Origin of the sequence: Pedobacter psychrodurus (assembly GCF_032678585.1) — a bacterium.
Classification (GTDB): domain Bacteria; phylum Bacteroidota; class Bacteroidia; order Sphingobacteriales; family Sphingobacteriaceae; genus Pedobacter; species Pedobacter psychrodurus_A.
On record NZ_JAVTSN010000046.1, the window covers coordinates 1 to 55,984 of the forward strand.

52 protein-coding genes are annotated in these 55,984 nt (G+C 37.6%); 32 read left to right on the forward strand and 20 right to left on the reverse strand.

The genetic code is table 11. The annotated features are described in order from the left end of the window. Positions 1-248 precede the first annotated feature (248 nt). The 8 genes from R2S57_RS24135 (at position 249) to R2S57_RS24170 (ending at position 12,747) form a co-directional block, all read left to right on the forward strand. Complete coding sequence (locus R2S57_RS24135; RefSeq protein ID WP_316847485.1) at positions 249-809, forward strand: RNA polymerase sigma-70 factor; 561 nt, start codon at positions 249-251, stop codon at positions 807-809. Positions 810-931: 122 nt separating this feature from the next. Beyond that, entirely contained in the window at positions 932-2,089 is a 1,158-nt protein-coding gene (locus R2S57_RS24140) for a FecR family protein (RefSeq protein ID WP_316847486.1), read from the forward strand. Positions 2,090-2,147: 58 nt separating this feature from the next. After that, complete coding sequence (locus R2S57_RS24145) at positions 2,148-5,771, forward strand: SusC/RagA family TonB-linked outer membrane protein (protein ID WP_316847487.1); 3,624 nt, start codon at positions 2,148-2,150, stop codon at positions 5,769-5,771. 10 nt (positions 5,772-5,781) lie between these two features. Then, positions 5,782-7,260 carry a RagB/SusD family nutrient uptake outer membrane protein gene (locus tag R2S57_RS24150; RefSeq protein ID WP_316847488.1) on the forward strand — a complete coding sequence of 493 codons (1,479 nt, stop codon included), beginning with the start codon at positions 5,782-5,784 and terminating at the stop codon, positions 7,258-7,260. Positions 7,261-7,279: 19 nt separating this feature from the next. Further along, entirely contained in the window at positions 7,280-8,137 is an 858-nt protein-coding gene (locus R2S57_RS24155) for a putative zinc-binding metallopeptidase (RefSeq protein ID WP_316847489.1), read from the forward strand. Positions 8,138-8,143: 6 nt separating this feature from the next. Continuing rightward, positions 8,144-9,562: a TlpA disulfide reductase family protein gene (locus R2S57_RS24160; RefSeq protein WP_316847490.1), complete on the forward strand. Its 1,419-nt coding sequence runs from the start codon at positions 8,144-8,146 to the stop codon at positions 9,560-9,562. Between the two features lie 24 nt (positions 9,563-9,586). Next, the gene (locus R2S57_RS24165; RefSeq protein WP_316847491.1) at positions 9,587-11,212 is read left to right on the forward strand and encodes a S8 family serine peptidase; all 1,626 of its coding nucleotides are present in this window, start codon (positions 9,587-9,589) and stop codon (positions 11,210-11,212) included. A gap of 5 nt (positions 11,213-11,217) precedes the next feature. Next, the gene (locus tag R2S57_RS24170; protein WP_316847492.1) at positions 11,218-12,747 is read left to right on the forward strand and encodes a retroviral-like aspartic protease family protein; all 1,530 of its coding nucleotides are present in this window, start codon (positions 11,218-11,220) and stop codon (positions 12,745-12,747) included. 72 nt (positions 12,748-12,819) lie between these two features. On the opposite strand, the gene R2S57_RS24175 is transcribed toward R2S57_RS24170, so the two are convergent. Then, positions 12,820-13,422, reverse strand: a complete 603-nt coding sequence (locus R2S57_RS24175) for a GIN domain-containing protein (RefSeq protein WP_316847493.1) — start codon at positions 13,420-13,422, stop codon at positions 12,820-12,822. A gap of 268 nt (positions 13,423-13,690) precedes the next feature. Between R2S57_RS24175 and R2S57_RS24180 the strand changes: the two genes are divergently transcribed. Then, positions 13,691-14,047: a two-component system response regulator gene (locus tag R2S57_RS24180; protein WP_316847494.1), complete on the forward strand. Its 357-nt coding sequence runs from the start codon at positions 13,691-13,693 to the stop codon at positions 14,045-14,047. Positions 14,048-14,100: 53 nt separating this feature from the next. Further along, entirely contained in the window at positions 14,101-14,502 is a 402-nt protein-coding gene (locus tag R2S57_RS24185) for a hypothetical protein (RefSeq protein WP_316847495.1), read from the forward strand. Between the two features lie 48 nt (positions 14,503-14,550). Here the strand turns inward: R2S57_RS24185 and R2S57_RS24190 are convergent, their stop codons facing one another. Both R2S57_RS24190 and R2S57_RS24195 read right to left on the reverse strand, forming a co-directional pair. After that, positions 14,551-15,855, reverse strand: a complete 1,305-nt coding sequence (locus R2S57_RS24190; protein ID WP_316847496.1) for an ABC1 kinase family protein — start codon at positions 15,853-15,855, stop codon at positions 14,551-14,553. A gap of 7 nt (positions 15,856-15,862) precedes the next feature. After that, positions 15,863-16,516, reverse strand: coding sequence for a TetR family transcriptional regulator C-terminal domain-containing protein (locus R2S57_RS24195; RefSeq protein ID WP_316847497.1), 654 nt, complete (start codon positions 16,514-16,516; stop codon positions 15,863-15,865). A 224-nt stretch (positions 16,517-16,740) separates the two neighbouring features. Between R2S57_RS24195 and R2S57_RS24200 the strand changes: the two genes are divergently transcribed. The 5 genes from R2S57_RS24200 to R2S57_RS24220 all read left to right on the forward strand — a co-directional run bounded on the left by R2S57_RS24200 (position 16,741) and on the right by R2S57_RS24220 (position 23,232). Next, positions 16,741-17,595, forward strand: a complete 855-nt coding sequence (locus R2S57_RS24200; protein ID WP_316847498.1) for an HD domain-containing protein — start codon at positions 16,741-16,743, stop codon at positions 17,593-17,595. A 388-nt stretch (positions 17,596-17,983) separates the two neighbouring features. Next, on the forward strand, positions 17,984-18,124 hold the full coding sequence (locus R2S57_RS24205; protein ID WP_029280163.1) for a twin-arginine translocase TatA/TatE family subunit: 141 nt from the start codon (positions 17,984-17,986) through the stop codon (positions 18,122-18,124). Positions 18,125-18,181: 57 nt separating this feature from the next. After that, positions 18,182-18,394: a hypothetical protein gene (locus R2S57_RS24210; protein ID WP_316847499.1), complete on the forward strand. Its 213-nt coding sequence runs from the start codon at positions 18,182-18,184 to the stop codon at positions 18,392-18,394. A 267-nt stretch (positions 18,395-18,661) separates the two neighbouring features. After that, entirely contained in the window at positions 18,662-22,219 is a 3,558-nt protein-coding gene (locus R2S57_RS24215; protein ID WP_316847500.1) for a PKD domain-containing protein, read from the forward strand. 2 nt (positions 22,220-22,221) lie between these two features. After that, positions 22,222-23,232 (forward strand): type IX secretion system membrane protein PorP/SprF, encoded by a 1,011-nt coding sequence (locus R2S57_RS24220; protein ID WP_316847501.1) that lies wholly within the window; start codon positions 22,222-22,224, stop codon positions 23,230-23,232. A 548-nt stretch (positions 23,233-23,780) separates the two neighbouring features. On the opposite strand, the gene rpoN is transcribed toward R2S57_RS24220, so the two are convergent. After that, entirely contained in the window at positions 23,781-25,253 is a 1,473-nt protein-coding gene (rpoN, locus tag R2S57_RS24225) for an RNA polymerase factor sigma-54 (RefSeq protein WP_316847502.1), read from the reverse strand. 167 nt (positions 25,254-25,420) lie between these two features. Here rpoN and mscL point away from each other — a divergent pair, with 167 nt between their 5' ends. After that, positions 25,421-25,810, forward strand: a complete 390-nt coding sequence (gene mscL / locus R2S57_RS24230) for a large-conductance mechanosensitive channel protein MscL (RefSeq protein ID WP_316847503.1) — start codon at positions 25,421-25,423, stop codon at positions 25,808-25,810. A gap of 45 nt (positions 25,811-25,855) precedes the next feature. Here the strand turns inward: mscL and R2S57_RS24235 are convergent, their stop codons facing one another. Then, complete coding sequence (locus R2S57_RS24235) at positions 25,856-26,728, reverse strand: ChaN family lipoprotein (RefSeq protein WP_316847504.1); 873 nt, start codon at positions 26,726-26,728, stop codon at positions 25,856-25,858. Positions 26,729-26,860: 132 nt separating this feature from the next. On the opposite strand from R2S57_RS24235, the gene R2S57_RS24240 reads away from it, so the two are divergent. From R2S57_RS24240 to tsaB, 8 genes are all read left to right on the forward strand, one after another. Next, complete coding sequence (locus tag R2S57_RS24240; RefSeq protein WP_316847505.1) at positions 26,861-27,631, forward strand: LiaF transmembrane domain-containing protein; 771 nt, start codon at positions 26,861-26,863, stop codon at positions 27,629-27,631. Between the two features lie 23 nt (positions 27,632-27,654). Then, positions 27,655-28,002: a DUF4288 domain-containing protein gene (locus tag R2S57_RS24245; RefSeq protein WP_316847506.1), complete on the forward strand. Its 348-nt coding sequence runs from the start codon at positions 27,655-27,657 to the stop codon at positions 28,000-28,002. Beyond that, positions 27,992-29,053: a sensor histidine kinase gene (locus R2S57_RS24250; RefSeq protein ID WP_316847507.1), complete on the forward strand. Its 1,062-nt coding sequence runs from the start codon at positions 27,992-27,994 to the stop codon at positions 29,051-29,053. The genes R2S57_RS24245 and R2S57_RS24250 overlap by 11 nt, the downstream gene beginning before the upstream one ends. Then, positions 29,031-29,765: a LytR/AlgR family response regulator transcription factor gene (locus tag R2S57_RS24255; RefSeq protein WP_316847508.1), complete on the forward strand. Its 735-nt coding sequence runs from the start codon at positions 29,031-29,033 to the stop codon at positions 29,763-29,765. Before R2S57_RS24250 ends, R2S57_RS24255 begins: the two co-directional genes overlap by 23 nt. A gap of 904 nt (positions 29,766-30,669) precedes the next feature. After that, positions 30,670-30,828, forward strand: coding sequence for a 50S ribosomal protein L34 (gene rpmH, locus R2S57_RS24260; protein WP_010601723.1), 159 nt, complete (start codon positions 30,670-30,672; stop codon positions 30,826-30,828). Positions 30,829-30,895: 67 nt separating this feature from the next. Continuing rightward, positions 30,896-31,291, forward strand: coding sequence for a ribonuclease P protein component (locus tag R2S57_RS24265; RefSeq protein WP_316847509.1), 396 nt, complete (start codon positions 30,896-30,898; stop codon positions 31,289-31,291). After that, complete coding sequence (gene yidD / locus R2S57_RS24270) at positions 31,278-31,508, forward strand: membrane protein insertion efficiency factor YidD (RefSeq protein ID WP_057934022.1); 231 nt, start codon at positions 31,278-31,280, stop codon at positions 31,506-31,508. Before R2S57_RS24265 ends, yidD begins: the two co-directional genes overlap by 14 nt. Positions 31,509-31,829: 321 nt before the next feature. Further along, on the forward strand, positions 31,830-32,525 hold the full coding sequence (gene tsaB, locus R2S57_RS24275; RefSeq protein ID WP_316847510.1) for a tRNA (adenosine(37)-N6)-threonylcarbamoyltransferase complex dimerization subunit type 1 TsaB: 696 nt from the start codon (positions 31,830-31,832) through the stop codon (positions 32,523-32,525). Position 32,526: 1 nt separating this feature from the next. Here tsaB and R2S57_RS24280 read toward each other — a convergent pair whose 3' ends face one another. Both R2S57_RS24280 and R2S57_RS24285 read right to left on the reverse strand, forming a co-directional pair. Further along, complete coding sequence (locus R2S57_RS24280) at positions 32,527-33,936, reverse strand: DUF5723 family protein (protein WP_316847511.1); 1,410 nt, start codon at positions 33,934-33,936, stop codon at positions 32,527-32,529. 30 nt (positions 33,937-33,966) lie between these two features. Next, positions 33,967-35,535 carry a hypothetical protein gene (locus R2S57_RS24285; protein ID WP_316847512.1) on the reverse strand — a complete coding sequence of 523 codons (1,569 nt, stop codon included), beginning with the start codon at positions 35,533-35,535 and terminating at the stop codon, positions 33,967-33,969. Between the two features lie 90 nt (positions 35,536-35,625). On the opposite strand from R2S57_RS24285, the gene R2S57_RS24290 reads away from it, so the two are divergent. The 3 genes from R2S57_RS24290 (at position 35,626) to R2S57_RS24300 (ending at position 39,366) form a co-directional block, all read left to right on the forward strand. Continuing rightward, positions 35,626-36,012 (forward strand): DUF423 domain-containing protein, encoded by a 387-nt coding sequence (locus R2S57_RS24290; protein ID WP_215128367.1) that lies wholly within the window; start codon positions 35,626-35,628, stop codon positions 36,010-36,012. Next, positions 36,012-38,492 carry a primosomal protein N' gene (gene priA / locus R2S57_RS24295; protein WP_316847513.1) on the forward strand — a complete coding sequence of 827 codons (2,481 nt, stop codon included), beginning with the start codon at positions 36,012-36,014 and terminating at the stop codon, positions 38,490-38,492. Before R2S57_RS24290 ends, priA begins: the two co-directional genes overlap by 1 nt. A 217-nt stretch (positions 38,493-38,709) precedes the next feature. Continuing rightward, entirely contained in the window at positions 38,710-39,366 is a 657-nt protein-coding gene (locus tag R2S57_RS24300; RefSeq protein WP_316847514.1) for a protein-L-isoaspartate(D-aspartate) O-methyltransferase, read from the forward strand. A gap of 143 nt (positions 39,367-39,509) precedes the next feature. On the opposite strand, the gene smpB is transcribed toward R2S57_RS24300, so the two are convergent. Next, positions 39,510-39,959, reverse strand: coding sequence for an SsrA-binding protein (gene smpB, locus R2S57_RS24305; protein ID WP_316847515.1), 450 nt, complete (start codon positions 39,957-39,959; stop codon positions 39,510-39,512). A gap of 588 nt (positions 39,960-40,547) precedes the next feature. On the opposite strand from smpB, the gene R2S57_RS24310 reads away from it, so the two are divergent. Beyond that, positions 40,548-41,027 carry a TlpA family protein disulfide reductase gene (locus tag R2S57_RS24310; RefSeq protein WP_316847516.1) on the forward strand — a complete coding sequence of 160 codons (480 nt, stop codon included), beginning with the start codon at positions 40,548-40,550 and terminating at the stop codon, positions 41,025-41,027. A gap of 132 nt (positions 41,028-41,159) precedes the next feature. Here R2S57_RS24310 and R2S57_RS24315 read toward each other — a convergent pair whose 3' ends face one another. Both R2S57_RS24315 and R2S57_RS24320 read right to left on the reverse strand, forming a co-directional pair. Beyond that, positions 41,160-43,025, reverse strand: a complete 1,866-nt coding sequence (locus R2S57_RS24315; protein ID WP_316847517.1) for an Nramp family divalent metal transporter — start codon at positions 43,023-43,025, stop codon at positions 41,160-41,162. Continuing rightward, positions 43,012-43,674, reverse strand: coding sequence for a metal-dependent transcriptional regulator (locus R2S57_RS24320; RefSeq protein ID WP_316847518.1), 663 nt, complete (start codon positions 43,672-43,674; stop codon positions 43,012-43,014). The genes R2S57_RS24315 and R2S57_RS24320 overlap by 14 nt, the downstream gene beginning before the upstream one ends. 127 nt (positions 43,675-43,801) lie before the next feature. Between R2S57_RS24320 and R2S57_RS24325 the strand changes: the two genes are divergently transcribed. Beyond that, complete coding sequence (locus R2S57_RS24325) at positions 43,802-44,272, forward strand: Lrp/AsnC family transcriptional regulator (protein WP_025142637.1); 471 nt, start codon at positions 43,802-43,804, stop codon at positions 44,270-44,272. Between the two features lie 232 nt (positions 44,273-44,504). On the opposite strand, the gene R2S57_RS24330 is transcribed toward R2S57_RS24325, so the two are convergent. The 3 genes from R2S57_RS24330 to R2S57_RS24340 form a co-directional block, all read right to left on the reverse strand. Beyond that, the gene (locus R2S57_RS24330) at positions 44,505-45,149 is read right to left on the reverse strand and encodes an alpha/beta hydrolase (RefSeq protein ID WP_316847519.1); all 645 of its coding nucleotides are present in this window, start codon (positions 45,147-45,149) and stop codon (positions 44,505-44,507) included. Beyond that, a complete protein-coding gene (ung, locus tag R2S57_RS24335; protein ID WP_316847520.1) occupies positions 45,149-45,829 on the reverse strand; it encodes a uracil-DNA glycosylase in 681 nt (226 codons plus the stop codon). Before ung ends, R2S57_RS24330 begins: the two co-directional genes overlap by 1 nt. 122 nt (positions 45,830-45,951) lie before the next feature. Further along, on the reverse strand, positions 45,952-46,470 hold the full coding sequence (locus R2S57_RS24340; RefSeq protein WP_316847521.1) for a thioredoxin family protein: 519 nt from the start codon (positions 46,468-46,470) through the stop codon (positions 45,952-45,954). A 115-nt stretch (positions 46,471-46,585) separates the two neighbouring features. On the opposite strand from R2S57_RS24340, the gene R2S57_RS24345 reads away from it, so the two are divergent. Further along, on the forward strand, positions 46,586-47,125 hold the full coding sequence (locus R2S57_RS24345; protein WP_316847522.1) for a DUF2892 domain-containing protein: 540 nt from the start codon (positions 46,586-46,588) through the stop codon (positions 47,123-47,125). A 250-nt stretch (positions 47,126-47,375) separates the two neighbouring features. On the opposite strand, the gene R2S57_RS24350 is transcribed toward R2S57_RS24345, so the two are convergent. Further along, positions 47,376-47,867 carry a YdeI/OmpD-associated family protein gene (locus R2S57_RS24350; protein WP_316847523.1) on the reverse strand — a complete coding sequence of 164 codons (492 nt, stop codon included), beginning with the start codon at positions 47,865-47,867 and terminating at the stop codon, positions 47,376-47,378. Between the two features lie 195 nt (positions 47,868-48,062). Between R2S57_RS24350 and R2S57_RS24355 the strand changes: the two genes are divergently transcribed. Continuing rightward, positions 48,063-48,617, forward strand: coding sequence for a pyridoxamine 5'-phosphate oxidase family protein (locus tag R2S57_RS24355; RefSeq protein ID WP_316847524.1), 555 nt, complete (start codon positions 48,063-48,065; stop codon positions 48,615-48,617). Positions 48,618-48,703: 86 nt separating this feature from the next. Here the strand turns inward: R2S57_RS24355 and R2S57_RS24360 are convergent, their stop codons facing one another. The 4 genes from R2S57_RS24360 to R2S57_RS24375 form a co-directional block, all read right to left on the reverse strand. After that, on the reverse strand, positions 48,704-48,916 hold the full coding sequence (locus R2S57_RS24360) for a hypothetical protein (protein ID WP_316847525.1): 213 nt from the start codon (positions 48,914-48,916) through the stop codon (positions 48,704-48,706). Between the two features lie 137 nt (positions 48,917-49,053). After that, positions 49,054-50,763, reverse strand: coding sequence for a lysine--tRNA ligase (lysS, locus tag R2S57_RS24365; protein ID WP_316847526.1), 1,710 nt, complete (start codon positions 50,761-50,763; stop codon positions 49,054-49,056). A 297-nt stretch (positions 50,764-51,060) separates the two neighbouring features. Further along, entirely contained in the window at positions 51,061-51,387 is a 327-nt protein-coding gene (locus tag R2S57_RS24370) for an MGMT family protein (RefSeq protein ID WP_316847527.1), read from the reverse strand. A 74-nt stretch (positions 51,388-51,461) separates the two neighbouring features. After that, the gene (locus R2S57_RS24375) at positions 51,462-54,032 is read right to left on the reverse strand and encodes a TonB-dependent receptor (protein ID WP_316847528.1); all 2,571 of its coding nucleotides are present in this window, start codon (positions 54,030-54,032) and stop codon (positions 51,462-51,464) included. Between the two features lie 370 nt (positions 54,033-54,402). Between R2S57_RS24375 and R2S57_RS24380 the strand changes: the two genes are divergently transcribed. Further along, positions 54,403-54,900, forward strand: coding sequence for a hypothetical protein (locus R2S57_RS24380; RefSeq protein ID WP_316847529.1), 498 nt, complete (start codon positions 54,403-54,405; stop codon positions 54,898-54,900). Positions 54,901-55,091: 191 nt separating this feature from the next. Here R2S57_RS24380 and R2S57_RS24385 read toward each other — a convergent pair whose 3' ends face one another. Then, positions 55,092-55,484 carry a VOC family protein gene (locus R2S57_RS24385; RefSeq protein WP_316847530.1) on the reverse strand — a complete coding sequence of 131 codons (393 nt, stop codon included), beginning with the start codon at positions 55,482-55,484 and terminating at the stop codon, positions 55,092-55,094. A gap of 71 nt (positions 55,485-55,555) precedes the next feature. Further along, on the reverse strand, positions 55,556-55,984 hold a 429-nt coding region (locus tag R2S57_RS24390), incomplete at its 5' end, for a helix-turn-helix domain-containing protein (RefSeq protein WP_316847531.1).

Here is a 55,984-nt window from a genome sequence, read left to right on the forward strand (position 1 = left end):
GACGATAATTTGAGGCGATTTATCTCTATTAATAACTCCTGTCATTGATTTTATAAATAAAATTTTTTTAAGGATGATAAAACTAAAAAGGACTCATAGAATACTCCGTGTTTTCTGTGGTTCCGTGGCTAAATAATAAAAAAAACAAGTATAATTATTCTAAATACCTCACTATATTTCTTTTTGTAAAGTTTTAAATTAATTTTACAACCGATATTCCTTATCAATCATCCTTATTCTTAATTAAATTGGCAGAATACTCCGATATAGCCTCATTCGAAAACTTGTTTAAGAAACATTATAAGTTTTTAGTGCTTGTGGCCTATCAAATTGTTAGAGACGAAGCTGCTGCCGAAGATATTACTCAGGATTTTTTTATCAATTTCTGGAACAGGCGCAATGAAGTAAGTATCGAAACTTCTTTCCAGTCTTATGCTACCCGTGCCGTTAAAAACCTTTCTTTAAGTTTCCTTAAAAAACAACCGCTTTCAGTTGAACTAACCGAACATACACCGTTAAGCATTCAAACCGATTACCTGGAAGAAGAAGAGGCTTTGCTCATAAAAGAAACTGCCGACGAAAAGGTTCTCGGTTTGGTTAACCTCCTGCCTGATGAACGCAGGAAAGTTTTTATGCAATACGTAGTGGACGGCTTAAGTTATGCAGATATTGCAAAAGCCAATAACATTTCCATCAATACCGTTAAAACGCAGATGAAGAGAGCTTATGCCTTCTTAAAAGCCAAAGCTGCCGAAGATCCGCTCGCTGTGATTTTTATTGCCATCCTCTTAGGTAAAGGGAAATTCTAATCAAAATATAAATTTTATTTAATTGATAATCAGTTTGTTGAAAATTATTTAATAATTTTTTAATACTGCTGTCACCCTAAATTAACATCAATTATACTATATATTAATCCGCCGAAGAAAAAATGAACGCATCAGAAAATATCTGGATTAAGGTAATCCAACAGTTAAACAACAATGAGTTGCCCGATGAGCAATTGCTTCAACAGTTAAGTTTGGAAGAAAAAGAATTGATTGATGCCCTGCAGGCCGACCGAATGATTCCTGGTGCCAACCATTTACTTCAGCAATTGGACGAACAGCATGCCTGGGCAAATGTAAACGCTCAATTAGTGGCAAAGCGTTTGCGTTTGATGCCGTCGTTGTTGAAATATGCTGCAGTTTTATTGTTGCCTGTATTGCTTTTGGCCGGAGGTATTTTCTATTACATTAAAAATAACGAGCCTGTGGCTTTAGATCTGGCAAAGTTGACGTCAACAGATCACAATAGAGCTACTTTAGTATTATCCGATGGCCGTTCTGTTGAACTTTCTGAACAAGCCAACCAAAAACTGTCGGAAGTTGCGGGAACAAGCATTACCAATAAAAACAAAACACTTTTAAGCTATAAAGAAGATGGAGTGGCAAAGGGGGAGCAGGTGTTTAATAAACTGATTATCCCCAGAGGTGCGGAATATAAATTGGCTTTAGCAGACGGAACCACGGTAATGATCAATTCGGCATCGGTTCTTCGGTTTCCGGTAAACATCAATGCAACCAATAGCAGGGAGGTATATTTAGAAAAAGGAGAGGCTTACTTTCAGGTCGCTAAGAACCCAAACAAACCTTTTATCGTACACGCAAACGGAATGGATGTAAAAGTTTTGGGTACCACTTTTAACATCAATACATATACCAATACAACACGGACTACTTTGGTAGAGGGAAAAGTTGAGGCGAAAAGTGCAGGCAATCAGACCGCTATTCTGGCGCCAAATCAGCAGGCTGTATTTAATCAGGAAACCAAGGCCTTACGCAAAGCAGATGTAGATGTAATGCCTTTTGTGGCCTGGGCAAATGGAAAAATTGTATTCGAAGAAGCCACACTCGATGAAGTAATGAACCAGTTGAGTTTATGGTATGACTATGATGTTGAATTCCAGTTGGATAAAATTAAACAGGTTCATTTCTCAGGAGAAATTGAAAGATATGGTGACATCAAAACAGTATTAAATATTATCGAACAAACTGGCGGGGTGAAATTCGGTATTAAAAACAGGAGGATATATGTAGATCAACGTTAAACACGACATCTAACCAAACCAAAATCAAAAAAAAATCAACCAAACTATTCAAAATTAAATGAAAAAATATTTACAGGATTATTTTTCGCCTCAACTGTGCTTTTTAACGAAGGTTTTAAGTACAACAATCTGCGCGTTGGTAATCTTCAGTTCATCGCTTCAGGCTCAAAATCAGGCCAACATCAGCATTAACGTTAAAAATGCAAAACTATCTGATGCTGTTAAACAGGTAAGCAGACAAGCCAAAATGCAATTTTTCTACAATGCCGATCAATTGGATAAAAATCCAAAGGTGAGCATCTCTTTAAAAAATAAAAGTTTAAGTGTGGTATTAAACACGCTTTTAAATGGCACAGATATCACTTTTGTGATTGATAAGGACGTTGTGATTTTCAAAACCAAAGCCTTTAGCACATCAGGAAAACCAAGCATCTCACAAAAGAAAATCAGGTTAACAGGTAAAATCACTGATGAAAAGAACATGGCTGTACCAGGGGTTTCGATTCAGGAAATCGGACAGCAAAATGCCACCTCTACCGATGAAAACGGAAACTATGTGCTTTTGGTGAACGATAATAGCACTATACGTTATCAATATATCGGTTACAAAGCTGAAATAAAAACCGTTAATGTAAACGCAACCACAGAAGTCTTGGTTATGAATATCAAATTACAAGAATCTGCTCAAGGGCTTGATGATGTAGTGGTTACGGGTTATCAAAATATAGCCAAAAGAGATTTTGTAGGGTCCATTGCTTCCGTTAAAATGGAAGATATTAAGGTTGCTGGTACAAATCAGGTTGATAAACTGTTACAGGGGCAGTTGCCTGGTGTAGCCGTGACCAATTCGTCGGGTTTAATCGGATCGAAACCGAAGGTAAGGGTGCGTGGTACATCAACTTTACTGGGTAACCAGGAACCGGTTTGGGTAGTAGATGGGATTATCCAGGAAGATGCCATCCCTTTCGATTATCAGCAATTAAATTCAATTACCGGACAATCATCTAACGATGCGATAAAAAACCTGGTGGGTAGTACGGTAGCTTTTTTGAATGTTGAAGATATTCAGGATATTACAGTACTGAAAGATGCTGCGTCTACGGCAATCTATGGTGTTAAGGCTGCTAACGGTGTAATTGTAATCACCACTAAAAAAGGTAAAGTCGGCAAGCCGAGCATCAATTATTCGACAAATTTTACCACTTCTCAAAAACCAAACTACGGCCAGTTTAACTTAATGAACTCGAAAGAGCGGGTAGATGTTTCGAGGGAAATTTATGCCAAAGGTTTGCAGTTTGCCGTAACACCAGATCCTGTTTCTTATGAAGGTTTAGCCACGAGTTTATTTGATAAGAAAATTACACAGGAACAGTTTGTTACTGGCGTAAATAAATTGGAAACTACAAATATGGACTGGTTTGATGCTTTATTTCAGGTGCCTGTAAGTCAGAACCATAGTCTCAGTATTTCTGGCGGATCTGATAAAACAACCTATTATGGTTCGATCGGTTATATGAACGATAAAGGGAATTCGAAGGGAAACGAACAAAACCGTTATACCGCTTCTGCAAACATCAATAGCAGTTTAACCAATAACCTGCGCATCGGTTTAAAGCTCAATGGATCTAAAAGTACAACGGATGGTTTTTATCAGGTTGATCCCTTTAAATATGCATACAATACCAGTAGAACTATATCCGCATTTAATAATGACGGTTCTTACTTTTTCTACACAGCGCCAAATACTACATCGGGTTCATATAATTATAATGCTCTTTACGAGCAATCGCAAACGGGCAATACCAATAGGTTAAGCACCATTAATATGGCAGCAAATCTGGAATATAAATTTTTAAAAGATTTTACCTTCCAATCGCTGTTAGGCTATGGTTATAATCAAACCACTGCCAATACCTTTGCAACCGAAAGTTCAAATTACATTACGGTTATGAGGGGTTATGCATTGGGAACAGCATTACCTGGCTCTGTTGCATACCTTGCTTCTCAATTACCAATAGGCGGTGTATATAACGGTTTTTCAATGAGTAATCAGACTGTAACTGTTCGAAATAACTTAAACTATTCAAGATCACTTCGGCAAAATAAAGATAACCTGAATGTAATGGTAGGGCAAGAGGTGAGGAGCTCAAAGTACGATGGCTTAAGTCAAACCAACTTTGGTTATTTACCCGATCGCGGAAAATCATTTGCACAGGTTCCTTTAACGGTTAACACATCAATCGGGGTACTAATCAACCAGATATATGGTCAAACTATTCCGGTAATTACAGATCGCGTGTCTAATTATGTATCTTATTTTGGAACGGCTACCTACAACTTCAATCAAAAATATGTAATCAACGGGAATATTCGCACCGATGCATCTAACCGTTTCGGTCAGTATTCTAACCATCGTTTCCTACCCGTATGGTCTATTGCCGGTAAATGGAATATTGCAGAGGAGCATTTATTTGATAATCTAAACTGGTTAAATCAATTATCAGCAAGAGTGAGTTATGGTTTTCAGGGTAATGTGGCCGAAAACTTTAGTCCGGATTTAATTGCCAGAATACCATCAGGCGTTTCATCAGTTAGCACAGTGTCAGGAGAACCGTTATTAACCATTAAAAGTTTAGCCTATAAAGACTTAAGGTGGGAGCGAAACAAAACCACTAATTTGGGTTTAGATTTTGCATTTTTAAAAAATAGAGTATCGGGAACTTTTGATTATTATATTAAAAAAGGATACGATATCATTGTTCAAAAAACCATCCCCTTAGAATATGGTCTAACCACCATGCCAATTAATGCAGGGAATGTAGACAACAGGGGTTTCGAGCTTTCTGTAAATATCGCTGCATTCAGAACTCCGGATTTTGATTGGAATATCGGTTTCAATACGTCAAAAGTGACCAATAATGTACAACAGTCGGGCGCAATATCTTTAACAGATTGGCAAACTGCAGTTTCTGGTGGGTTGTATAAAATTGGTTACCCTTCATCAGCAATTTGGTCGTTCGATTTTGCCGGTTTAGATGGCACAAATGGAAATCCAACTTTTAATGGATTAAATATAACTACTAACCCTGCGGCAGTTACCGATGTGACAAAAGCAATGGTTTATTCAGGTCAGCTAGATCCCAAGTTTACTGGTGGTTTAACCAATAATTTCAGGTATAAATCATTTACGCTAAATACTTTTCTTTATATCAGTACCGGTAATGTAAAACGTTTGGCTGCTTTATATCCTACAGCAACTACGGCAAGCTCAGCGCCCTATTCGTTCCAAAATCTTTCGGCTGAACTGGTTGACAGGTGGCGGCAGCCTGGTGATGAGGCCAATACCATTATTCCGTCATTATCTTCAGCAGGCACACCATCTAGTACAGGGGTAATTGTTCCTGGTGGCTCGGCTTATGTTTTTTCGAGAACACTTTATGATTATTCGAATGCAAGGGTAGTAGACGCCAGTTTTTTGCGGTTGAGAAATCTATCACTTGGATACATCGTTCCAAATAAGCAAGTAACCCATTTAGGTTTAAAATCACTTGGATTAATGGCCTCGGTAACGAATTTGTTTTATATCGCTGATAAGCGATTAAACGGACAAGATCCCGAAGTAACCGGAAACAGTTTGCCTATTCCCAGAACCTATTCATTAACACTAAATGTTGGTTTATAATCCGTAGATCATGAGAAAATATTATAAAATACTTACGCTTATCTGTTTAACCATAAGCTTTAGCTCCTGCAAAAAAGACTTCCTGGAAGAAAGTAGTCAGGATTTGGTGCGTCCTACAACAACTACGGCCTTAAATCAGTTATTATCCGGAGAGGGTTATGCACTGAGTGCCGAATCTACGCTAAACGATTATCTGGATTTATTGACAGACGACATCCAGTCTGATTTCAATCCGAATTCGGTTATTGTTGCAGGTTTGAATAAATATGCTCCGGTTTATACCTGGCAACGTAATATGATCGATAAACTCATCGATGTTGCACCAACTTATAGCAATACCTGGTATAATTATTATGCAAGAATAAAAGGCTGCAATGTAATTTTGGACTATGTTGATCAGGTAGACGGGCCTCAAACAGAAAAAGACAACATCCGCGGACAGGCATTGGCATTAAGATCTTACTATTACCTGGTGTTGGTAAATCTTTTTGGTAAACCCTATGTAGGTACCGCTGTTCATCCTGAAACTGATTTGGGTGTTCCACTTATTTTAACAGCCGACGTTTCAGATACGCCTGTAGCCAGATCCACAGTTAAAGAAGTTTATGCCCAAATTGAGAAAGATCTGCTCACTTCGATTCCTTTGCTTGATGCCAATGGTAATGGTAACCATGTTTATAAGTTTAATGGAACGGCAGCAAAATTCCTTTTATCTAGAGTTTACCTTTACATGGGGAATTGGGATGCCAGCATAAAATATGCTGATGCAGTGATATTAAGGAAACCTGCTTTGCAACAATACAACTCAATTACTACACCCTTATTTCCAATCTCTTATGGCGTTTCGTCTCCGGAAGTGATTTGGGGGTATGGAAGTTCAACTGAATTAACGGGGATGCCATTTGGCTTAGCTGTTGGTGTTCCAGCCAAAGCTGCTTTTTCTATCTCAGATAATTTTTTAAGTACTTTTGAAACGGGCGATTTAAGGCCTACCTACAGTTTTAAAACTACCGCTTACCTGACTACTGTAATTGTAGGATACAAATCTGGTTCTGCCAAATACTCCACTGCAAATCCAACCATTAGCAACGGCAAAGCCTTTAGAACAGCTGAGGCCTATCTTAACCGTGCGGAAGCTTATATCCAAAAGGCAATAGGTGGTGATGCATCGGGCGTTACAAAAGCACTGGCCGATATTAACCTGTTACGATCAAACCGGATTAAAACAGCCAATTACTCCCCGATAACGATAACAGAGCCGGAAGCCTTATTTACCTATTACAAAGCCGAGCGTCGCCGCGAACTTTGCATGGAAGATCACCGCTGGTTCGACCTGCGCCGATGGGGAATGCCAGAGATGTCGCACACGATTCAGCTTGTTGCGGGGTCGCCACAAACGGTTACTTTGAGTGAGAACGACAGCCGTTACACCTTAGATGTGCCAACAGAGGCATTAAGACGCAATCCAAATTTGATCCAAAATCCATAGTGCTAAACTCAGATTGAAAATGAAAATCTTTAGATATTTAATGACTATAAGCCTGTTGAGCGCTGTGTTCTTGGGATGTAAAAAAGAAGAAACCTTAACACCTTCAACAATTGAGGTGCAATATAAACTGCCACAAGGCAATCACGATTACGATCCTGCATTGGTAGAACTTAATAAAAAATATGGTACATTTTTTCTTTACAAATGGAGTGCTGTAGATTTTGCTTCCAACCCGGTATATATTGGCAATGGTTTTAATGAGAGTTATACCGCAGATATTGCAGATGAAGCTTATGTTGGGAAAGTATTAACATTTATTCAGAAAAACTGGTTAAACTATTATTCCGACGAATTCTTAAAAAATAATCTTCCATTTAAAGTATTGCTTGGTCAGAATTTAAGAATGAAAGCATCTCCTACGACTAAATACACCATTTTATCCAATTACAATCAGATTACGCTCAGTAATTTTTCGGCTGATTTTGATTTGATGACCGATGCTCAAAAGAAAACTTATGTAAACAATTTACATCTCGAGTTTTTCAATTTTATAAACAGTAGAGGCAAGCTAGATATTCCGGCAGATTTTTTAACCGTAACCAATTACACTCAAACAGGTGTTACAGCAATCAATTATTATACCTATGGTTATGTATCGTACGTAGTCTCCTTGCAGGATAACAAGCCTACAAGAGATCTTCTTTCTTATATCGCTATAATTACTTCTAAGACCAAAGCAGAGCTTGATGCTACAATTTTAAAAGCATCCAATGATACTGCTGGCCTGGTGAAAAAGAAATACGATATCATCATCAATTATTATAAAACAAAATATAACCTCGATCTCCAAGCGATCGGAAACGCTGGTGTAATTTAATTGCTTATGAAAACGAAAATATTAAGTCTGTTTTTAGCATTTCTCTCGCTTTCGGCATTTTCAGCTACGATTACCGGAAGTAGGACAGGTGCAAATGAAAAATCTTCAGGTTTTTTTGTGGAGGCTTTTTCTGCAAAGGGGAGGGTGCTATTTAAATCACTGAAGTTTGATCAGAACGGAAAATTTACTTTGGATTTTCCAACAAATGAAGCTTTGCTGTACTGGATCGATAACTTTCCGGTTTACGTTTTACCAAACCAAAATCTGGATATTATGTTGCCGGCGCGCCAATCGGGGGCATTTGTTATCGGCGGACCAGCAGATCAAAAAGTAGCCACACCTGAGATATTGTTAGAAAGCAATATCAAACTGAATGGAAAATCGCCTATTGACAATTTGTTGATTAATGCGATTCATGTAGACTGGGCAGATTTAATTAAGGCAAAGAAAACGGCATTATCCGTTAAGGATATGGATCAGCAGTATGCCAATGAATTGAAACTGATCAATAAATCTAAAGAACCAGGTTTAGTTTCAATTGCAAATTTCTATAACAATATGCGTTATATGGAAGTGAAACTGCAATATTTGCGTAGCCATCAGTCTATTAAAGTAGATAAAAGTTATTTTAAAATCATTAACAAAATCTCGCTGAATAACCCTGCTGTAAATTCTTTAAAAGCCATTGGACTGAGATCGCTGATTACCAACTATTATACTTTTTTAAGGGTAAGCCAGGGCGAGGATATAAAAGAAGATGATTTAATTGATAATGGTTCTGTTGGGAAAATGGAACTTTTAATTAAGCAAGTGAGTAATGAACGGTTGATTAATGAACAATTGAGTCAAAATATCATTTACCATCTTTCGATAAGTGGCTGGGATATTCAGTTGGACAAAATTATGGTTGCGGCTATCGGAAAAACCACTGATGCAACAGTAAAACAAAACCTGATTGATTTAAGAGAAAAATACAGCAAGGTTTCTAAAAATGCAGTAGCACCTGATTTTTCAATTCCAGATGCCGCGGGTAAATTGGTAAACCTTTCTGATTTTAAAGAAAAGGTGGTAGCCATCGATGTTTGGGCAACCTGGTGTATTCCGTGCATGCACTCATTGCCTTATTTTCTTAAAATTCGCGAGAAATACAAAGACAATCCGGATGTGGTATTCATGTCTATTTCTACCGATAATGCGGCATCCAAAACAAAGTGGCTTGATTTTTTGAAGTCAAAAAACATGAATGGCATAGATTTGCATGCTGGAGATAAAAGCGCATCGGCTTTCGAAAAAGCGTATAATATTACAGGTATACCAAGATATATCTTAATTGGTAAAGACGGTAAAATTATAGAAGATCATGCACCACAGGCCTCTGAGCCTGCTTACGAAACCTTAATTCAAACCGCGCTGCAGGCCAAATAAAAAAGAACCCAAATCAATTTAAAAATGAAAAAAATTAGCAGACTATTCCTGGTCTTATTGCTACCGCTTTGCTTAAATGCACAGCAAAAAGCAGGCTTTTCGGCCACTAAGAAAAAGGATTTGTTTATTCATCATCCTCAAAACTGGCATCTGTTGTCGTTCGGAAAAGATAGTGTATATGGAACCGAAGTAAACAGGGCTTATGCCGAAATTTTAAAGGGTAAAACAGCTAAAAAAGTTGTGGTGGCGGTAATTGACGCTGGCGTTGATATCAATCATGAAGATTTAAAATCTGTAATCTGGACCAACAAGAACGAAATCCCAAATAATGGAATTGATGATGACCATAATGGTTATATCGATGATGTTCATGGATGGAACTTTTTAGGCAGTGCCGACGGAAAAAGAAATATTCAGGTAACAGCTAACGAGAACGACCGCGAATACCTGCGTTTGATGCGTAAATATGAAAATGTAGATACTGCCAAACTGAAGGGAGAGGAAAAAAAATACTTTAACCTGGTTAAACGTAAATCGGATGTTTACAGAACAGCATCTTCAATTGGTTTAGCTGAGAAGATGGCTTCAAAGTTTGATTCTATCGATCGTTATTTCCGTAAAGTTTATCCGAATAAAGTAGTCAACATCCAGACTTTTAACGAAGAAAAGCCAGAGTTTACAAATGATAAAGATTTGATTTTTGCTTTCGAGTTGTTAAAACTAAGGGCACAAGGAGCAAAATACAGTGCAGATCAACCTGCAAATATTTTGTATACCATGGCTGATTATATGATCAGTCAGGCAAAAATTAATTATCAGAATAAATTAGTGGCTGCATCAAAAGATGACCGTGCCTTCGTAATGGAAGATGTTAAGGAAGGACAAAACTGGGGCAATAATCAGTTGAGTTTTCAAAGTTCCGATCATGGAACACATGTAGCCGGAATTATCGGGGCTAATCGGAACAATAGTCTAGGGATCGAAGGCATTGCTGATCAGGTAGAAATTATGCCTGTCCGGGTAGTGGTTCCCAGTGGAGATGAATACGATCAGGATGTAGCTAAAGCCATCCGCTATGCAGTTGATAACGGAGCACAGCTGATTAATATGAGCTTTGGTAAACGCGTTTCGCCGTTAAAACCGCTGGTTGATGAAGCCATTCAATATGCAGAGAAAAAAGATGTCTTGATTGTAAGAGGAGGAGGGAATTTTACTGAGAACACAGACGAAAATGTTTTCTACCCCTCTCAGTTTTACAACAACGGTAAACAGGCTAAAAATGTAATCACAGTTGGTGCAACCAGTCCTTTTGGCGAAATCATGGGATTTTCCAACTACGGCAAAAAATCTGTAGATCTTTTTGCTCCGGGTTTCGATGTGTATTCTACCATGATCGGCAATCAATATTCGGGCATGCACGGTACGAGTATGGCTTCGCCAGTGGTTTGTGGTATTGCTGCACTTTTACGTTCGTATTATCCAAATCTAACAGCACCTGAAATCAGGAATATCTTGATCAAAACTGTAACCATTTTACCGGAAGAATGGCAGGGTAAACAAAAACTGCAGAATATTTCTGTCTCCGGAGGAATTGTAAATGCTTATGAGGCCTTAAAAATGGCTGGTTTATCTGCTAACCTAACAAAATAATCAGGATGAAAAAGATATTATATATTGCGCTATTGTTGGTTAGTCAGCATGGATTTGCACAGCAGGAAGCAAACGATGTCCAGATCAAATATGCCTTGCAACAATTTGGTAAAAACTTGAAGATGCATCATGTTAAAAACATACTTGATGCACTCGATCCATCTTTTCGCATTGCCGAATACAACGATAAGGATGTTTATTCTATAGTTCCCCAACTCGTTAATCCTGTGATTTTGGATACTGTATATTATGAAGCTATTGTTAAAAAGAACGGTAAAATCTATGCCAAACAAGTTGCTGTTCCCACATCAGGTCCTAAAATGGTTTCGTGGTTACGCATGAGCAAATTTTTAACTTTTGAGCGTATTGGCCATTTCGAACAGTTAATGGGTTATGTAGATCCTGTTTTCCAGGAGTTACAACCAGTTAAACTGCTTTCAAAAGTAAATATTAAACGCGCTTCAGGATTAATGTTTGTAGATGTAGCCATTGCCGGTAAAAAGTATAATTTCCTGTTCGACAGTGGAGCAGGTGCAACAACCATTAACGAAAACCTGGCTGCAAGCTTAAATTTAAAAATTAATCAAAAGGCAGTTGATATCAAAACAGCAGGTAAAGGTGGGCAGTTTAAAACCATCGATTCTTTAGCCCTGAACATTGAAGGCGTGAACATCCGTGGAAAACAGGTTGTGGTTGCTGATCTCAATTCTCTTTCAAAAGTTGTTGGTTTGCCAATGGACGGAATTATCGGTTTCGATCTTTTAAAAGACTATCAGGTAGCGGTTGATCTTGATGATAGCCAGATGAATATTTATAATTTCGGTTATTTTGATCAATCAACAGGGACTAAGATCCCTGTAAAACTGAGCGGTAATACAGCAAAATTAGAGGTTAACTTAAAAGTAAACAACATCAATTATCCGAGCACGCTCTTATTTGATACCGGTAATGGCGGTAGTATTTCTGGTAATTATTTCCTAAATACCTATGCAAATGGTTTGGTAGATAAACTGAAAAATAAACGTTCGAGTTCGTCAATGGATTTAACCAATCAGGTTAGTAAAGCACAGATTGGTGGTATAGATGAAATAGACATTGCAGGTTATAGCTTAAAACATCCTGTAGTTACGGTTGATCTTCCAAAAGAACAAAATCCTTATGGATTTAATAGTCATGGTTTACTTGGAATGACATTGATTGGCAGGTTTAATATGTGCTTTAATTATAACTTAAATTACATTCAGTTAAGTCCGAATAAAACTTTCAGTACACCATTAGTACCACTTTATGCCTTGGGTTTAGGTTTTCAAAAAGATGGGGATAAATTTATTGTTCGTAATGCAGACGTTGATGGCTGGGCGTATCAGGCAGGTTTAAGAAAGGGAGATGAATTGTTGAGAATTAACAATGTTGTTCCTGAATCTGTAGATCAGATTACTCAGCAATTAAGAACTTTAGCCAAAAATAAAGTTCCCTTAGAAGTTAACCGCAACCAACAAAAAATAAAGATCGAACTGAAGAAATTCGAAATCTAAAATTAATTGTTAAAAACAAAAGGCTTTCTGATCCGATCAGAAAGCCTTTTGTTTTTAATTTGTGTGTGTATATTATTTGATTGATGCGATCTCTTTTTCTACAGCCACAGTTTCTACTGCGCTGATATTGGTTTTTAAAGCGGCAAATCTATCGATAGTTAATTTTTGTGAGTTACCCATTACCAGGGTATGGTTGTCGGTAGAACCACTTAATTTCAAATCTGCATTATCTGCAATTACAGTATACAGACCTTCAGAACTGGTATTGATTTCAGCATGCGCATTTCCTTTTAAAAAGATCTGAAGATATTTTGTGGTTAATTTTCCTTCAGTTTTAACTACTGCATTTTCCGAAGCTTCAATTCTGTAAAAGTCGTTTACATAAACTGTTAATTTTACTTTATCAATACCGGTTGAAGTGATTTTTAAATTATCACCATCCTGCATCACTTTTGCAGTTCCGGTATTGTCGTCATTATAAGAAATGCCAGATGCACTTCTCTGGATAATAGTCAGCTCTACATTTCCTTTAACAGAAACTCTTTTAAAAGCTGCTATTTTTAAAATGGTTTCCGGACCTTTTTCTGTTGCAGATACACTTGTTGTAAATACAGCGGATGATAAAACGATTGCTGTTAATGAAGTTGCGATTAGGGATTTGATTGAGGTTTTCATAATATTTTTATTTAAAATGGGATATTAATTAATTGTTATCGAGTCGTTTAAGTATTTTCGTTTATGTTTTGTAGATAAGACGCCGTGAATTGAAAAACGTTGCAGACCATGTTGCGTTTTTATACAAGCCATCAGTAATACTCGACGAACAGGCTTTAATTCAAGACGAAAACTTGCAACATTTACTTATCAATTGTAAAATATTTTAAGATTCGTTATTGGATTATTCTTTTTCTTTATCTTTAAAAAGATTTTAGTCTGTTTATTTATGAAGAAAAAGGTTGTACTTGTTCAGGATAATAAAGATATCCTTGATATAATGGACCAGGTATTGGAAGAAGAGGGTTTTGATGTTACGGCATCTTTAACCACGGAACCGATAGACAAGATAGATGAAATTGATCCTGATGTGGTGATCGTGGATGATCACATTAAGGGAAAAGTGAAGGGATCTGAAATAATTAAAGCACTTAAATCTGATCCTGAAACAGAAGATGTATCTGCCGTATTAACTTCAACATCCAATAATCTACCTCAACAAGCGGAAGACTGCAAAGCCGACGATTATATCGAAAAACCATTTGATATTGACCATATGGTTGAAGTGGTAAAGAAAAATGCTTAAATTTAGGTAACCGAATCTTATTTTTTCCGGGTATTAATAAAAAACTAAATTTTATGAAAAAAAGTGTTTTTTACTTATCATGTGTTGTTGTATTTTTTCTGATCACCTCTTGTAAAAAGAATCCGGAAATTGGGAAATGGAGCGATAATATAAAATTATCTCAAAAAAAGGTAAATTTTAATGCTAACGTTAATTCAATTGTGGTAACAACCGAATCAACTGGTTGGTGGTTGGGCGGTATATCCTATAACAAAGCAAACGTTGATTTAACAAATATCAACAAAACGGATCAGGGTTTTGTTGTTACCCATGCTGATTTTCGGGTGGAACGAAAAGATGGGAACAAAATTTTGATTACCATGAACCAGAATACAACACATGCTGATCGGTTATTAACGATAGGTTTACAAAATGGAGATTATTTTGATGGTGTGGAAATCACACAATCAAAGTAAAATAGTCTTTAAGGCTTCATCAAACCACTTAAACTTCCTAAATTATTTTTACTTATTCAACGTTGGCTTAAAGGTGTCTGTTTTAACGGTTGCTTTTAGCTCGTGTAAGATGGTATACAATCCGAAATTGGTTCGGTTAACATATATAAAGTGTTTTACCCCTCGTGCTTGTTTGAATTCTGGCATTTTAGAGATCTTTTCGCCATACATGTACAACTGCTCAAAAAAATCAGGTTTGCTAAAGTCGAATGATGCGCTGATATAAGGTTTGGCAAATAAACTGATCATTTCCTTATACGATTTATGATAAAACTCAATTTGCTCAGGCGTATCATCAGCATGGATCATATCCAGTTTTCTAAACGCATCAATCGTTTTATTTTTATCGTTGATTACATCTGTCGAAATTAAAGCGAAAAATGGATAATAAAAGTCATCTGGCATCTCTTTAATACAGCCAAAATCAATTACACCCAAGTTTTCATCAGGGGTAATCATAAAATTTCCGGGATGCGGATCGGCATGTACAGCCCTGAGTTCGTGCTGTTGGAAATTGTAAAAATCCCACAAAGCCTGACCGATTTTATTCCTTAATTCCTGCGAAGGATTGGTCTGTAAAAATTCTTTCAAGTGTAAGCCCTCAATCCAATCCATGGTAATAATCCGTTTTCCGGATAATTCGGGATAATATTTAGGAAATACCACATGATCGAGGTTTTTGCAGGCTTCAGAAAATTCGATGGAACGTTTAACTTCCAGTTCATAATCTGTTTCTTCTAACAAACGTTCTTCAACTTCTTTGATGTAAATATTCAATTCTCTTTCCGACATGCCCAATAAACGGAATGCGAAAGGTTTTACCAGTTTTAAATCAGAAGAAATACTGTCGCCCACGCCTGGATATTGAATTTTAACGGCAAGTTTTTTGCCATGAAGCGTCGCTTGATGCACCTGTCCAATTGAAGCAGCATTGCTCGAATTCAGGTTAAAGCTATCGAAAATATTTTCGGGCGTTTTACCGAAATTCTTGGTGAAAGTGCGTACAATCAGCGGACCTGAGAGTGGCGGAGCATTATACTGCGATTGGGTAAATTTATCGACATACGATTTTGGCAGGATATTTTTATCCATGCTTAGCATCTGTGCAATTTTTAAAGCACTGCCCTTTAATTCACTTAACGATTTATAGATGTCGGTTGCATTATCTTCGTTTAGTTGTTCACGGTCCATTTCAGGATTGAACAGTTTTTTGGAATAATGTTTAATGTAATTGCCCCCGATCTGAATTCCTGTTTTAACAAATTTTGCAGAACGTTCTACCTTGGTTGTTGGAATACTCTTTTGTGTCTTCATCTGGTGTTTAAAACCTCATCTTATCTGCAAACTTTCCATTTCTAGATAGAAACTTGCCGTATTCTAATAAATTATCAATCGGCGAGTGCTGGAAAAGATCGAAAGTTACATTAATGCCTTTTTCGATGGCTTCATCACTTTTCTCGAAACCTTCGCTATCATCGTTGATCCAGAAATTAACTATAAACGCAAACTGGATCCATAGAGCATCTTTATACCTTTTACTTAAAAAACGGCGTTCGGCAAGCTCTCCGCTATCCAAACCTTCTTCAATAATTTCCTGTGCAAAGTTTTCAAAAATGGGTTTTACACCGGCCAGAACATCAGGAGTAGAAAATTTACCGCGATGGTTCTTTAGGCTGTAAATGACAAAACTGCGTTCGTTCTTCAGGTTTTCCAGGTAACTGTAAAAGAAAGAGAGCATTTTCTCCCTGGCTGTATATTGAAGCCAAACTTCCTGTTCTTTTATTTTGCTAATGGTTTCGAAAGTAAGCTCGAACCAAATGGTTTTTTCAATGCTTTCGAAAGAAGAGAAAAACTGATAAAAATCAGCTTCTGTAATTTTAAGTTTTTTTACAAAAACGTAAACCGATTTTGGTTTTTCGTTGTTTGTTAAAACATAATCTAAATATGCTTTTCTAATTTGTTGAGCGGTTGCCATATAGCTGTTTTTTACAAGTATAACGTTTAATTTATTTGCTTGTTTTTATCATCATTTTTTTATTGATCATGAAATTGTAATAATAGCTTTCAAAATATTTGAAAGTTGGTTTTTAGGCTAATTAATTTAGTTTAAATGATTTTCGATGTGGATAATTATTTTAAATTAAACTAAAATATTTAGTATTTTTGCTTTTGATTATTCCCTAATTAAAGTAACTCAATATGGTTCAGTTAAATGATTTTTTATATGGCAAAATGGAATTGCCTGAGGTGTTTTCTGATCTGTTGAAAACTGATGCCTTAAAGAGGTTATCTGGGATACATCAAAGTGGTGCTATCTTTTTGGTTAATCCAGACATTTGTCATTCGCGCTTAGAACATTCTATCGGTGTTGCTATGTTAATCAGGATGCTGGGAGGTTCAGAACTCGAACAGATTGCCGGCTTGTTACATGATATTTCACATACAGCTTTTTCGCATGTGGGCGATTATGTTTTTGGTAATGCTGATGAAGATTATCATGAAAAGGTTTTTGCAGAAGTTTTATGTAAATCTGAAGTGCCCGATGTGTTGCTAAAGCATGGATATAATGTAAACCAGATTCTTTACGGAACATTTGATATTTTAGAACAGCCTTTGCCATCACTTTGCGCTGATCGCTTAGATTATACTTTGCGGGATGGTATTCATGGCGGGATCATTTCGCGCCAGCGCGCACGCGAATTTTTAACAGCCATTGTATTAAGGGATGGAAAAATTGCGGTGAATGTAGAAAATGAAGTATCCTGGATAAACGAAACATTTGAGAAACTGAATAATGAATTGTTTAAATTGCCACTTCACCTTTACGCCAATGGAAAAATGGCCGAACTGATTAAAAAGTTTTTAAATAAAGGGATTTTGGTAGAAAGTGATCTGTTTAAAACCGATACCATGTTGCTGAATAAAATCAGGACTTCATATGAAGGTTACGAAGCAATTAAGTCGATCAAACAATTAAAAGGCCTGGATGAATTTATGCGCCATGGTGTAGTACCGAAGATTAAAAAAAGGACTTTAAATGCTTTGTTGGTTTAGCTTTTGCGTTGGGAGGGAAGCGCTTTGCGTTTTTATTAAGTCCGAAGTCCGGAGTCGGAAGTCTACAGTCCGAAGTCATCAGTCTTTAGCAGTTCGCCGATTAATTTGCCTTGCGTTTGGAGATAGGCGTTTAGCGTCGATTCTCTTCTTCACCCGTCCTCATGAACTTGTTTCAGGATCTATCTTGTTTATTCCGAAATCGCCGGTTAATTAGCCTTGTGTTTGGGGATAGGCATTTTGCGTCAATTAACCGATTTAAACAATTAACCGATTAGCCCAGTTCACAGTTTTCAATTTACAGTTAATCAATAAACAGATTACCCCAATGAACTAATGACTAATGAACCAATGAACTAATTATTACGTATATTGTACAAAATATAAAGATATGTCTGCAATAGAAATTATTTTAATCGGAGTGGTGATCCTGCTTATTTTTGGTGGTAAAAAACTACCAGAATTAATGAGGGGGATAGGGAAAAGTGTGAAAGAATTTAAGGATGCCAAAGATGAGCCCCCTGTTAAATAATTGCTGTAAGTAAAACTTTCTGTAATGGGTAATGTTGTCAATGAAATAAAGCGCAGAATGGAAAATCAACATCAAGACCAGGCCAAATCAAAATCAGATTTTACTGAAGAAAATAAAAAAGATCCTGTTAAAGGACAAAATGATTGGAACGATCGTTTAGATGAAAACCTGGAGCCTGAAGATCACAATGATGAAAATGCAGATGAGAAAGCAAAAGATTTCTCTGCAAAATATGGTAGTGGCGACCAGTCCGACCAAGGGGATAACTGAATATTTATCCTATAGCCAATTTTAATAAGATTGGCTTTTTTGTTTTTAATCCATATTCATTTCTCTCCAATCAAATTCTCGTTTGGAATTATGTATTCTTAATCAAATTTTTTACACTACGTCAGCGGTTTATTACACGAAAAGTGTTTTTTCAGGTAAAAATTGTTAAATTTCTAATAATTGTTTTTTCTTGTGATTTGAGAAATAGTATATTGCATTTCTAGATCAAATAACCATGTATAACGTTTTCAACTAAACTGATAGGTAATGAGCAGGCATTGGTTATTGGTTTTGTTCTTTTTGCTTTTTGCAACAACCTTTTCTTTTGCACAGAATACATCCAATAAGGGGAAAGATTTTTATGTTCCTTATGCAGGTCATATTGATGGCGAAGCATCGCGTTTAACATTGTTTTTATCTGCGGATCAGGCCACCGATTACGCTGTTTATATTGGTAATACGTTAGTTTCAGTTGCTGGTGCAAACATTCCGGCCAATACATGTTTGCCTATTGTAATCAATCCTGGCCAGTACCCGGTATTAATGGCCAGCTCTGATTTAATAGAGCGTAATAAAGCCATTCATGTGGTTACCGGTAAATCCATTTCATTGTATAGTATCATTTCGAACAATGCGCGTACTGGTGGTACTTTGGTATTGCCAACCAATACCCTCGGACAAGAATATTATGCATTTAGTTATGAAAATCAGGGAAATCAGCAAGGTTTTTCTCAGTTTACCATTGTGGCTACAGTTAATGCTACAGAAATTGAAATTACGCCTAATCAGGCTGAAAGAAATGGTAAGCGGGCTGCCAATGCTACCTATACAATAACTTTGGATAAAGGAGATGTATATCAATATCAATCGGCAAGCGATTTAACCGGGAGTCATATCAAATCTTTAAATTGTAATCCAATTGCCGTATTTACAGGTAATACCTGGGCCGCATTCTGTAATCTCGGTAATCCTCGTACCCCAAGTGGTGGTGATAATCTCTATCAGCAGGTTTTTCCGGTTTCATCTTGGGGCAAAAATTTTGTGACTGCACCTTTTTATAATACATTGCATGGCAATACAGACATAATGAGGGTAATTGTTGCTGAAGACAATACCATTGTTACGGTTAATGGAAGTACCGTTGACGCCAATGGAACTTCACTTTCAAATCCTTATAATAAGGGAGCAGTAATTACCTTTTTTTCTACCAGTGCAAATGTGATTTCGGGATCGAAGCCCATTTCTGTTGCACAGTACCAAACCTCTCAAACTTGTAATCAGAATAATCCTGCTGATACCAGATTGAATGGTCCATATCCTGGAGACCCAGAGATTACTGTGCTTAATCCTGTAGAACAAACATTAAATAATATTACGGTATTCTCTGATTTAAAATCGGTGAGGGTTCCCACCCAGATTGATAAATACTATTTAAACGTGATTATTAAAACAGCTGATATTGCTTCTTTTAGGTTGGATGGTAATCCTGTGAATAATTTTATCACAATTGATAATACATTTAGTTATGCGATAATTGATGTTACGAATACTCAACCTCAACATAGGTTATCTGCTGCTGGTGGCTTCTCTGCCATTGCTTATGGATATGGCTCTGTCGAGTCATATGCTTATCTGGCTGGTGCAAATATTCAGAATTTTACCTTTCAGCCCAAAAGTGCTGCTACCGGACAACCCATAACCAGTGGCTGTTTAGGGGAGCCCATTAATTTAACTATAAATCTGCCCTATAAAGCCCTTAAGTTAGAATGGGAGATACAAGGTGCCACTCCTTATACAATTAATGCTCCGGAGCCTACAGGTTCTTTTACAAGGGCAAATGACATTAATACTTATTATATTTATACATACCCTGATGAATTGAATTACCCTACGGCTGGCGATTATCAATTTAAGGTTATTGCTACTAAACCCAATGCCGATAACTGTGGCAATACCGAAGAGCTGATTATCGATTTTTCTGTCGATAACCAACCAACAGCTGCTGCTGATAATCCACCCACAGTTGGTTGTCAGTTAAGTGGAATCCTGTTTAAGGATAAAAGTACATCCAATTCAAATTCGAGAAGCATAACAAACTGGTTATGGGATTTTGGGGATGGTAAAACATCTCCAGAGCAGAATCCTGTTCATATTTATGAGCTTCCAGGGACTTATAATGTAGTATTAACCGCAACAACGGATACGAAGTGTTCGGAAACTTCAGCGATTTACCCCATTGTGATTAATCCTCAGCCAGTGTCTGATTTCGAGGTCAAGGGTTTATGTGTAGGGAAGCCTATCCTTTTAACTGAAAAGTCAACAATCGCAACTCCTGGAACTATCGTGAAATGGGTATGGGATTTTGGTGATGGAAGTACCCCATCCAATGAGCAGAATCCCGTTCATCAATACACTGCCATTGGTTCATACCAAATCACTCTGACCACTGTTAGCGACAAGGGATGCGAGAATTTAAAATCCAAAATGGTTACGGTGATTAGCCCGCAAACAGTAGATTTTGAGCTGCCAGATTTTTGTTTGGCAGATGGAATAGCTAAGTTTAGAAATATTTCTAAAAATGCGGATGGAACGACCTCTGGTTTAACGGCGCAATGGACCTATACAGAAAATAATAGCAACCCATTGGGTAGTTCTGTTGGTTTGGATGGCGCTTTTACGCCTCCTGCGCCTGGAGATTATACCATAACGCTGATAATGTCAAATCAGGATGGATGTATGGTGCCAGTTTCAAAAAGTTTCACGGTTAATGGTGATGTTAAAGAAGCTGATTTTGAGATTATCAACAACAATAGCTGTGCTAGTGAAAATATTCTCATCAAAAATACTTCAACTGCTATTTCGGGCAACATTACCAAAATTGAGATTTATAGAGATTATGGCAGAGAAGCCGTGATTTATAAGACAATCCCATATCCCGACGCCAGTGATATTGCCATTAAGTATGATAATTTTGGTGGCTCAGTTGATCGGAAATTTATCATAAGACTTGTTGCTTATTCGGGTGAAAGCTGCTCGAAGTATTCAGATCAGGAGGTTACCGTAAAACCTGTGCCCCAATTGGAATTTGATGATATGGCATCTATTTGCGAAGCTGACGGAACCGTGCTGATTACGCAGGCGAGACAGAAAGCTGGTGAAGAAATGAATGGTCCACCAGGTGTATACAGTGGCGATGGCATAAGAGCAGATGGAACTTTTAATCCTAAAATTGCTGGAGTGGGTTTCCATGAAATCACTTATACCTATACTGGTGATAATAGCTGTTCGGCTTCGATTACTAAAAGCATAGAAGTATATAAATCGCCGGTTGTTAATGCAGGTACTGAGATCTACATCCTTGCTGGCGGTCAAATAGAAATTCCAGCTACGGCCGAGGGTATAAATTTAAAATATGCATGGTCGCCTGCAACAGGCCTCAGCAGAACAGATGTATTGAATCCAATAGTATCACCAGATAAGGATACGGAATATACACTCACAGCCACTACGCAGCCAGATGGATGTGCAACAACATCAAAAGTGTTGGTAAAGGTATTGCAAGCCTTAAACCCACCAAATACCTTTACGCCAAACGGAGACAATGTAAACGATACCTGGATTATTAAATATTTAGAATCTTACCCGAATGCCACGGTAGAAGTTTTTAACAGAAACGGAAATAAAGTGTTTTTCAGTAAAGGATATAAAATTCCTTTCGATGGAAACTACCAGAATGAACCACTTCCGGTTGGCGTTTATTATTACATTATTAACCCGCAGAATGGGCGAAAAACAATTACAGGACCGCTCACTATAATCAGATAAAATTGAAAAAATTCCTCATCATATTCGCGCTTTTTGCATCATTTAAAGGTTTTGCACAACAAAAACCACAGTATACCCAATACATTTTTAACCAGTATCTGTTAAATCCGGCACTTTCTGGTATTGAAAATTATCTTGATTTTAAAGCCGGTTACCGTAAACAATGGTCGGGAATTACTGATGCACCACAAACCTCTTTTGTATCGGCACATTGGGCCCTGGGCGACAAACAGTTGTGGAGTAATGCGCTAACATCGTTTCCTGAACAAACAGGTAACCCGATGGATCGGAATTATATGCAAAATTATATGTCGTCGCCTTCACACCATGGAATGGGGGTGACCGCTGTGCTGGATAAAACCGGTCCGATAAAAAGATTAGACGCAAATATTACTTATGCCTATCATTTACAGTTGAGTAATGATTTTAATTTATCAGCTGGCGTTGCAGCAGGCATTTCGAGTATTTCGTTAGATGTAAATGCACTTACTTTCGATACGCCGATAGATCCGGTAATGAATAGAGCACTAATTAATCAGATAAAACCCGACCTCAGCATTGGTTTATGGTTATACGGTGCAAGGTTGTTTGCTGGTTTGTCTGTACAGCAGATTTTACCGCAAAAATTAAGTTTTTCTGGCGATAACAATTACAATTTAGGCAAAGAAGCGCCACATTATTTTGCCACAGCTGGGTATAAGCTTTTTGTAGATGACGAAATCTCAGCAATACCTTCGGTGATGGTAAAGTATGTATCACCTGCACCGGTATCGGTTGATTTAAACCTCAAACTGGCTTTTAAAGATAAAATATGGTTGGGTGGAAGCTATCGTAAAGATGATTCCTTTGCAGCAATGGCAGGTTTCAATATCGGTAAAATGGTTAATTTAACCTATTCTTACGATTTTACCACTTCTGAACTGAACCAGGTGAGTAACGGCAGTCACGAAATAGTATTGGGCTTATTGTTAAATAATATCTACAAAGTACCATCGTACATTAGAATGTGGTAATCTAGCAGTCTTCAGATTTTAATAAATATGCAGCTTGTAGATTGGAGCGCAAACCTGTATAGGACAGTAAGTTTCCTCCCGTCTATTAAGCTAATGGTTTTTAACCACAGATGGACACACCTGTCCGACTGGTCAGGCGGGAATAAACACTGATCTTGATATCCCCGCCTGAACGGTTGGGCAGGTGTGTCCATCCTTTTTATCTCCCGAAATCGGGACAGGTTGTGGTTAAATTATGTTTGGCTGTGATTAGGGCTTGACTTAATGACATTGGGGTAATGCTTCAGCCGGGGCTAAATGGCTAAAATAGTTTTTCATTTTTGGGGTTGCGACGGAAACCTTTGTTCTTAAACCTGACAACAGCGGCAGCTCCCGATTTTTCATCGGGACTATAGCGAATGGCAGGACTGTAAACCGCCAAGCACACAGAACTGCTCATTTCCAATCACACTAGATAGTCTATATAGTGTGCAATGCTTTCAGTTGGCAGTTTGCAATTGAAACCTTGCAGTAAACTGAAAACCAATAACTGAAAACTGTGAACTGAACTAAAGTTCTTTCCTTAACCTGGCAACAGGGATATTCATCTGTTCACGGTATTTGGCAACCGTTCTTCTGGCGATGTTATAACCTCTTTCTTTTAAAATTTCAGTCAGTTTTTCATCTGCCAAAGGTTTACGCTTATCTTCATTGCCGATGCAGTCTTCTAATATTTTTTTAACTTCTTTGTTCGAAACTTCTTCACCATTTTCGGTTTGGATGGCTTCTGAGAAGAATGATTTTAATAAAAAAGTACCAAATTCAGTCTGTACATATTTAGAATTCGCCACCCTCGATACGGTTGAAATATCCATATCGATCTTATCTGCAATATCTTTTAAGATCATTGGGCGCATTTTACGCTCATCGGCCGTTAAAAAATATTCGTATTGATAATGCATAATGGCATTCATCGTTTTTAACAAAGTCTGTTGTCTTTGTTTAATGGCATCGATAAACCACCTGGCCGAATCCAACTTCTGTTTAACAAACTGAACGGCTTCTTTCAGCTTTTTATCTTTTGATGAGGCTTTATCATAATGCTCGAACATTTCCTGATACGAACGGCTTACCTTTAATTCAGGAGCATTTTTTGAGTTTAAAGTCAGGATCAATATGCCATCATTATTGCTGATGTGAAAATCAGGAATAATTTGCATCTGTTTGGTAGTTACCTGATTGGCATCACCCGGTTTTGGGTTTAAACGCAAAATTTCGTTAACCACCTCCTTCAATTCTTCGCTATCTAAGCCTAAACTTTTTTCTAATTTATCGTAATGTTTGCGGGTAAATTCATCCAGATAGTTTTCTACAACATTCATTGCCTTTACTATGATTGGATTGTTTGAATCTTTCTTTTTTAATTGGATAAGCAAACATTCTTTCAGATCTCTTGCCCCAATGCCCGGAGGATCAAAACTCTGGATCAGTTTTAGCATCTCCAATACATCTTCTTCTTCAACAATAACATTCTGCGAAAAAGCAAGGTCATCGATCATCGAACCCAGCGGACGGCGTAAATAACCATCGTCGTCTAAACTGCCGATAATCTGTTTACCGATGATAAAATCCTGATCGGATAGGGGGATAAGGTCTAATTGTTCCTGTAAACTTTCGAAAAAGGTACTTTCGATGGCAATAGGGGTTTCTTTTTTCTCCTCATCGTCATCTCCATTATTGTAGTTGGTGCTATAGTCGTTGGCAGCGTCGTCCTGCAGATAGTCATCCACATTAAACTCATCCATGCTGGTGTCTTCTGATGATTTTTCGTAATCCTCTGGACCGTCGTTTAAATCATCGTATTCGCTTTTTGGCTCATCCTGAGTCATTAAACTTGGATCTTCAAGCGCTGGATTTTCTTCCAGTTCTTCTTTTACCCGGGTATCTAAAGCAACGGTTGGCACCTGCAACAGTTTAATAAACTGTATTTGTTGAGGTGATAACTTTTGTAATAATTTTTGTTGTAAGTGTTGCTTTAGCATATTAAATATAAAAGAATGTGGCAAAAATAAACAATAGATTTCAGATATTCTGCTGATTTGAGCTAAATGCTATCGATATGTTTGGTTTTAAAATTATTTCCTAAACATTTGTATTGAGTTTAATGTTTGCTACTTTAGTAAATAAAAAAACTAAAACTTAATAAATTATGGGCTTTGTAAAAGAATTTAAGGATTTTGCAGTTAAGGGAAACGTACTTGACCTGGCTGTCGGTGTAATCATTGGGGCTGCATTCGGGAAAATTGTTAGCTCTTTGGTTGAAGATATTATTACACCAGCGGTTTTAGGACCAGCGCTAAAAGCGGCAGGTTTAGAAGATCTTAGCAAACTCACCATTGCCGGTACCGCAATTAAGTATGGAAATTTTCTTTCGCAGGTAATCTCTTTTATCATCGTTGCATTGGTTCTTTTCCTTATTATTAAAGGTGCCAATAATTTGAAGAAAAAAGAGGCCGCCGCTCCAGCAGCAGCACCGGTACCAACTAAAGAAGAAGTACTTTTAACTGAAATTAGAGATTTATTAAAAGCTAAAGCATAACATATAATAAAGCCATCCCGATTTTTCATCTGGATGGCTTTATCTTTAATAGCTTTTTTTTACAGTAGGATCGGTTATGATGATATAATCGCCAAGGCTTTTAAATTTCTCCCAATCTGGCTGAGCAAAACTTTCATTGGAAAAAGATGAGATATTCAGGATTTTTAATTTTGGATTTAGTTTTGCCAACTTGGCCAATGTGCCCAATTTTTCATCACTATGGAAACGGCCGTTGAGCTGCATTACCTTCACGCCTTTATTTGTCTTAACAAACTTGTTTACAGACCACGCCATGGTGGCATCCCATAAGTTTTGGGTCTGATAAATCTGCATTGATCCCATGTTATGGCCGCCTAAAGTTTCTGCGAATTTTTCATAATATCTGCCCTGGGCAGTATCAACAGGTAGCGGTGGCAAAAAATTAAATGATGTTTTGGGGAATTTTTCCAATACCTTCAGTCCGCCCATGGTAACTGCATTGCTGTAACGTGTTGCGGCGTTGGCGGCAATTACTTGTAGATGGTTCTGTTTGGCATATTCTACCAAAGGCCTGTAGTCTTTATAATTTCCCCAGGCCCTTCCTTCCTTAATAAAGTTTTTTTCCGAAATTAATCCTGCTAAGTACTCATCAACTTGGGGTTGTACATCAGTATGGAACATTTCTAATGATAAGGCCGTTTTTTGCGGGTATTTATCGCTGAGTTTTTTAAATATTTCCGCTTCCAGGTAATGCCCGATGGAATCATTGTGGTCTTCTCCAAAAAACAAAACATCTGCAGCGCTCATGTCGGCAACTAGATCCTCTATCGAAATGGTCTTTTGCTTTTTTACATCGTAAATCTTATAATGGCTACTGATTTCCTGTGCATAGAGAGCTGTAGAAATAGAGAGGACAAAGATTAATAGGGAAAATTTCATACCCTCAAATTAACAAAATAATTTTCACCGATAAAATAAGGTCACTTACCGCCTTTTACCGAGTTCTTGCACGTTGCGTCTGTTATGATCGGGCGCTTATCCATACTTTTAGCATATTAAATATGAACACACATGGAAAATATTAATCATAACGATAACAATCAGCTTAAAAACTCAGGAAGGGTTTGGAGTGGTTTCCTCATCGTCATCATCGGATTTGCATTTCTATTAAACAATATGGGGCTAAATATTCCAAGGTGGATATTCAGCTGGTCTAATTTTTTAATTGTACTTGGTGTATTTATCGGCGTTCGTCGTAACTTTAAGGGTGTAGCCTGGCTGATCCTGATTTTAATCGGCGCATACAATACATTAAATGATATACCTGGATTGGATATAAATTTATCTAAATATGCTTTAGGACTGGGTTTGGTCATTGTTGGTGGTTTTTTAATCTTCAGACCAAAAGATACCGGATTTTTAGGGAAGAAACGGAAGAATAAAGATAAAAACAAAGCCGATTTTGATTTTGGGACAGCTACCGATGAAAAAACGGTAAATAATAACGATATAATTGATGTAATGGCTGTTTTTGGAGGCAGTAACCAAACGGTTTACTCTAAAAACTTTCAAGGTGGCGATATTACCGCTGTATTTGGAGGAGCCGATATCATAATGACCCAGGCCGATTTCCCTGAAACGGTATCGCTTGATGTGACAGCGGTTTTTGGTGGGATTAAATTGATCGTACCACAAAATTGGGCCATTAAATCGAATGTAACTGCTTTATTCGGAAGTGTGGAGGATAAAAGATCGCATTTAATGCCCGTGGCAGAAATGACAAAAACATTAATTTTAGATGGGACGGCTTTGTTTGGGGGGATCGAGATAAAAAGTTTCTAAACATTTATAATAAAACATCGCCTATGAAATGGTTTGCAGTAAATTGTATCTATCAGGTAATTTGTGGTGAGGGGAAACATACGCCCCAGTTTAATGAGCAAACGCGTTTGATCCTTGCAGAGGGAATTGCGCATGCCTTAAACAAGGCTAATTTGAATGCCGTACATTTTAATCCGTCTTTTAACAATTGCCAGGGAGATAAAGTAGTATGGAAGTTTTTAGGTGTAGGTGGAATATCGGAAGTAGAAGAGCTTACCGATGGTGTAGAAATCAGTTCCAAAATTGTTGAGCCCAAATCGGTGGATCAATATCTGGAAAAGCTAAAACACCGCAATAAATCATTAACTAATCAAAACCATTTTGACAACTAGACCTTTATCCGTTCCACAAATACAGAAAATATCCCTTTCCATTGCAATAGTATGGACTGTAATGTGTGGTGTCGGATTGCATTACGTGGTAAATTTTTCCTGGTGGATATCGGTAACAGATAGCTTAATCAATAATTTTTTACTCGCTTTGGCCTGCATTGGGATCAGCAACATGTTGGGTTATTATCAGCCTAAAAATGAACGTATACTCTACGTGCTCATTATTACCCTTGCGCTCACCTTTGTAATCATTTTCGCGGCAAAGTACGCTGTACTCTATATCTTTGCCGATTATAAAGAGTATAAAGATTTTTATAATTTCTCTTTTGCTTTCCGCGGATTGATTTCATTCATGTGTTTGGCCTGGTGTGCTTTAGCCAATATTCTCTGGTACCGCCTGGAAGAACAGTCGGAAACGCATGAGAGGCTTTCGGCTGTTAAAAGTTTAGCTAAGGAAGCCGAATTGAATAAGCTAAGACATCAATTACAACCACATTTTCTTTTTAATAGCCTAAACTCGGTGTTTGCATTAACCATGGTTAACCCAAAAGAGGCAGGGGTAATGATTATGAAATTGGCTTCATTTCTGCGTGGAACCTTAAAACGTGATGACGAATTATGGGTTTCTGTAGAGGAAGAAATGGAGTATATCCAATTGTATCTTGATATCGAGAAGGTAAGGTTTAGTCATCGGTTAAATATCGAAGTAAATGTAGCAGAAGATACCTTAAATCTTTGTTTACCAGGTACTTTATTACAACCTATAGTAGAAAATGCGATTAAATTCGGACTTTATAATACTTCAGCAGGGATTACCATTAAGGTAGATGTTACGGTTGAGCATAATATTTTGCAGCTCCGGGTACAAAATCCTTTTGATCCCGAAATGAAAGCCGCTGGGGGGACGGGATTCGGTTTAAGTGCCATTAAACGTAGGTTATATCTGTTATTTGCGAATACTCATCTATTGCAAACCGATATTGAGGCAAATAATTTATATATTACCACCCTAAAAATTCCACAAAAAAATGATCAGAACAATACTAATTGACGATGAGCCTTTAGCAAGAGATATTGTAAAATATTACCTTTCAGATCATGCAGAAATAGAAATTGTAGCCGAATGTGGTGATGGTTTTGAAGGCTTAAAAGCAATTACCTTACATAAGCCCGATTTAATTTTTCTGGACATCCAGATGCCAAAAATAAGCGGTTTCGAAATGCTCGAACTCGTTGAAGATAAACCTGCGGTAATTTTTACAACCGCTTTTGATGAGTATGCCATTAAAGCTTTTGAGGTGAATGCGGTAGATTACCTGCTTAAGCCGATTGATAAATCGCGCTTCGATGCGGCCATTAAAAAACTGCCAAACAAGTTAAACCAGACCGAAAATACCGAAGCTGTTTTAGATGCAGCGGCTTTAAGTCCGGCGCAGAACAATAGGGTAGTGGTGAAAAAAGATGGTGTGATCAAAATTATTCCGGTTGCCGATATCAACTATTTAGAGGCTGATGATGATTATGTGAAATTAAGTACGGTGGACGGTGCTTTCTATAAAAATAAAACCATGGCGTACTTCGAACAAACACTCGATGCCAGCCAGTTTATCCGTATACACCGGTCGTACATCATTAACCTGGCTCAGGTTACCAAAATAGAGTTAAAAGAGAAGGATAGTTATGTGGTGCTGTTAAAATCTGATATCTGGTTACCGGTAAGCAAAACGGGTTATGTGAAGTTAAAAGCGGCATTGGGCTTGTAGAAGTTTACGAATTAATCAGAAATCAATAAAATCTATTATCGTATTCTATTGTACTGCGCCATTTTTGGGGTTTTTCTTTTCCCATTTGGTATTTTAAATACAATGGTAATAAAATATGAAACAGATGGTGGAAGTGACTGTATTTCTATAATAAGTGGAGATAACCTTTGCCAATCCATTTTGCTAATGGAAGTTCTTTTTGTAATATCTTGTTTACTTGTGTTGGCGCTTTTGGTTTTTAAACGGAAGATCGTGAAATTATGATAACTAATTCTATTTGTTGATATCTCCCAGAACGGAATATTTTTTTTGGAAAGCAATTGAGTGCTAAAATTATTGTTAGTCCTGCTTTTCTTTACCATCTTTTTGCCCTTCGACTCCGCTACCATTGGCAGGCAGGCAATCTTAAAGCGCAAGCTACTAGCGATCGTTGTAAGATTGCTTCGTCGGCTGAAAAAGCCTTCTCGCAATGACGATACCCATAGGATATTCATTTCCTTAAAATCATGTCAATCATATTGATTTTTATAAAATAAATTATCCCTCAGCTTGACAAAAAGGATTACCACTACAATCATGTTTATTTTACGGCTGTGGTTGCAGCTATTTGGGGCAGCTCCCTTCTACCGTTTCATATCCATTCGTGTAGGTATCCTGCTCGTCCCATGGGGGACGGATCATGGGTAGAAAAAAAATATTTATATTTTCGTTCCGTAAGAACGTTTCATGAACAGCAACAAATGAGGCAAACAGTCAATTATAAATATACCATTAGTCGCGTTTTTCAAAAGATTTTCTACATTTGCATTAAATAGAAAAAAATAATAATTAATCACTCTTGCATTTGTAGAGAAATCGCTTTATATTTGCACCTCTTAAATTTTACAATAGATAATATACAGTCATGAAAAGAACATACCAACCTTCGCAAAGAAAGAGAAGAAACAAACACGGCTTCCGCGAAAGAATGGCAACAGCTAACGGCAGACGAGTATTAGCATCACGTCGTGCTAAAGGAAGAAAAAGATTAACAGTTTCTGACGAACGCAAGCATAAAGCATAATTTTTGATTGCTTTTCCGTTCATTCGGAATTGGCAGATCAAAATCTGCAGTTATCAATCAAAAATATATGTACACATTCAGGAAAGAAGAACGGTTATGCAGCAGGAAACATTTAGACCTGTTGTTTAAAAACGGTTCTTCTTTTTTATTATACCCATTTCGGGTTTCCTATCTTTTTGTCGATCAAGCGGCCGATGTGCAGGCACAGGTGGTGATCAACGTTCCTAAAAAAAGATATAAGCGCGCAGTAGATCGTAATCTACTCAAACGGCGCATACGCGAAGCTTATCGCTTAAATAAACAAGATAAATTATATATTCCATTGCCAACCGATAGGGGATTACTTTTGTTTTCCATTCAGTTTGTAGGTAAAGATAAATATGAATTTGCCTTTCTAGAGAAAAAGCTGATTGCGACCTTTAAACGCTTTCAAAATTTAATCCAGCCCAATGAAATTCATTAATAAAATTTTCGGCTGGTTTTTTCTAGGCTTAATTAAAGTATATCAATATGCTATTTCTCCCATGTTGGGTGCTAACTGCCGCTTCACACCAACTTGTTCTCAGTATGGTGTAGAAGCCATTAAAAAACATGGACCATTTAAAGGTGGCTGGTTGGCGCTGAAACGCATTGGCCGTTGTCATCCATGGGGCAAGCATGGGCACGATCCGGTTCCTTAGTTTTAGTCCTGAGTCCGAAGTCGTTAGTCCTTAGTCAAGGTTCATTGGGTTAATCGGTTAACTGGTTAAAACGTTTAATTGAAATCAAACTCCCAACTTTAATCGCCATTCGACTCCGCTCATGGTGACTTCGCGCGGTAATCGACTCTAGACTAAGGACTCTGGACTGCGGACTAATTAATCGGTTAATCGACCCCGAACGCCTATTTCTATGCGCATTACAGACTAATCTATAATTTTGACGCCAAACGCTCACCGCCAAGCGCGCCACATCTTCCATAATCCCTCTTCCATCTTCCATTTTATTAATATCTTTGCGCAATGGCTAAAATACTTCAAATAGAAACAGCTACTGCAGTTTGTTCAGTGGCACTATCTATCAACGGCGAAACGATTTCATTTAAAGAAGAACAAGGACAAAACCTCCATGCAGCTAATTTAACCTTGTTTATTGATGAGGTGCTTAAAACTGCAGGAGTAAGTTACAAGGATTTGGATGCTGTTGCCGTAAGTAAAGGACCAGGATCTTACACCGGACTTCGTATTGGGGTTTCTACCGCAAAAGGCCTGTGTTATGCACTAAATAAGCCAATAATTGCTATTGAAACGTTGGAGATGATGGCAGCAGGTTTTTTAACAGAAAATCCCGATTATATGGGGTTAATCTGCCCGATGATTGACGCCAGAAGGATGGAGGTTTATACCTCAATCTTTGATCCTTCTTTAAATATATTAATACCCACAGAAGCAAAGATTATCGATGAAACAAGTTTCGCTGATTTTATTGCGCAACAACCCATTACCTTTTTAGGCGATGGTGCAGCCAAATGCGCTGAAGTTTTAAGCCACCACAATGCAAGGTTTAATCCGTCGAATTTTAATTCGGCTACATATATGTCGCGCTTAGCCGCCGAAGCCTTCGATAAAGGTAATTTTGAAGATGTTGCTTATTTTGAGCCTTTTTATTTAAAAGATTTTGTAGTTACAGCCTCTAAAAAACAACAGGCACAAGGTTAGGTTATTTTCGCTTAAATACCGAAAATAAGCTTTTAAAGAAACTGCCTCCATTACCGTTGTCGTTTATACCTGGTATTACATCTGCAAACTGCGGATGGTTAACCGTTCTTCCAAATTTAATACCAACCCCCATATAAAAAGAAGCGCCATTTGGTCCGCTGCCTACACGGGCATCGTTTTTAAGTAGTCCGTAAGCCTGGAAACTGGTAGCCACTAAATTATCGGTACCCATAAATAACTCAAAATTCGGGGTCTGGTATTTTCCTTGTAGCCCAACCATAAATACGCCATTTAAATTATATAATGGCGTAACACTGCCAGAAAAATCGTTGACAATGAAAGTATTTACAAAAGCAATATCTCCACCCTGGTAAAACAGGTTTTTCGAAACGGCTAATGCAGGTTTGTAAAAACCGTAGCGCTTAGACATATATACATCAAGTTTAGCATTTGTAGGTGCCAAAAACTTTTTGCTTTGCTCTGCAAGTAAAAAAATATTCTTTATTTCCTGATTGGTGTTGGATTGATCCTCTAAATTTTCGATCACTTTATATTGATCTATTGGGCTGTGCTGTGTATTGCTTCTCCACCAGATAAAACCTAAATCTTTGATGTTGGCCATTAAAAACAGACCTTTCTTTGTCGTGTAATTGGTTCCAAAACTTAGCGATACACCAGGGTTTTTAAAACTAGGGAAGAAGTTTTTTTGATCTACATTGTCAAAACCTGAGAAGTTACTCGAATAGGTACCTTTTAAGCCGATCAACAATCTCGATATTTCAGGATCTATGTATAAGAAAGAATCAGAGATATCAAGTTTGTTGTAAAGTATTCCGCTCAATACACTGGCTTTTAGCCCAAAGGCTAGTCTCTTGTTCCAGTTTTCTCTGTAGGTAAAGCTAAACTGATGATAAGTTTGCTCATATCCCTTAGTATTGAATACACTGTAATATTGCTGGCCTTTGTTAAATCTTTCAAAAGAATCGAAAATTGCGAGGGTTTCGTTGGTATATTCGATATTGGCATCAGATCTGATCTGCCACGCAAAGCCCATCTCTTTCTGGTATTTGTACGATTTAAATAATCGGAATGAGGCCACATAGATATTGCTGTTTTCCGAAAAATGATTCATTTCTCCGGTACCGATTGGTATACCGGTTGTATTGTACACACCTTGCTGCGTCAGCCGGCGTATAATAGATTTAGAACTTCCTTTGTTGATGGCATTAATACCAAAATAAGGCAAAAAGAAATTTGAAGAGAATTTTCGGGATGAATCGAGTGTGAAAGATTTTTGAGATGGGTTTTCGAAAGCATCAAACATGGTTTTGGTGCCAAAAAGTGCATACTGTTGTGCATTTGCAACTCCGAAGCTGGTTAAAACCAGTAACGCAAGTAAGAGTTTCTTCATGTAAAATAGTTTTTTTTGGCTTGTTTCTTATTAACGGTTACTTAACGAATCTGGTATTTCTGGTTTTAAATATTTGTTTAAAAGCAAGTTAGTGATAAACTTGTCTTTGTCTGCACTCATCTGATAATAAAAAGTGTCGAAACTTTTTAACCCACTATCTGCCCTTAGATGTTTGTAAAAAGGAAGTTGGATATTGTTTCTGAAAATATCTGCCGAATTTTTGGTGTTGATGTAATAGCTCACATTACAAGTGGTCGAAATTTGGTTTACCGCATCTACATATTGTGGTGTTTGAATCAGTAACTTGTTCTTTTTATAATCATTTAAAAATGATTGAACTGTACTCGCGTTATTCGCTACAACCAAATTATTGTCTACGATGGTATAATATGGCCGACCAAACTTTTTAAATGGCTCGCCAAAGTAACTGTACAAGATATCAGATGATTTAAATAATTTAATATCTTCATTATAGTCAGCACTTACATCAAGCAAGAGCTGTTTCACTTTTTCTCCATTGATTAAGGAAATGGCACCTAGTTTTTCGGTTGTGCTCAATTGAAAAAGTACAAATTGATTTTTTGTATATACAGGGAATATCGTATTCAAATCTATCCGGTATTCATCTTTAATATTTTTAATCACCGCATTGGCCTTGGTTGTTGCATTGGTTTGCGCTTGCCAATTGATTAGTTTTTTAAGCCACTTGCCGTACTCCTCATAAGCATAGAGGGCATAATTGGCCGTATTCTCTGGTAAAATATTCTGTATTGATGTGTTTTGTGCGGCTGTATTTTCGAAAAGTTTAAGATAGTTGACTTGATCTTTCAATTCGGTATTGCCACTGAAAAGAATTTTTTCTTTACTGAAGTTATAATTGAGTACCGCAAAACTATTCTGTTTATTAAAAATGCCAATTTCTCCATTAATGTTACCCGCAATAATGTTTTTGAGTAATAAGGGAGCCTGATTAAAATTGATATAAACATGAGCCAATACGTTTTTAATCTGTCGGTTGTTCGCTTTGATATATTCCGTAAATGGATTTTCCGTTAAACGGACACTAGCGTCATTGATCAGTTTCAGTGAAGTTGAAACTGTTAACACCTGATTATGGATACCCAGATAAACAGACAAGCTGTCGTTAACCCTAACGTTATAAAGTTCCATCGATTTTTCGGTAATTGCTTTTTTGGATTTTAGCTGTTCGTAGAATTTTTTGATATCGTTATCCTGCTGAATCTGTAAAGTGATCAGAAAGTTGAGGGTTTTATTCGAATCGGGGAGTACACTGATATAAATCTGCTGATCTTTCAGGTATCGGTTCAAAACATTGTCGTCAATTATACTGGTTTTTAACTGCTTTAGCAGATTCATTTTGTCCTCTCCCAAAACCTGCTGAAGGAGTTGTTGCCCTTCAATAATATCGTAAAAACCTTTGTCGTTCTGAAAAGAAAATACCAGGGCCGCATTATTGGTTGCCGATTGCAAGGCCAGATCTTTCGCATCATTATCTGTACCCAATTTTGAAAAATAGAAGTAGGCCATAAAGGCTACACCTAAAAATAATGCACTAGTTAGAATTACGATTTTTTTCATCTGCTGTGCAACAAATTTAATTTATTACATTGATTAGTGAGAAGTTCTTTGTCAATTTATTAATTTAGCGATTGCTACTAGCAAATAATTATGAACAAACGAATAATCCTTACTGCTTCTTTCTTTGGTGCTGTTGCTGTTTTGCTGGGGGCATTTGGTGCCCATGGCTTAAAAGCCTTAATTGATGGGCCGTCATTAGAAATCTGGCAAAAAGGTGTTGATTATCAGTTCTATCATACATTCGCATTATTATACCTATCTACCTTTGCCCGCTATCGCAACAAACTGATTAATATTGCTTATTTCTGTTTTACTTTCGGTATCATACTGTTTTCAGGCTCGTTATATTTATTGGCTACCCGTAGCATATCACATTTAGGTTTTACAGAATTTATTGGTCCGCTAACACCAATAGGTGGCCTTTTATTTGTGTTGGGATGGATAATGCTATTTTTTGCAGCATTTAAAGATAAATAATGAATACTCACGGAAACGATATTTTTGCAGAAAGAGAAACACTTTTTGTTGAAGTTATTTTGCCATTATCTTTGGCAAAAAACTATACTTATCGTGTGCCTTTTGATCTTAATGACCAAATTGCCATTGGGAAACGTGTGGTAGTGCAGTTTGGGAAACATAAAATCTATACTGCTTTAATTAGCGGGATTTCTAAGTTGCCGCCAACGGCTTACGAGGCGAAATATATTATCGATGTAGTTGATCACGAGCCTGTAATTACGCCAACCCAGCTAAAATTCTGGACATGGATGACGAATTATTACATGTGCAACGAAGGTGATGTAATGGCCGCTGCCTTACCGGCAAGTTTAAAGCTGGCCAGCGAAACCATCCTGATGCTCCGCGATGAATATAATGAAGATACCGAACTTACCGAGAAGGAAGATATTATTATCAAGGCACTGAAGCAACAACAGAAACTTACCGTTAACGATGTTTCTAAATTGTTAGGACAGAAAACGGTCTATCCAATCATCAATCATTTATTGGATAAAGAATTGGTTCTGGTGGCTGAAGAAGTGGTGCAGAAATATAAGCCATTGTTAAAGTCGTTTATCATATTAAATGATTTTTATAGCGATGAGGAGAATCTGAAAGAACTTTTTAATGTGTTGGATAGGGCGCCGAAACAATTGGATGCTTTACTGGCTTATCTGAAACTGCAAAAATCGAATCTGCCCATTTCTAAAGAACAGCTTTTAGAAGAAAGCAATTGCGGACCGGCTGCGTTAAAAGCCTTAACCGACAAAGATATTTTTGTGGTCATGAAAAGGCCGGTAAGTCGTTTGGCTGCTCACGATGAAGAATTCAGTGTGAATTTCGAACTCAATGAAGGGCAGCAAAAAGCACTAGGCCAGATTAATCAGTATTTTGAAGAAAAGGAAGTGGTTTTATTGCATGGCGTTACAGCATCTGGCAAAACACAGGTTTACATCAAACTGATTGAAAAAATCATTCAAAATACAGATGGTCAGGTGTTGTTCTTATTGCCCGAAATTGCCTTAACTACACAGATTGTAGAACGTATTAAACGTTATTTTGGTAATGCGATTGGCGTTTACCATTCTAAATTTAACAATAGTGAGCGGGTAGAAATCTGGAACAAAGTGCGTACAGGTGCTTACAAAGTAATTCTTGGTGCGCGTTCTGCAGTTTTTCTTCCCTTCGAACACCTGAAGTTGATCGTGGTTGATGAAGAGCACGAGCCATCTTACAAACAATACGATCCCGCACCGCGTTACCAGGCAAGAGATGCGGCCATTTATTTAGGCTATCTGCATCATGCGAAAGTGGTTCTTGGCTCGGCTACACCTTCATTAGAAAGTTATTATAATGCTTTACAGGGAAAATACGGACTTGTAGAGATGAAAGAACGTTTTGGAGGGGTTCAGCTTCCAAACCAGCAAGTGGTGAGTATTTCTGAAGAAACGAAGAAAAAAACAATGAGTTCGTATTTTTCCAGTGTGTTGATTAAAGATATCGATCTGGCACTGTCTAAAAAGGAACAGATTGTACTGTTTCAAAACAGGAGGGGGTATGCAACCATCCTGATCTGTGCAACCTGCGGTTATACCCCGAAATGTGTAAACTGTGATGTAAGTTTAACTTACCATAAAAGCAGCGGGAAACTACATTGTCACTATTGCGGTTATCAGCAAAGCAGTGTAAATATCTGTCCGGCTTGTGGCTCAGTGCATGTAGAGCAAAAAGGATTTGGTACCGAACGTATTGAAGAGGAACTTAGATTACTTTATCCAGAGGTTACCATTGCGCGCCTGGATATGGACAGCACCAGGACAAAAAATGGCTTACAGCAAATCTTAAATGATTTTCAGGAGAAGAAAACGGATATTCTGATTGGTACACAGATGGTGGCCAAAGGCCTGGATTTCGATAACCTGAACCTTATTGGTGTAATTAATGCCGATACGCTTTTGGGCTACCCCGATTTTCGGGCATACGAAAGGAGTTTTCAGCTATTGGCACAGGTAGCGGGTAGGGCAGGTAGAAGGGCCGATCAGGGGAATGTTTGCATCCAAACTTATGATGCCGAAAACCGCATCATTAAGCAGGTGGTAAACAACGATTATGAGGGCATGTATAACGATGAAATTGTAGAACGCGAGAAATTCCTCTATCCACCATTTTCACGCATGATATTCCTGTACGTCAAACATAAAGATTCGCATGTATTAGATCATGCCGCCTTTACCCTGGCCAATATTCTGAAAGGGAAGTTCGGTAAAAGGGTTTTAGGACCAGAACAGCCTTTGGTAAGCAGAGTGCGGAATCTTTATATAAAACAGATCATTATTAAAGCGGATAAACATACTGCCATTCAGAAGGTTAAGGATGCGTTAAGGGAAACCTTGACACAATTTAATGCCACAAAGGAGTTTAAGGGCGTTTTTACGCAGATAGATGTAGACCCTTATTAGAGGAATGATTGAATGAGAGGATAATTGAATGAGAGAATGTTGGAATTATAAGTCTCCATTCAATTATTCAAAACTCAATCATTCAAAATTCTCTCATTCAATAATTCTCAAATGTGGATAATGTATCATTCTCTAATTCAGGTGATCTTTCACTAATTCAATCATTCTCTCATTTTACCCTTGTATTGCCGTTTAAGAAACGCTAATTTTGAAACTCATGGCGTATAAATTTGTTGATAATTACCGGGAACGTGGCGCGAGAAAGAAGCTTGTTGAGTTATTAAGATCCCGTGGGATTGAAGATGAAAATGTATTAACAGCAATTGGCAAAGTACCACGACATTTCTTTTTTGATGAAACTTTTTGGAACCAATCTTACAAAGATATTGCCTTTCCGATAGGTGATGGACAAACCATATCCCAACCTTATACCGTTGCGTACCAAAGTGAACTCTTGCACATTAAAAAAGGAGATAAGGTGCTCGAAATCGGAACCGGTTCGGGTTATCAGACCTGTATTTTAATGGAATTGGGCGCCTCAGTGTTTACGATAGAAAGACAGGAAAATATTTACAACAGAACCATTCAGGTTTTACCGGGAATGGGATACAGACCAGCCTTTTTTTGTGGTGATGGCTCGAAAGGAATTGCAGCCCATGCACCTTACGACAAAATAATCGTTACGGCCGGAGCACCCTTGGTTCCTGAAATTTTATTAAAACAGTTAAAAATTGGCGGTATCCTGGTTATTCCGGTAGGAGACGAAAAAACACAGAAAATGGTTACTGTTATCCGGGTAAGCGAAACGGATTACGAAAAAATAGTATTGGATACCTTTAGGTTTGTGCCTTTAGTAGGCGACCAGGCATGGTGATTGAGTTGGGAGTTTGGAGATCGGAGTTTTGAGTAAAACTCCAATATAAAATTAATGACTCCCAACTTTAAGCTAAACTAAACAGGATGTTAACAGTTTTTGGCCTTTAACTCCCAGCTCCAAACTCTCAACTTCAAACTAATTTACCTCTTCATCGCTCTATCCAGCTCCCGCTTCGTATCCCGATCTTTAATGCTGTCGCGTTTGTCGAATTCTTTTTTACCCTGGGCCAATGCAATTTCCATTTTGGCAAAACCTCTTTCGTTGATAAAAATGCGTAAAGGCACAATAGTATAACCCTTTTCTTCACCCTTAAGTTTTAGTTTCCTAATCTCTTTTTTCTGTAGCAATAAGGCACGGTCGCGCTTAATATCGTGGTGATAAAAAGAGCTGTGGGTATATTCGGAAACATGAAGGTTACGTACGTAAAGGTTACCGCCAATAAACATGCAGAAAGCATCCGTCATGTTGGCTTTACCCTGTCTAATCGCTTTTATTTCAGTTCCTAAAAGGGCAATCCCTGCAACGTACTTGTCTAAAAGACTGTAGTCGAAATAAGCTCTTTTATTTTTTATGTTGATGTCGTTTTTCAAAATTTAATAAAATATATAATGTAATAATGCCAGGCAAGTATATTAAATATAAATGTCGGGTTGCAAATATCCTAAAAATTGATGTGATAATTTAATTTTTAATTGTAAGGATTAAAGAAGTCAAGTTTGAATATGCAAATTGCCATTAAAACTTGACTTCTTTGGTTTAACGGATACGATTTGGAAATGTTTGGGCTATCACTTTTGGCCTATCAAGTCCCGCTTTTTGCTGCAACAAAAGCAGAAAAAGCTTTTGGTTTCCGCGTCAATCGGGTTTATTTAACACGGGCTGGTGCAAGAAAACCTTTCATTCGCCTACCAAACCTGTGTTCAATAAACCCGACAGTAGCGAGCATCCCGATTTTTCATCGGGATAAAGCGAATGGCGGGACTACAGTAGCTATGAAAAACTGACATTCGTTTTCAAATTATGATACTTGTAAAAGAGAGAAGTCAAGTTTAGACAGGCGATATGTCCATTAAAACTTGACTTCTCTTACATTAAAAATGTTCATCAGTTTGTAAAAGCTAAGGATATATTATTATGTTCGTATTTATTGATTTAAGTTTGAACTTTAAATATCTAAAATGAAATTCAGGAATCTACTTTTAATCTTATTGTTAGCCGTTACTTTTCAGGTAAGAGCACAACAGCCAACTTTATTGCCGCAATTTACCTTTTACCGTTTGGATGGAAAGGCATTTTCCAATACCGATATCAAACAGGGCAAAAAGAATCTTTTTATCTTATTTGATTGTACCTGCGAACATTGCCAGAGAGAAAGTAAACTCCTGAATACCAATTATGCCAGGTTTAAGGATGTAAATATTTACATGATTACCATGGATGAAGGCTATATTATTCCCCAGTTTTTCAATTCGTACGCCAAAGGTTTAAATGCAAAACCGAACGTACTGGTATTACAGGATAAGAAACGCATGTTTATTCCTACTTTCTTACCAAAACAATATCCGGCAATGTACCTATACTCAGCAGCAGGTAAATTGTTAATGTACCAATCTGGTGATGGCGGTATAACAAAACTGATGACGGTAGTGAATAAATAATCCAATATCATTTATTTTTTTACCACAGATAAGCACAGATCAACACAGATTACTATATCTGTGCCTATCCTTTCTATCTGTGGTAATTAATCGCGCTTAGTAAGTTAAGCCAAAAGAAATAGTGAAACAATCTTACCTGATAATCAATACCGGGATATTAACTTTATGCCTTACCGAATCAACAGTGGTGCCGAAAATAAGGTCTTTTAAACCCTTATGTCCATGTGCGCCCATTACCAATAGTTCCAATTCATTTCTGTTGCTGATGTCGGCGATGGCTTTGCCTGTATTTCCAAAGCCAATAAATGGCGTGGAGTCGTAACCAAGATCTTCGAGATTGATTCTATATTTCTCCAGATTAGCAGCATCACTCTGTGTTTCATGGTCCATTACATCGTTGCCATGGTAACGTGCAGCAGCCGTTTCCACCACATGAATCAGATAATAGTGTGCCTCTTTGCCACCCTGGATTAAGGCATGACGGATGGTATTCCTGTCATTTTTAGAAAAATCTACTGCGATACCAATCCGTTTGTAATTGATCTTGTCTATTTTACCAATATCCAACGCATTTCCATGCGGTACCATCTGTCTGGCTTCGTTTCTCTTTTTTTCTAACAATGGATGAAAGAAAACATAAAGCAGCAATAAAACGATCAGAATTAAGGCTGGTACCACAATCACATAAATCCACCAGTTGTTTGCCTCTTTCGCCCAGCCACTTATTTCTTCTATTACCAGCTTTACATTCAATGCGATAATGGCTACGGCACTTGCCCAGGCCAATACCTTCACCCAGGTTTTAATCGCGAAATCCTTCATCAGTTTTTTATCTGATGTAAAATGGATTAAAGGAATAATAGCGAAACCCAGTTGCAGACTTAAAACCACCTGACTTAAAACCAATAAGCCACCAAGGGCATCATCTCCATAATGTAAAATGGTGAAAAATGCAGGAATGATGGCCAATAAACGGGTAATCAAACGCCTCAACCAGGGTTGGATCCGCAGGTTGATATGGCCTTCCATAATAATCTGACCTGCCAAGGTTCCCGTAACGGTAGAGCTCTGTCCGGCGGCGATTAATGCAATGGCAAATAGGGTTGGGGCAACACTGCCAAAAATGTTCGATAGTAATTTATGTGCATCCTGAATTTCGGCCACTTCATGTAAACCGTTTTTATAGAAGGCGGCTGCTGCCAGGATTAATATAGCTGCATTCACAAAAAAGGCAAGATTCAGCGCAACCGTAGTATCAATCAGGTTAAATTTTATGGCCTCTTTTATGCCTTTATTGCTCCGTTCTATTTTTCTGGTTTGTACCAATGAAGAATGGAGGTATAAGTTGTGGGGCATTACCGTAGCACCGATTATCCCAATGGCAATATACAAAGCATCTCCGTTTAAAATAGAAGGTTCAAATCCTTTTGCAATTTCTTTTAAAGAAGGTTCTACAATAAACATTTCGACCAGAAAGGAAATTCCGACAATAAAAACCATCGAAACAATAAAACCTTCCATCGCCCTCATGCCTTTGTTGAGTAGAAAGAGCAGTAAAATGGTATCAAAAATGGTGATTGAAATCCCCCAGATCAATGGCAAACCAAAAAGCAATTGTAAACCAATGGCCATTCCGATAATTTCGGCCAGATCGCAGGCAATAATTGCCGTTTGTGCCAAAGCAAACAGCGGAATGTTGGCCCAGCGGGGATAGGCCTGTTTTGAAGCCTGTGCTAAATCCAAACCTCTAACTATGCCGAGGCGGGCACTCAACGATTGTAAAAGTAACGCGATGAGATTCGACATCAATAAAACCCAGATCAATTGATATCCGAATTTACTTCCGCCGGCTAAATCAGTTGCCCAGTTGCCCGGATCCATGTAGCCAACGCTAATTAAATATGCCGGACCAATGAAGGCCAAAATCCGTTTCCAGCCTTTTCTTTTATCTGTATTTACGCTTTGATGTACTTCACTTAAGGATTCAGTTTTTGCCATTACTGCTGATTAAAATATGTTTTGCAACTTCTCTACTAATATTAACTTGTTTATCTGATAACAGGATTTCTACTGAACCATCGAAATCGGTAACATCGTTGATCTTAATTTGTTTGCCCAAAGTAAGGCCTAACTTTTCTAAATGTTTTAAAAATGCGGAACTGTGCTGGCTAACTCCCGTAATCGTACCAGAATCGCCTACCTTTAACTCAATAAGTTTAATAAACTGGGTTTTGGCAAATCTTCCGTTTTTATCAGGAATGGGGTCGCCATGTGGGTCTGCCTTCGGGAAGCCTAAAAATTCATCTAACCTTTCTATTAATTCGACTGATCTAATGTGTTCCAGTTCTTCAGCAACATCATGCACTTCATCCCATTTAAAGTTTAATTTGTCTACCAGAAAAACTTCCCACAAACGGTGTTTGCGCACAATATCTACCGCCGTATTTTTTCCGATCTCCGTTAAAGTAACGCCCTGGTATTTAATATAATCAACTAAACCTTTATCGGCCAATTTTTTAATCATATCGGTTACCGATGCCGGTTTTGTTTGCATTTGCTCCGCAATCGCATTGGTTTGAACGTTAGTTGTTTTCTCTGCTAAATGATAAATAGTCTTTAGATAGTTCTCTTCCGTGTAACTTTGCATTTATGTTTATCTAATTTTATTTTTAGGTAAATCTAAAAATTTTTATTTAAAATATATATGATAAATTATGTTAAATTTTAGAATATAATTTGGTTATGTTTGTATTCTCAAATACCTTTAACACCCTATGGCATCTGAATTAGATAAAATTGACTTTAAAATTTTAAGAATTCTCCAGGAAAATGGAAGAATTACCAATTTGCTTTTATCGCAAGAAATTGGTTTATCACCTGCACCAACTTTAGAGCGTGTACGCAAGCTCGAAATGGCAGGATATATTAAAAGTTATCATGCATTGGTAGATGAAGAAAAATTGGGTTTAGGGATTAAAACCTTTATTCAGATTCAGCTCGATTTTCATAAAAACAATACCATCCAGATCTTTTTGGATGAAGTAAACCAGATTAAAGAAATCACTGAATGCCACCATGTTACTGGTCAGGCCGATTTTTTATTGAAAGTTTACGTGAAAGACATCAAAGCATATGAGCGTTTAATTATGGATAAAATCAGTAAGATTTCTGTGGTTAAAACCTTCCAAACGATGATGATCATGTCGACTACGAAGAAAGAACCAATTGTGCCGTTGGAGTATTAAGCCAAAGGCCTTAAAGGGGCTTTTGAATACGATCGTCATTGCGATCCCGGTTTTTTTATTGGAATGTATTTTTGTCAGGAGCTAAATAAAATAATCGTCATCTCGATCCGATAGCTATCGGATGTAGCGTAGCGAAATGGAGAGATCTATATAGATTTCTCGACTGCGTTGCACTTCGCTCGAAATGACGATCTTTCGTGTAATATCTTATAAGATAATTCAAATTGTTATCCTATATTATTCCATCAATAATTCCTGAAATTTCCTCAGCATTTTGATACACCATGAAGTGAGTGCCATTTTCGATTACAAAATCGGGCTGTGCAACTTTTGAATATAAAATTTTATCACTGGTGCCATGGATGTGGTAAATGCGTTCCGGGCGGGTTTTATTTTTCCAGTTTAGGATGCTTCCGATTGCCCATTTCAAGAAATAAGGATCGGTATCTTTAATAATCTCGCTCAGTAACGCTTTCTCACTGCTGGTGCGGGTACCAAAATAATAATTTTGAGTGAGCTTGTTTGATGATTTTAAGAGTTTTGCAGGGATCAGTTTTAATAGGCTGAGCTGACCTGCAAAACGATAAAGCGCTGGTAATTGATCTGCCAACACCGTACTCGAAATAATAATCGTTTTTGCTGGCTTTAAAATTTTAGCGATCTCTACTGCAATCATCCCACCAAAAGAAACACCTACCAGTGCAAATGCTTGTGATTGATCAATCACTTTACTTAAACGTTCAGCATATAAAGCCAGCGATTCATTTTTATTTGGTGTAATCCAATTGATATGAATGATATTAATCTTCTCATTGAGTTTCAATTTAGAAAAGATTCTTTTATCGGCACCTAAACCGCTAATAAAATAAACATTCATTATGCAGGCAGCTTCCAGTCGATCGGTTTTAGGTTATTCTGTACCAACAGTTGATTTGCTTTTGAAAAATGTTTCGAACCGAAAAAACCATTATAAGCCGAAAATGGCGATGGATGCGCAGCTGTAAGTACGTAATGTTTTTTCTGATCGATTAATGCCGCTTTTTGCTGTGCATATTTGCCCCACAATAAAAAGACAATATGTTCGCGTTTTTGGGATAAAGCTTTAATAATTTCATCGGTAAAAATTTCCCAGCCACGGTTTTGATGCGAGCCCGCTTCAGAGGCACGAACGGTTAAAGTTGCATTTAACAATAATACACCTTGTTCTGCCCAATGGGTTAAATGACCATGACCAGGTGTTTTAAAACCATCAATATCCGTTTCCAACTCTTTGTAAATGTTTTTTAACGAGGGTGGAACAGTTACACCGCGCTGTACCGAAAACGACAAGCCATGTGCCTGCCCGGTGCCATGGTAGGGATCCTGACCTAAAATTACAACCTTCACCTCATCAAAAGGAGTTGTATTTAAGGCATTGAAAATATCTGTGCCTTTAGGGTAAACCGTTGCACCATTATTTTTCTCTTCCTGTAAAAAAGACTTCAAATTTTTCATGTAGTCTTTTTCAAACTCCTCTTCTAAAACGGCTAACCAACCTGGTTCTAATGCTGCAGACATGTTTTTTGATGTAAGATGTATAATGTAGTATGGTTAATGGTTTATAGTCAATGGTTTAGATGCTCATACTGGCCGATAGGGCTATGGACTATTAAACTAAACACCATTATTTTCTCCAAATTTTAAGATTGCTTCTTGTATATCGCTAACAAATCACCTTCGAGTGTGGTTTTCGGACCTTCAATAATTCTTCCCAATTCTTTTCCTTTTTTATCATATACAATAAAAGTAGGTGCCCTTAAAATGTCAAGTCCATCTAATGTGCCATTTTCGGCTTTCTTATTCCCATCAACCGCAATAATTTCTACGTTTTTGTCTTTGAAATGAAGCGCATCTAAAATTTTAAAGAAATTGGGAACATTTACCTTACTATCACCACACCAGGTACCGAAAACGATTTTAATTCTCTCATTTTTAATGAGTTTTTTTAGTTCGATCATCGTTGCAGCATCTGGTACATAGGCTGCGTAAAGTGGATCGTACATTTCCTTAAACTCTGGAAAAGTGGTAATTCCCTCACGCGTACAGGCGTTAATCAGGATATCTTTATTGTGGACTTGATCGTGGATTTTTTTATTCACTTCTTGTGCAGAAACGTTCATTGCAAGTACGATTAGGGTTATGGATAAGAGGATTTTCATATTTTCGGGATGCTTATTTAGTACTTTGAAATTTTTAATGAAATTATTGTTTTAAAATCTAATTTCTGCCATTTAAACACGATATTTGCAAAAAAAAATAATTAGAATAAAATTTATGCCAAATATTATCAGATTAATTGCGGGGTTTGCTTTACTGGGTGGCGCAGTAGCTTTATTTATTTTCGGCTTCTGGCCTTGGGGCATAGTTGCCATTTTATTGGGGATAATTGTACTCGTTACTTATTTCTTTAATGAGAATATGCTTTTAGCACAATGGTTCCTTAGAAAGGATAACATGCCTAAAGCAAAAATGTTTTTAGATCGCATTACCAACTACGAAAGCCAGTTGATCAAAGTTCAACATGGTTACTATAACTTATTGGTGGGTTTAATCGAAAGTAGAACTGCACCCATGCAGAGTGAGAAATATTTTAAAAAATCGCTCGCTTTAGGAATGCAGATGGATCATAATATTGCATTGGCAAAACTGAGCTTAGCGGGTATTGCAATGGCTAAACGCAACAAACGTGAGGCAACCATGTATCTTGCTGAGGCCAAAAAGGCAGATAAGAGCAAATTATTAGCCGATCAGATTAAACAAATGAAAGATCAGATGGGCATGATGGACAAGCAACAGCAAGTTCGTTACAGATAGTCTTAATTAAATATTAGAGCCATTTCATCGTTTGAAATGGCTTTTTTTATCGAATAGTTTTTCGCTTTTTTTTTGGAAACGAAAGAGCAGTATTTCATCGGGAACTGTAGTCCCGCTTTCCGTTATAAGCACCGCTGAAAAAGCGGAGGCTTTCACTGCAATCGGGTTTATGATGAAGGGGGCTTGCCTGAAATGCAAGATGTTAATTTTTTATGGCGTCATCCTGAAGTTTTTCGAAGGGCTTTAGAGATTAAGGTTTATCCCTCCCGATAAATCTTTCTTCACCTAAAAGAAACCGGATGGCCCGTTTAACATTTTTTTCGACAGATTCTTCTGTTTTAAGGTTCGCTATATACCGCGTAATTTCTTTTTGTAAATAGGGGGCAAGGCTGTCAAATATTTCCTTAGCCTTTTTATTTTCGGTCAGTGCCTGAGTCAGTTTTGGGTGCACGGTTATCAAACGTTCCTCAGCGTCAAACTCAATTTCGAAGTTTGCCATATCTCCAACGTCTTTAGCTGCCGCCCGGCGCATCGGTGTGTTCAGGTATAAACGCCATTCGCCTGCATAGCGTATTAATGTCTGCTTAAATGCATAGCCATCGATTTTCATGGTAACCGGAAGCTGTCCTTTATTTTTGCCCGCTTGATGGAAAACATAATCTAACGCTTCGTCAGGTACAAATACATACGGATTAATGCCTATCATTTTAATTTCGGCGGTAAAGGGTTTTGGTTTGTTCATCTCCATCAATTAAAGATATTGCCTTTGATTAAAATATCCATAATTTTTGGTCAATAAATCAATGTTCAGGTATCACGCAATGCGTTCAGCTAAACGCTTTTCGCAATGCGCTTATTGCTCTCCTCCCCACGCTCATTAAAAAAACTCAAAACCAAATTCCATTTTCTAATGTAGTTTATATAAAATCTTATACCTATGGCAACATCACAAGAAGGAAGTACTAACAATACTCAGGAAGAAAATAATATTAAAGATCTGGGCGGTAAAGAAGCCATCGAAAAGCTTAGAGAACTTGCAGGGAAAGCAGAAAGTTGTTTTTTTTGTACCAATATTAAAACGGGTATACCTTTATCGGTAAGACCTATGGCCATTCAGCAAGTTGATGAGGAAGGCAATATTTGGTTTATGAGCATGAAAGACAGTCACAAAAATGATGAGATCTCAGTTGATCCTTTCACACACTTGTTATTTCAGGCTGGTGCGCACTCCGGTTTTGTAAATATTTATGGCATTTCTGAAATCAGCAGAGATCAGGCGAAAATAGATGAACTTTGGAGCCCATTTATAAAAACCTGGTTTCAGGGAGGAAAAGACGATCCTAATATTACATTGATTAAAGTCATCCCATCAGAGGGATATTACTGGGATACCAAACACGGCACTGCCGTAGCATTTCTAAAGATGGCAGCTTCGGTGATTACAGGAAAAACTATGGATGACTCTGTAGAAGGGACTTTGGAGGTTGATTAAATTTTACGTCATGCTGAATTTATTTCAGCATCATATAGACCCTGAAATAAATCCGATAGCTATCGGATCAGGGTGACGACTATTTATTATTTATCACCTAAATAATCAAATCCTTCTAATTCTTCTCTTTTGGCTCTTTTGCTTAAGATATCTTCATCTTCAGCTTGGTTTCTTGAGAAGAACAAAGCTTCGGCCTGGATTCTTTTGATTAATTGGCGAACTAAGGTTAAATCAAAAGCATCTTTACTTAATTTGATGCAGTATTCTCTTTCGTTGATTTCTAAACTTGACGTATTCATATCGCAATGATTTTATTTATCGATTGCTGTAAATATAGAAAAGGCTTGCTAAATAATTGTTAGCAAGCCTTTTAAGTTTATGTTATGTTTGTGTTAAAATCAAATCCATTATTCCCGATTCAGGAACTACAAACTGACTATTTATGCGATAGGAATAACCCTTCTTCAGTTTTGGCAACTTTTAAGATTCCTTTCCCTGTTAAGGCTTTTAAAGTAGTATCCCATTTTTTGTTGCTCCACTCGGCCAGCTTTCCTTTTATGTCTGTTAACAGGTATTGTTCGCCTTCCGAAACTAATGAATATAACTCAGTTTCTTCTGGAGTCATTTCTATTTTCTTTTTCTCCGGACGCATCTGCGGGAAGAATAAAACTTCCTGAATGGTACTTTGGTTGGTCATTAACATTACAATACGATCGATACCAAAACCTAAACCTGAGGTAGGGGGCATACCATATTCTAAAGCACGAACAAAATCATCATCCATTGCCATTGCTTCGGCATCACCACGATCGGCAAGTTTTAATTGATCTTCGAAACGTTCCTTTTGATCAATCGGATCGTTCAGTTCCGAATAAGCATTTCCAATTTCTTTACCATTCACAAATATTTCGAAACGCTCTACCAATCCGGCTGCTGTACGGTGTTTTTTAGCCAATGGAGTCATTTCGATTGGATAATCTGTAATAAATGTAGGCTGGATTAAATTCGCTTCTACCTTATCACTGAAAATTTCATCTACCAATTTGCCGCGGCCCATTGTCGAATCGGTTTCGATGCCTAACGTTGCACAGGTTTGTAAAAGTTCCTCTTCGGTCATGGCCGATACATCAATCCCGGTATATTTTTGGATCGATTCGTACATGGTTAATTTTTCGTATGGTCCTTCGAAATTAATGTCGTTTTCACCAACTTTAACTACAGCTGAACCATTTGTGGCAATCGCTACTTTTTCTAAACATTCTTCAACCATAGCCATCATCCAGATATAATCTTTGTAGGCTACATATATTTCCATCGAGGTATACTCTGGGTTATGCGTACGGTCCATCCCTTCGTTACGGAACATTTTACCGAATTCATAAACACCATCAAAACCTGCAACAATTAATCTTTTTAAATACAATTCATTTGCGATACGCAAATAAAGTGGCATGTCTAAAGTATTGTGGTGGGTAGCAAACGGACGCGCAGCAGCGCCACCGTGGATAGGTTGCAGGATAGGGGTTTCTACTTCCATCCAGCCTTGCTCATCAAAATAATTACGCATGCTGTTAATTACCTTGCTGCGTTTGATAAAAATCTGTTTGTAGTCAGGATTTACCGTTAAATCCACATAACGCATGCGGTAACGCAGTTCAGGATTGGTAAAGCCGTCGTACACATTACCCTGATCATCGCGTTTAACGATTGGTAAAGGACGTAAAGATTTAGAAAGTACTTTAAATTCAGTTACATGCACAGAAATTTCTCCTGTTTGTGTAGTGAATACATAACCTTTAACACCAATAAAATCACCTATATCGAGCAATTTTTTAAATACGGTATTATAAAGGGTTTTATCATCACCAGGGCAAAGTTCATCACGCTTTAAATAAATTTGAATTCTGCCTGTAGAATCTTGAAGTTCGGTAAAAGAAGCAGCGCCCATAATATTGCGGCTCATAATTCTACCTGCCAGTACTACCGTCTTATATGCGGTCTTATCTACATCATAGTTCGCTAATATGTCTGCAGCATATGCATTTACTTCATAAGCTTCGGCAGGATAAGGCTCTATGCCTAATTCGCGTAATTGTTTTAGCGACTCACGTCGTAATATCTCTTGTTCTGATAATCCTATACTCATTTCAGGTATTTTTTGCAAAAGTAACGATTTGCAATTTGTTTAATAATTGTGATTAAAATCCAATGATAAAAGAAAATTAATCATGGCAGATTTCTTTCTTTTAAAAATAGATGCGGGCAAAGATAAGAAAGGTATTGTAATTAATAAATGCTTTATTCGATAATCCTATTTGTTGGTCACGCTGAGCGGAGTCGAAGTGTTTTTTCACAATCAAAATGGAGGTGTTTATTTCGACTTCATTTAACATAGACTGACAGACGGAATATTTTAAATTCAGACAAGCATTTTATTTAATCACTATTCCAGATCATTTAAAGGATCCCAAAACACCTTTTTTAGGTTTTGAACTTTAAGATTTTCAACCTCAATACCCTCACGCTCCAGTAGTTGCTGTCTTTTATTCGTAGAAGATGGATCACCGCTAAGCAAACCATTGCTGCTGATTACCCGGTAATAGGGTACAGGTGGTTGGGCACTTCCGCAGGCGCCAATGGCACGGGCAACCATTCTTGAAAGGTTGGGTGCGCCGATGGCTTTGGCAATTGCTCCGTATGAAGTTACCCTGCCTTTGGGTATTTCTCTGGTTAAATCCCACACCTGCTCAAAAAACAGTTCCTGATTCATGGTTAGTAAATGATGATAGACAACTAATATATGAATTATCGTTTTCTAAGCTGCTATATCTCTCCTTTATCGGTTTAACCTCCAAATTTACGTACCCTATAGATCAGCGAAAGCATAAAATAACGACCCAATCGGTTCACCTGCTTATCTACAATCACATTATCGAATACGTCTCTCGAAATGCCTGAGTTCTGGTCAAAAAGATCAAATCCTTCCACGCGGAGTGCAGCCATATCGTTTTTCATAAACTTATATTCCATTGATAAACGGAGTAAGGTTGGGTTTCTTACCGCACCATTGTCAAAGCCAGAATTAATCTGTTTGCTAAAATCATAACCCAGCGTAAGGTCTTTAAAGAAATAGTTTCGGCCTTCGATACCACATTCGAAGCGGTTCGATTGGCGGTCGGCAAATGTATCGCTTGAATAATTGGTCAGGTTTTGAGAATATGATGTTTCTACTTCAAAATTGGCAATATCTTTAAGATCAACTCTAAATTCCAGTTCCTGCCGCCATGCAATATTCCGCGCTTCAATTTTGCTATTGTCGGTAAAAGTAATGTTATTGTTCAGTTGTCCGGAGCCGGAGTAGCCAATGGTAAATTTACGCTCTGCTGAAAGCGGTTTGCTAATATTATAATCACCCTGCATTGTATAATAACCATCTGCGTTGATATAACTGGTAAGCTGATTAACTGTTCCAGGTACACGCTCTTTAGTGGTCACAATCCTGTCGTCGGTGCGTTCGTACTTAAAATTGGCCATTATTATATTACCTGCACTCCAATCGGCCTGTTTATAATGTGCATTGATGCTCTGGATAAATTCTGGTTTTAGGTTTGGATTTCCGGTAACTACGTTCTGTAAGTTAGAATTGTCGGATATAGGTTGTAACTGTAGAAAGCCAGGCTGGTTGTTTCTGCCCCAGTAATTGATATCCAATGATTCCTGATTGGAGAATTTATACGAAAACCGTCCCGATGGAATCAGGTTAAAAGTACGGTTGAGGGTTTGAATGCCATTGCTCAGATTCTGTCCGCGCAGCAATGCAGGTTGGGCATTTAAACCCACTGTATAATTTAATTTTTCGCCGATATACCGATAGTTCAATCCAACTTTATTGGTGATGAACTGATAATCGTAAATATTGCTCAGATTAGCATTGAATATCTGATTACCATCCACTACATCATAGGCATCTCTCGAATTGTTTGTAGCCGAACGGTTCCAATTATAATTGACTTCCAAAAAGTTTTTTTTCCAAATTGGTTCCATGTACGAAGCACCCGCGTTAAGGCCAAAATTTTTGCTATCTTGATTGTTCAGCTGGTTTTGGGTCACAGTATCTGCTACGTTACTGTGGGTATTAATATACTGGTTAAATACATCCCTGTAATTTTCGCCATTTGAGTAGTTAATATTGCTCCAGGCGCTCAGATTGCGGCCTTTCTTCGCGAATTTATGATTAAAGAAGGCATTGGCTCTTGCATTTATGTTATTGGAGTTACTAAAGTTCGTGCTTTCTTTGCGGGTGAAAAGGGTATCCTGGGTGATTAACGAGCCTCCAGTGTTGTTCCCATTATTTGTGCTGTAAGAAAAGTTTGGTGAGATCTTGAGATAGTTCATCGTATCGATTTTATACTCGAGGTTACCGCCAATCCAATGGTTGTAATTGTTGCTCTTACCATCGTTGTGTGCATCTTCAATCCGGCTGATGGGATTCTGGTTTGCATCTTGTAAAGCGTTCTGTGTATAGGTAGAGCTGATGGTATTGTTTTTGTCGTTGTTAAAATTATAAGCAGCATCAGCAGACAATTTGGTGCTGAATTCGTTTTTATAGTTAAGTCCGATGGCGTTCCGGGTCGTGATACCATCACCGCCACCACCACGCATATTGGCATTGGCAGAAGTTCCATCAAAAGAAATTTGCTGTTCGCCTTTCATACTGTTACCCCTTATATTGGTATTGTACCGGTCTGAGTTGCCTACACCAGCAGAGGCCCTGGCAAAATAACCTTTCTTCTTATCTTCCTGAATGGTGAGGTTCAGTATTTTTTCCGGCTCCCCCGTTTTGATCCCTGTAAGTTTGGCTTGATCGCCATAATCGTCTATAAACTGAAGATTCTTTATAATATCGGCCGGAAGGTTTTTGATCGCTGTGGCCACATCGGTTCCAAAGAAATCTTTGCCGTTCACCCTTATTTTGGTTACAGGTGTACCCTGACTGGTTACATTACCATCTTTATCTACTTTAATGCCGGGGAGCTTTTTCAGCATTTCATCAACCGCATCACCATCTCTTACCGGGAAAGCCTTGGCATTAAAACTTACGGTATCTTCGGTTACCTTAACTGGCGGTACACCCGAGATCACCACGGCATCGAGGGTATTTGATGATGGTTTCAACTTAATATCTGTGATATTTAAGGCATTGCCTTTTTCGATCAGATACTGTTTAACAAAAGTATCATAGCCAATAAAGGCGGCCGATAAAGTGAATTGTTTGGATTTAAATTTACCCAATATAAAACTGCCGTCGGGATTTGCAGAAATACCTACACTGTCGGTGCCGGATTTAATCCTCACCACAGCGCCTGGGAGCGGCTGACCGGCAGTATCTAGCACCATACCCTTTACAGTATACATTTGTGCGTTACTGTTTGTGAAAAAGCCTGCAAAGGGCAGGAGTAGCAAAATCGATTTAGTAAAAAGCCTCATTGAATGATTTGTGTGTGCTATAAAAGTACGGAGTGCCGCGCTAAACCTGTTCAGCGTAATCAACATGTTACGGATGTGGGATGCTGTAAATGTGACGATTGCAAAAAAGACCAGCTGTATTAACAATCTCTTAAGCGTGTATATGTTTAGTTTTTTTTTATGGTATCAAATCTTTTTTGATTAGTAGATAGAATTTTTTACTAAAAATATTAGTATTTTAAAAAGAAAAATTGTAAGTTTGATTTAGATAGAAAAATTCAATTATTCATCATATCCGATACACCGCAAAAAATTACCTATGCTGATTGAACTCGATTATTTCTTCGAAACACCGGATGGAGAAACGCTGATTTATCGGCTGATCCAGTTTTCAATAAATGGGCCTTGGTCTGTATTAGACGGGGATGAATTTTTGGGAAGTATTGAAAAAAGAGAAGGAAAATGGATGGCGGTTTTGGGTGAATATCTATCTCATACAATGGTTCAAGAAGCTGGAAAACTGATAGACAAACAATATTATCACACTTTACCAGCCGAAATCTGCGCGAGGTGGCCCAAATTAATAGCTGAGGTGATTGCAAAAACTGATCGCGAATATGTGGTCGTTTGTAAACCGCTGATCAATTTTGAAACCTTCGAGCGTATTTTTACCAAATTCGTTCCTGGTTTGATCAAGGATGAATGGTCTGTTGATTTCCAGGTCTATAACCATGATTTTAGCCAAGATTTTGTATTGGAATCAATTGGGAGGGAGGAAGCGCTTCGTAATGAACCGATTAACCGTTGGAGATATTAGCATATTATATCATTTTGCTTGAATAGGTTCGGCAAAAAGTTGAAAGATATCAGTTCAATAAAAATTTTTAAAAGCAATTTTGTTGCATTTATTTGGAATAAGCAATTGTGATCTTTATTTTTGATCAGGTGATTAGGTTAATTAGTTGATTGATCTGGAGGGGTAGTGGTTCACCCCTCCTTATTTAAGCATTAGGGCATAGGTGAACAGATTTCAATTAAAAACCCGTTAATATCCTGAACATAGGCTACTTCCTGTCCCCAGGGTTTTATTTTCATTTTCTCTAAAGGAATAGCACCCTCACTTACTGCGGTATTAAAAACTTTTTCTACATTTTCGGTTGTAAAACCCAGCTCTATACCAAAAGGTTTTTCTCCTTTTATACTTTCCTTAAATCCGCCTGATAGATTTGAATTGGCAAGTTGTATATCTGCAAATGATATCACCGTATCTCCAGTTAACAGTTCACCATAGTTATTTTCTGGGATAATAAATTTTCTTTTAAAGCCGAATGCCTTTTCATAAAATTCAATTGATTCGGTTACGTTTTTAACGTAGAGTATTGTATAGCTAAATTTGACCATAATTTTGTTTTTTATCTCGTCAAATATAAGGTGAGAAGTAAGAGTTGACTTTGTAAAAATGCGTCAAAAATCTATAACTGCGAAGGAGCTGATCCGGTAAATCTTTTAATTTCTTTTGTAAGGTGGGCATGATCATAGTATCCAGACTCGAATGCGAGTTCGGCTAAACATTTACCAGAAGTATCGTTTTTGATTTTTTGACTGGCAAGCTGATAACGGACAATACTGATCAAATCTTTTGGACTTACGCCGACTGAATTTTTAAAATGTCTTTCCAATTGCCTTGGGGTAGTAAAGTGTTTCTTAGCGAGTTCACTTACTTTTAATTGGCCATTTTGCGCATGGATATCCTGAATAATTGGCAGGATAGAATATTTAGGCGGAGATAACCGATGAAGAAAAAAGCGATCGAGATGGGCTACAGTATTTTCGTCGATATGATGTATTTCAGGGAATTCAATATGCTTAAGTTCAATACTTTGATCCGTAAATTCGTGTAA

Bases quoted from the DNA above. Each gene is read 5' to 3' on its own strand.
- R2S57_RS24240 (WP_316847505.1), top strand. From the start codon at position 26,861: ATGGAAAATATTAATCATAACGATAACAATCAGCTTAAAAACTCAGGA.
- yidD (WP_057934022.1), top strand. From the start codon at position 31,278: ATGAAATTCATTAATAAAATTTTCGGCTGGTTTTTTCTAGGCTTAATT.
- R2S57_RS24245 (WP_316847506.1), top strand. From the start codon at position 27,655: ATGAAATGGTTTGCAGTAAATTGTATCTATCAGGTAATTTGTGGTGAG.
- R2S57_RS24285 (WP_316847512.1), bottom strand. From the start codon at position 35,535: ATGAAAAAAATCGTAATTCTAACTAGTGCATTATTTTTAGGTGTAGCC.
- R2S57_RS24185 (WP_316847495.1), top strand. From the start codon at position 14,101: ATGAAAAAAAGTGTTTTTTACTTATCATGTGTTGTTGTATTTTTTCTG.
- R2S57_RS24380 (WP_316847529.1), top strand. From the start codon at position 54,403: ATGCTGATTGAACTCGATTATTTCTTCGAAACACCGGATGGAGAAACG.
- R2S57_RS24210 (WP_316847499.1), top strand. From the start codon at position 18,182: ATGGAAAATCAACATCAAGACCAGGCCAAATCAAAATCAGATTTTACT.
- R2S57_RS24195 (WP_316847497.1), bottom strand. From the start codon at position 16,516: ATGGCAACCGCTCAACAAATTAGAAAAGCATATTTAGATTATGTTTTA.
- R2S57_RS24190 (WP_316847496.1), bottom strand. From the start codon at position 15,855: ATGAAGACACAAAAGAGTATTCCAACAACCAAGGTAGAACGTTCTGCA.
- R2S57_RS24165 (WP_316847491.1), top strand. From the start codon at position 9,587: ATGAAAAAAATTAGCAGACTATTCCTGGTCTTATTGCTACCGCTTTGC.
- R2S57_RS24200 (WP_316847498.1), top strand. From the start codon at position 16,741: ATGGTTCAGTTAAATGATTTTTTATATGGCAAAATGGAATTGCCTGAG.
- R2S57_RS24290 (WP_215128367.1), top strand. From the start codon at position 35,626: ATGAACAAACGAATAATCCTTACTGCTTCTTTCTTTGGTGCTGTTGCT.
- R2S57_RS24345 (WP_316847522.1), top strand. From the start codon at position 46,586: ATGCCAAATATTATCAGATTAATTGCGGGGTTTGCTTTACTGGGTGGC.
- R2S57_RS24310 (WP_316847516.1), top strand. From the start codon at position 40,548: ATGAAATTCAGGAATCTACTTTTAATCTTATTGTTAGCCGTTACTTTT.
- R2S57_RS24330 (WP_316847519.1), bottom strand. From the start codon at position 45,149: ATGAATGTTTATTTTATTAGCGGTTTAGGTGCCGATAAAAGAATCTTT.
- R2S57_RS24265 (WP_316847509.1), top strand. From the start codon at position 30,896: ATGTACACATTCAGGAAAGAAGAACGGTTATGCAGCAGGAAACATTTA.
- R2S57_RS24180 (WP_316847494.1), top strand. From the start codon at position 13,691: ATGAAGAAAAAGGTTGTACTTGTTCAGGATAATAAAGATATCCTTGAT.
- tsaB (WP_316847510.1), top strand. From the start codon at position 31,830: ATGGCTAAAATACTTCAAATAGAAACAGCTACTGCAGTTTGTTCAGTG.
- ung (WP_316847520.1), bottom strand. From the start codon at position 45,829: ATGTCTGCAGCATTAGAACCAGGTTGGTTAGCCGTTTTAGAAGAGGAG.
- R2S57_RS24340 (WP_316847521.1), bottom strand. From the start codon at position 46,470: ATGAAAATCCTCTTATCCATAACCCTAATCGTACTTGCAATGAACGTT.
- mscL (WP_316847503.1), top strand. From the start codon at position 25,421: ATGGGCTTTGTAAAAGAATTTAAGGATTTTGCAGTTAAGGGAAACGTA.
- R2S57_RS24255 (WP_316847508.1), top strand. From the start codon at position 29,031: ATGATCAGAACAATACTAATTGACGATGAGCCTTTAGCAAGAGATATT.
- R2S57_RS24155 (WP_316847489.1), top strand. From the start codon at position 7,280: ATGAAAATCTTTAGATATTTAATGACTATAAGCCTGTTGAGCGCTGTG.
- R2S57_RS24385 (WP_316847530.1), bottom strand. From the start codon at position 55,484: ATGGTCAAATTTAGCTATACAATACTCTACGTTAAAAACGTAACCGAA.
- R2S57_RS24355 (WP_316847524.1), top strand. From the start codon at position 48,063: ATGGCAACATCACAAGAAGGAAGTACTAACAATACTCAGGAAGAAAAT.
- R2S57_RS24235 (WP_316847504.1), bottom strand. From the start codon at position 26,728: ATGAAATTTTCCCTATTAATCTTTGTCCTCTCTATTTCTACAGCTCTC.
- R2S57_RS24300 (WP_316847514.1), top strand. From the start codon at position 38,710: ATGGCGTATAAATTTGTTGATAATTACCGGGAACGTGGCGCGAGAAAG.
- R2S57_RS24375 (WP_316847528.1), bottom strand. From the start codon at position 54,032: ATGTATACTGTAAAGGGTATGGTGCTAGATACTGCCGGTCAGCCGCTC.
- R2S57_RS24140 (WP_316847486.1), top strand. From the start codon at position 932: ATGAACGCATCAGAAAATATCTGGATTAAGGTAATCCAACAGTTAAAC.
- R2S57_RS24350 (WP_316847523.1), bottom strand. From the start codon at position 47,867: ATGAACAAACCAAAACCCTTTACCGCCGAAATTAAAATGATAGGCATT.
- R2S57_RS24315 (WP_316847517.1), bottom strand. From the start codon at position 43,025: ATGGCAAAAACTGAATCCTTAAGTGAAGTACATCAAAGCGTAAATACA.
- rpmH (WP_010601723.1), top strand. From the start codon at position 30,670: ATGAAAAGAACATACCAACCTTCGCAAAGAAAGAGAAGAAACAAACAC.
- R2S57_RS24170 (WP_316847492.1), top strand. From the start codon at position 11,218: ATGAAAAAGATATTATATATTGCGCTATTGTTGGTTAGTCAGCATGGA.
- R2S57_RS24205 (WP_029280163.1), top strand. From the start codon at position 17,984: ATGTCTGCAATAGAAATTATTTTAATCGGAGTGGTGATCCTGCTTATT.
- R2S57_RS24360 (WP_316847525.1), bottom strand. From the start codon at position 48,916: ATGAATACGTCAAGTTTAGAAATCAACGAAAGAGAATACTGCATCAAA.
- R2S57_RS24160 (WP_316847490.1), top strand. From the start codon at position 8,144: ATGAAAACGAAAATATTAAGTCTGTTTTTAGCATTTCTCTCGCTTTCG.
- R2S57_RS24325 (WP_025142637.1), top strand. From the start codon at position 43,802: ATGGCATCTGAATTAGATAAAATTGACTTTAAAATTTTAAGAATTCTC.
- rpoN (WP_316847502.1), bottom strand. From the start codon at position 25,253: ATGCTAAAGCAACACTTACAACAAAAATTATTACAAAAGTTATCACCT.
- R2S57_RS24280 (WP_316847511.1), bottom strand. From the start codon at position 33,936: ATGAAGAAACTCTTACTTGCGTTACTGGTTTTAACCAGCTTCGGAGTT.
- R2S57_RS24215 (WP_316847500.1), top strand. From the start codon at position 18,662: ATGAGCAGGCATTGGTTATTGGTTTTGTTCTTTTTGCTTTTTGCAACA.
- R2S57_RS24145 (WP_316847487.1), top strand. From the start codon at position 2,148: ATGAAAAAATATTTACAGGATTATTTTTCGCCTCAACTGTGCTTTTTA.
- priA (WP_316847513.1), top strand. From the start codon at position 36,012: ATGAATACTCACGGAAACGATATTTTTGCAGAAAGAGAAACACTTTTT.
- R2S57_RS24150 (WP_316847488.1), top strand. From the start codon at position 5,782: ATGAGAAAATATTATAAAATACTTACGCTTATCTGTTTAACCATAAGC.
- R2S57_RS24370 (WP_316847527.1), bottom strand. From the start codon at position 51,387: ATGAATCAGGAACTGTTTTTTGAGCAGGTGTGGGATTTAACCAGAGAA.
- R2S57_RS24175 (WP_316847493.1), bottom strand. From the start codon at position 13,422: ATGAAAACCTCAATCAAATCCCTAATCGCAACTTCATTAACAGCAATC.
- lysS (WP_316847526.1), bottom strand. From the start codon at position 50,763: ATGAGTATAGGATTATCAGAACAAGAGATATTACGACGTGAGTCGCTA.
- R2S57_RS24320 (WP_316847518.1), bottom strand. From the start codon at position 43,674: ATGCAAAGTTACACGGAAGAGAACTATCTAAAGACTATTTATCATTTA.